Source organism: Pacificimonas flava (assembly GCF_000342165.1).
In the GTDB taxonomy this organism is placed as follows: domain Bacteria; phylum Pseudomonadota; class Alphaproteobacteria; order Sphingomonadales; family Sphingomonadaceae; genus Pacificimonas; species Pacificimonas flava.
The window spans coordinates 1-55,526 of sequence record NZ_AMRV01000003.1 but is presented as its reverse complement, the minus strand read 5'-3'; the positions used below and the strand labels follow the sequence as shown (position 1 = coordinate 55,526).

Here is a 55,526-nt window from a genome sequence, read left to right as displayed (position 1 = left end):
ATCGAGAGCTACGACCCAGAATGGCCGCTGCCGAAGCTCTTCCGGCTGAAAAAGGGCGGCAAGATCAATGGCGGTATTTTCGAAGGCGCGACCATCAACACCCCCTCCATGCTGGCGACCGAGGATTATATCGCTGCGCTGGAATGGGCGAAATCCATCGGTGGCCGTCAGGCGCTGTTCGACCGCGCGAACGAGAATGCGCGTATCGTCGAGGCCTGGATCGAGGCCACCCCGTGGATGCGCAACATGGTGCCGCAGCCCTCGGAGCGCACGAACACCGGCATCTGCATGGTATTTCAGGGCGATTGGTACGAGAGCCTACCCGATGATCAGAAGGCCGGCGTTCCGAAGCAGATCGCGCAGATGCTGGAATCGCGCGATGTCGCCTATGATTTCAACGGCTATCGCGACGCCCCGCCCAGCCTTCGCATCTGGTGCGGCGGCACGGTCGAGGCGGAGGACATCAAGCGTCTGCTGCCGTGGATCGAATGGGCGTATGAAGAGGTGAAGGCCGGCCGCGTCTGAGGCAGTGCCGGGACGCCTGCGGGCGTCCCCTCTTCTTTCCCGGTGTCACCCCAGCAAGGCGCGAAGGGGACATCTTTTGCCGGTGCGAATCCTACCAGCGGGCGCAGCGCCCCGCACCGGCCTTTTTCCGACAAGGAACATGAACAATGACCGTACCCAAGGTCCTCATCGCTGACAAAATGTCCCCCAAGGCCGCGGAAATCTTTCGCCAGCGCGGTGTAGAGGTCGACGAGAAACCCGGCCTTAGCAAGGACGAGCTCATCGCCATCATCGCGGACTATGACGGACTTGCCGTCCGCTCCGCCACGAAGCCCGACGCCGACATCATGGCCGCGGCCGAGAAGCTGAAGGTTATCGGCCGCGCCGGTATCGGCGTCGACAATGTCGACATTCCCGCCGCCTCCGCGCGCGGCATCGTCGTCATGAACACACCGTTCGGCAATTCCATCACGACGGCCGAACATGCGATCGCTCTGCTGTTCGCGCTCGCCCGGCAACTGCCGGAGGCCGACGCCTCGACCCAGGCAGGCAAGTGGGAGAAGTCCCGCTTCATGGGTGTGGAGGTCACGGGCAAGACGCTGGGTCTGATCGGCGCCGGCAATATCGGCTCCATCGTGGCCAGCCGCGCGCTCGGCCTGCGGATGAAGGTCGCCGCCTTCGATCCCTTTCTGACGGAGGAGCGCGCGCGCGACCTGGGCATCGAGAAGGTCGATCTCGACACGCTGTTGAAGCGCGCCGATTTCATCACCCTGCACACGCCGTTGACGGACCAGACCCGAAACATTCTCAGCCGCGAAAATCTGGAAAAGACAAAGAAGGGCGTGCGCATCGTCAACTGCGCGCGCGGCGGCCTGATCGACGAGGCGGCGTTGAAGGATTTGCTGGACAGCGGCCATGTCGCGGGCGCTGCCCTCGATGTGTTCACCCAGGAACCGGCGAAGGAATCGCCATTGTTCGGCACGCCGGGCTTCGTCGCGACGCCGCATCTCGGCGCCTCCACGACGGAGGCACAGGTGAACGTCGCCATTCAGGTGGCGGAGCAGATGGCGGACTATCTGCTGACCGGGGCGGTGACCAACGCGCTCAACACCCCCTCCGTCTCCGCCGAGGAAGCACCGAAGCTGAAACCCTATATGGCGCTGGCGGAAAAACTCGGCCTTCTTGCCGGGCAGCTTGTGGAGGAAGGCGTCACGCGCGTCACTGTGGAGGCGGAGGGTGCTCTGGCCGAACTCGGCCTGAAACCGGTCACCTCGGCCGTCCTGGCGGGGCTGATGAAGCCCGTGTCCGATTCAGTGAACATGGTGAATGCCCCCGTGATCGCTCGCGATCGGGGCATCGACATCGCCGAGGTCAGGCACGAGAAGGAAGGCGATTATCACACGCTGCTGCGCGTCACCGTGGAAACGGGCGCGGGTACGCGTTCGGTCGCCGGCACGCTGTTCGGCGACAACAATCCGCGCCTCGTCGAACTGTTCGGTATCGGCATGGAGGCGGACCTCTCCGGCACCATGCTCTATGTCGAGAATGAAGATAAGCCCGGTTTCATCGGCGCCGTGGGATCGACGCTTGGCAAGGCCGGCGTCAATATCGGCACCTTCAATCTCGGCCGGCGCGGCAATGGCGGCGAAGCGGTCATGCTGGTGTCCGTCGACGAGAATATTTCCGAACCGCTGCTGTGGGAAATCTGCCGCCTCGATGGCGTGCGCGACGTAAAGGCGCTGCGCTTCTGAAGCCAGGTTCAAGAAACAAGCCGTCGCCCCCGCCTGCAGTGGGGCGACGGCTGGATCTGAAACAAGGCAGTTTGGCCTTGCCAAGCCGGCCGGGCGGATAAAGGGAGAGGCCATGTCCAGCACCGTTTCCGCCGAACTGCCCGACCCCATTGCCAAGGGCTTGCTGCCGGAGGGCTTCCGCGATCGTCTGCCGCCGCGGGCGGAGGCGGCGGTCAATCTGGAACAGGCCATGATGGCGGCCATCCGCCCGCACGGTTACGAACGCGTCGCGCCGCCCCTCGCGGAGTTCGAGGAAAGCCTCGTGACGCGTCTTGCCGGCGCGGAGACGCAGGACCTCCTTCGCCTGATCGATCCGCTTTCTCAGCGCACCATCGCGCTGCGCCCCGATATGACCGCGCAGGTTGGCAGGATTGCCGCTACGCGCCTTGGACATCGACCGCGTCCCCTGCGTCTCGCCTATGCCGGGCCGGTCCTGCGGGTGCGCAAGCCGCAGGTCGGCGCGACGCGGGAAGCCCTGCAACTGGGCGCCGAGCTGATCGGTAGCGACCATGTGCGCGCAGTGGAGGAAATCCTGACCATAGCGCTGGAGGCGCTGGCCGCAACGGGCGCGAAGGACATCTCCGTCGATCTGACGCTGCCGTCTCTGGTCGGGGAATTGGCGGAGGGACCCTGGCCCGTGGCGGACCTTCCCGCCGTTCGAAACGCTCTGGATGGCAAGGATCATGCGCAGCTTCGCGCTGCCGGCGGCACGGCCTATGCGCCTCTGATCGAGGCGGCCGGCCCTGCGGGGGAGGCGCTCGCCGCGCTGCGTTCGGCGAACATGGGAGAGGCGTTCTGCGCGCGCCTGGACGCTGCGGAGCGGCTTGCCGCGACAGCCTCCCGCTTCGGGTCCGTCTCGCTAGACCCGACGGAGCGGCTTGGCTTCGAATATCAGACGTGGGCCGGATTCAGCCTTTATGCGGGCGGCGCGCCGGCGGAGATCGGTCGCGGCGGGACATACACCATTCGTCATCCGGACGGACATGAGGAGGCAGCGGCGGGCTTCTCTCTCTACGTCGATCCGCTCGTCGAGGCGGGGCTGGGCATCGGGGCATCGCGCCGCATCTTCCTGCCGCTCGGAACGGCGGACGGGATCGCGCAGCGGCTGCGCACCGAGGGCTGGGTCGCCGTCGCGGCCCTGTTCGAGGAGGACAGCCCCGAGGCGAATGCGTGTACGTACATCTGGGACGGTGAGGCGAGACCGCTATGATCGACGACGAAGATCGGAAGGAGCGGGAGGAACTGCGCCGGGCCGCGCAGAAGGCGGCAAGCCTTTCGACCGTGGCCCTCTTCGCCGCTGCGGCGGCGCTCGCTCTCTCCATCCTTGGCCTCTTCATGCCGCTCCGCTAGGAGGCGGCCGAACCCGGCAGGAAGACTATCCGCATGAGCAATGTTACCGTCATCGGCGCGCAATGGGGCGACGAGGGCAAGGGAAAGATCGTCGACTGGCTCTCCGCCCGCGCCGACGTGGTGGTGCGTTTCCAGGGCGGGCACAATGCCGGGCACACGCTGGTCATCGGGAGCAGCGTCTATAAGCTCAGCCTGCTGCCGTCGGGCATCGTGCGCGGCACGCTGTCGGTGATCGGAAACGGCGTCGTTCTCGATCCCTGGGCCCTGATTGCGGAAATGGACAAACTGCGCGGTCAGGGTGTCGATATCACGCCCGACAATCTGCGCATCTCCGAGACCTGCCCCCTGATCCTGCCGTTTCACCGCGATCTCGATGGCCTTCGTGAGGATGCGAGCGGCAAGGGCAAGATCGGAACGACGCGCCGCGGTATCGGCCCGGCCTATGAGGACAAGGTCGGCCGCCGTGCGCTGCGCGTCGCGGACCTGGCCAACCTCGATCGAGCAGAACTGCAACTCGACCGGATCGAGGCGCATCACAACGCTCTGCGCGCGGGGTTCGGGGAGCCGCCCATCGACCGTGCGCGGCTGATCGCGGACCTGCAGGAAATCGCGCCGAAGGTGCTGCCCTTTGCCGGTCCCGTCTGGCGTGACCTTGCGGAGGCGCGCGCCGAGGGGCGCCGCATCCTGTTCGAGGGCGCGCAGGGAACGCTTCTCGACATCGACCACGGCACCTATCCCTTCGTCACCAGTTCCAATACCGTCGCGGGTACGGCTGCTAGCGGCTCGGGCCTCGGTCCGAACTCGGTCGGCTACGTGCTCGGCATCGTCAAGGCATACACCACGCGCGTCGGCTCCGGTCCCTTCCCAAGCGAGCTGGAAGACGAGACCGGTCGCCGCCTAGGCGAACGGGGCCATGAGTTCGGAACGGTAACGGGGCGGCAGCGTCGCTGTGGCTGGTTCGACGCCGCGCTCGTTCGTCAGTCGGTGGCGGTTTCCGGCGTGACCGGTGTTGCGCTGACGAAACTCGACGTTCTCGACGGATTCGACACGCTGAAGATCTGCACGGGCTACGACGTTCGCGGCACGCATTACGATTATCTGCCGGCCAGTCCGCAGGATCAGGAAGACGCCGTTCCGGTCTACGAGGAGATCGAAGGCTGGTCCGGTTCCACGGCCGGCGCACGCAGCTGGGCGCAATTGCCTGCGCAGGCGATCAAATATGTTCGCCGCATCGAGGAACTGATCGGCGTACCCGTGGCCTGCGTATCGACCAGTCCCGAGCGTGAGGATACGATCCTCGTGACCGACCCTTTCGCAGCATAGGATTAAGCACCAAGAGGAAAGGATTTGAGCGTCGTAGTCCCCGTGGCGCTGGAACGACCAATGGCGTTCGAGCGGATGATCTAGAAGATGCCCATTGCGAGCCCAGCCGCCAGACTTTTGCCGATATCGGCGCAAGCCTTCGCATCCGGTGCGTCTATGGTTTTCTCGGCAAGAATCTTCTCGCGCGAATCGGCGTGGGTGCAGACGATGAGAGGGTCGGCGACCGGCTTCAGTCTCCACCCCTTGGCGATTCGCGCAGTCTGTCTGGCGGCGTTCTCGCCGTCCGTGCCGGCGCAGACCATCTGTGCATAGGGCCGCCCCTCGATGCGGCCGAGAACCTCATAATAGGTGCGGTCGTAAAAGGCCTTCATGACGCCGGCGATGGCTGCGAGATTTTCTGGCGCGGCGAAGATATACCCGCTCGCCGACAGAAGATCGTCCGTGCCGGCCGCCTCGGCGCGCAGCAGACGGACCGCGCAATTCTCTTCCTCCTGGGCGCCTTCGGCCGCGGCCTCGGCCATTTGCCGCGTTCCGCCGGTGCGCGAATGATAGACGATCAGCAGGGTGGGGGTTTCGGACATCCGGCCATGCTAACGGAGTGCACGCTTCGCCGCGAGAAATTGCGCGATGCTATTGCGGGGCAGCATGCATGCGCGGCCGGATCTGCGAGGCATGGGCGTCGACCTCCTCATAGGGAACGTTCGACAATTCCGCCTTTCTGGGGCCGAGATAGCCGAACAGATAGGCGCCGACCTTCCGCATCTGGATTTCTTCCGCGCCCTCGGTGATGCGATAGCGGCGGTGATGGCGGTAGATATGCTCGAACGGCTTGTGCCGCGAGTAGCCGAGGCCGCCATGCACCTGGATCGCCCGATCCGCCGCCTCGCAGCAGAGGCGGTTCGCCCAATAGTTGCACATCGACACCTTGTCGCTCAGCCGGGTCTCGATCTCCACATGGGGCGTGGCATCCATGTCACTGGCCGTCTTGCGGATGAGCAGGCGCAGCATCTCGCACTGGGTCGCAAGCTCGACCAGCGGAAACTGGATAGCCTGATTGCGCGCCAGGTCTTCGCCGAAGGGCCGGCGGGCGCGGGCGTATTTCACGCTTTCTTCTATACAATAGACGGCTGCACCCAAGGACGAGGCCGCCTGCCTTATACGGTTCTGGTGCACGAAACTCTGGGCGAGGGCGAGGCCGCCGCCAACGGGGCCGAGGATCGCGGATTCCGGCACCCAGACCCCCGCGATACGAATATGCGGGTGGTCGGTGGGCATGTTGTACGTCCACAAATACTCCTCGACTTGGATCGACTCTGCGGGAACGAGGAAGCAGGTGATGCCGCGCGCGTCACCGTCCTTTCCGGAAGTGCGGGCGAACACCGCGCAGTGGGTGGCGACATGCATGCCGGTGGTCCACATCTTCTCCCCGTCGATCCGATAGCCGGGGGTGCCGTTCCGCGTTTCGGCGGCAGCGGTCGTTTCCATGTGCGTTGCGTCCGACCCGTGTGCCGGCTCCGTCAGTCCAAAGGTGACCCGCCGGGTGCCTTCAAAGCCGCCCAGGATGAATTCCCGCTTCTGCTCCTCGGTGCCGAACTGTTCGTACATCGCCACGAATGGAAAGTTTCCGACGATTGAATGTTCGTTTTGCAGATCATTGTGGAGACCGAGACCCTTGGCAGCCAGATACTCCCGGATGACTGCCATCCACAGGTTCAACCCGTCACGGCCGCCATATGCCTTCGGCGCCGAGAAACGCCAGTGCCCGGCCGCGTCAGCTTTCCGCACCGCCGCCCGTAGAAGGGCTTCCCACGCCTCGCTTGGCAGACCGCCCGCCTCGAAGTTCGTGCGTGCATATTCGCGGCGATGATCGAAGAAGCGGACATTGTCGTTCGCATCCTCCAGCGGCTTGATCTCCGCCTCGATAAAAGCGTCGAGGGTCCGCAGATACGCCGTCAGGTCCGCCGGCAGGTCGAAATTCATCGTGCTCGCCCCCTTCTTCTCCTATGGGCGGAAAGCATGACCCACGCGCCGCGTCCGGTCCACGAGCACGAATGACAGGGGGCAGAGCGCAGACGTCCATGAAGCTTGCACTGATCGTCAACGCTCATAGCCGCAGCGGGCAGAAGGGCTTTTCAGAAGCGAGCGCGGCCCTTGCCAGGATGGGGGTGAACCTTGTGCTTGCCGAGGCGGTCCGGCGGCCGGATCGCATTCCCGGCACCATCGACCGCGCATTGACGGCGGGGGCGACGCGCCTGATCGTCGGCGGCGGCGACGGTACGATTTCCTCCTCCAGCCGACAGGTCGGAGAGGCGGGAGCGGAAATGGCGATGCTGCCGCTCGGGACTGCGAACAGCTTCGCGCGGACGATCAATCTTCCGCTGGACATAGAGGGGGCGTGCCGGACGGCTGTCGAGGGTGAGGCAAGGGCCATCGATCTCGGCCGCCTGGGCGATCACTACTTTACCAACGCGGCGGCCATCGGCCTGCCCGCCGAGATCGGCAGGACGGTGCCGGACGGATTAAAACGCGTCTTCGGCCGGTTCGCCTATCTGTTCTGGGCGCTCTATAAGCTGATGCGGTTTCGGGGCTTTACCTGCACGGTGGACACCGGCGCTCGGCGACGCGCCTACCGCGTCGTCGAGGTGCGCATCGCGAATGGTCGTTTTCTGGGCGGCCTGGAAGCGGTGCCGCACGCCGATCCCGCAGATCACGCGCTGGTCGTGCAGATGGTGCGCGGCACGACGAACCGTCAGCTCGTGAAGGCGTGGGCGGAACTTGCCATCGGTCACGCACCGAACATCGGGGAGGTGGAGGAAATTAGGGGGCGCAGCTTTCATCTCCATACCGACCCCCCGCAACCTGTTTCGATCGATGGAGAGGTCCTTGCCCGAACGCCAACGGAGGTATCCATCGCCCCTGCCGCCCTGAAACTGGTTTTCCCGAAGGGCGGTTGAGATTCAGTTCCAGGGCGTTTTCGAATCCGGCGGCACCCCCTTTTCATTTTTCTCGATCTTGCGCACGGCCTCTTCCGGCTCTTCTTCCTCGCGCTCCAGTTCCTCGGACCTTGGCGCCTTTGTTTTCGGCTCATCGTCCTGCGGCGGTGTTTTCGGCGGCTTGCTCATGACGGCGTTCCTTCTGCTGTGCCGGGACAACTGCGGCGGCGCGCACGCGTTCCCGCGAGACATCGCGCCTGCGTGGCACGAAGCAGGGCTGCCCTCCGCTTCGAACTGGAGAATTCTAGTTTTTGTCGTTTCGCGGGAACCGGGCAAATCATTCTTCGTTCTTTGGGCCAGATAGCGAATGATATCCCCCCCCGCTCTCGCTGTCTGATAAAAGAGGCCCGGTCTCGCCCCCATCCCCCAGGGTGCGGAATCGGGCCTCGCCATTTTCAACAGCTTCGATTCCCTAGATCGGCCATCTTCGCCGTGCGCGGGCGCGCCTGCGCTCCGCCGGGTCGCGGTATTCGCGCGCAAAGGCACTCGGGAACCTCTGCCCCGGAGTCCTCGTTCAGATCGTGCAATTTGCGAGAGGAGTATCCCATGAAGAAGGTTACGACGATGCTGGTGCTGGCGCTCGGCCTTGCCGCAGCAGCCTGCAATACGGTCGAGGGTGTGGGCGAGGACGTGCAGTCGGCCGGCGAAACGGTCGAGGACGCGGCGAACTAGGTTCGCTTCTCCTCAGCAACAACAAAAGGGGCGCCGCGGCTGGGTGCGCGGCGCCCCTTTTTTGTGCATCCGCTGCGAACGGATCAGGCGTCCTTTTCCGTCAGCGCTCGGGCCGCCTCCCGTTTGTGGGTGATGCGAATGGCGATGATCGACAATTCGTAGAGGATGATCATGGGAACCGCGAGCATGAACTGCGAAACCACGTCTGGCGGCGTGACGACAGCGGCGATCACGAACGCGATGACGATGGCATAGCGGCGGAACGACTGTAGCTGCTTCACGTCGATGATGCCCGCCCGTTCCAGCAGCATGAGAGCGATCGGCACCAGAAAGCAGAGGCCGAAAGCGAAGATCAGGCTCATCGCGAAATCGAGATAGTCGCCAACCGACGGCAGCGCCTGCAGGGATACGCCGTCGGTCTCGCCCTGCATTTCCAGCAGGAAGGTGAACACCGTCGGCATGGCGACGAAATAGGCGAGCGCCGCTCCCAGGAAAAAAAGGATCGGCGTTGCCAGGAGGAAGGGTAGCAGCGCCCGCTTTTCCTGTCGGTAGAGACCGGGCGCGACAAAACCCCAGACCTGATTGGCGATGATGGGAAAGGCGAAGAGAAAAGCCGCGAAGAGGGCCACCTTGATCTTCGTGAAGAAGGCCTCGTAAAGCTTGGTGTAGATCAGCGTCTGCCGCTCGCTTGCCCCGACGCGGTCATAAGCCTCAAGAAGGGGCTGGCCGAGAAAGGCCAGAAGATCGTCGGAAAAGTAGAAGGCGACGAAGAAACAGCCGAGAAGCGCGAGTACCGACCAAAGCAGGCGGCGCCTGAGTTCGATCAGATGATCGAGCAGCGGGGCCTTGCTGCCGTCGAGTTCGTCATCGACATCGGACACGCTCATTGCCCGCGCGTCCCGGCGGTCGACTTGCTTCCCTCAGCATCGTCGAGTGTCGTCGTGTCTGGCGACGCGGGCGTGGGGGGAAGCGTGCTCTGCGCCCGCCCGGACATGCCGTCTGTCACGGCCTCCGAACGGTCTGCTGCGGGCGGCGGCGGCATTCCCGTCGGCTCGCCCAGATCGACGGAAGACTTGCCCTCGTCACTCTGCGGCGGAACCTGATCCCGAGCTGGAGATTCGTCGGCAGAACCGCCGCGCATCTGCCTCGCCTCGGGGCCATCGTCCTTGGCTGCGGGCAAGTCGTCATCGCTGGTGCGCGCCATGATGGCGGCATTGTGGGCTTCCCACTTTTCGCGCATTTCGTCGAGCTCCGCCTGGCGGACCATTTCGTCCATGCCAGCCTTGAAGTGACGCGCGGTTGCGCGAACCTTGCCAACCATCTGTCCCACCGTGCGCATCAGCTTTGGCAGATCCTTCGGACCCACCACCAGCAGCGCGACGATCGCGACCAGCAACAGTTCGGAATAGCCGAGATCGAACATCTGCCGGTCTTCGTTCCAGAAATAAGGGGGTTGAGCTTACGAGTTGCGCTGCTCACCCGACGATGCCGGGGTGGCTTGGGTCGGCTCCACCGGCGCGTGACTGCGATCCGGCGTCTTCTCGCGCGTCAGCATTGCGCGTTCCGATTCGGGGGTCGCCTCGTCGTCGGCGAGACCATGCTTGAAGCTTTTGATGCCCTTGGCAAGATCGCCCATCATCTCGGAAATACGACCTTTTCCGAACAAGAGCATGATGACGATCGCGACGATAAGCCAGTGCCAGATGCTGAGGCTGCCCATGGGAACTCTCCGTTAGCGTAATTCATCCGCACCCGATATGGGGCGTTGTCGCTGCCATTCTAGGCATGCGCGCCCCGCGCGGCAAACCAATGCCGCGCTTGACCAAAATAGTTCACAAGCGAGACTGGGCCATGAGCGCGTTTCGCGAGCAGAACGCCGAGGAAGAGTGTGGAGGCCATGGAAGAGACGGATTTCGCCGAAGACGGCCAGTCGGGTCCTGGTTACCGGCAGGATTATGGCGGCGGCCATATCGGCGCACGGCTGCAGGCCGCCCGGCTGGATCAGGGCCGCGAACTCTCGGATATCGCCGCTCAGACACGCGTGCCCCTGCGACACCTGACCGCGATCGAGGAGGGCATGCACGACAATTTGCCGGCGCTGCCCTATACGATCGGCTTTGTGAAGAGCTATGCCCGGGCAGTCGGCATGGACCCGGACGAGGCTGCCCATCAGTTTCGGCAGGAAACCACGATTTCCCCGCGCGAGCCGACGGTCATGATCGCGCCCATCGACCAGCGACGCACGCCTCCCAAATCCGCCATGCTGCTCGGGGCCGGTCTCGTCGGTCTCGTCGTGCTGATCGCGATCCTGTGGAGCGCCGGCCTGTTCGGCGGCCCCAACGACGTCGCCGATCCCGAGTTCGATCCGCTGACCAGCGAAACCGAGGTGGCAACCGCGATCGGTGCGGAAGAGGAAGCGCCGGATGCGGCGCCAGAACCGCAGCAAACGGCGGAGGCCGCGGTCCTGTCCGGTCCCATCGTCGTTCGCGCGGACGAGGAGGCATGGGTGCGGATACGCGGCGGCGGCGAGACGCTGCTGATGCGGGTCATGCAGCCGGGCGAAACCTTCGAGGTGCCGGAGGGTCGCGACGATCTGCAACTGCGCACCGGCCGCGCAGGCGCGATCACGATCATTGCCGGCGGTCGTGAGCTGCCCAAGCTGGGCGACGCCAACGAAGTCATCGGCGAGGTGCCGCTGACGCCCGCCGGATTGCAGGCCATGATCGGCAGCGACGAGACGGGCGAGCCCGGCGAGACCGGCGCAGGCGCCCTCGCTGCCGCGGATGGTGAGGAATGAGGGCACGAGGAACGACCGGCGGATTCGAGGGCAATCCGCCGTTTTCATCGTAGCGACAGGTGCCTTTCGCTAGCGAGCCGAAGGTCCATCCGAAGGGGAAGCCAAGACTTATGCGTAAGATCATCATTGCCGCAATCCTGGCGAGCACGGCCGCCGGCGCGGCACAGGCCCAGACGCTCGGCACGCTCGACAATCGGCTGAACAAGCTGGAGCGCGAGGTGCGCGCCGTGCAGCGCAAGGTCTTCCCTGGCGGCAATGACCGCTTCTTCGAGCCGGAAATCCAGACGCCGGCGCCAGGCGCCGTGGATGATAATGGCGGCTTCGGCGTGGGCGCGGCGACGCCGACGGCGGTCTTCACGGAACGTCTGAACGCGCTGGAGTCCCAGGTGCAGAACCTGACGGGGCAGGTGGAGGAGATGAACTTCAAGATGCGCCAGATGCAGGAGCGGCTGGCGTCGTTCGAAAGCGACACGAAGTTCCGCCTGCAGACGCTGGAAGGAAACGGCGGCGAAGGCGCTCTCGATTTCGAGGGAGGTGGCGGCAGCCCCTCCGCCGGCGGGCCGGAGGGACAGTATGCCGCGGCCTATTCGCTGTACGAGGAGAAGGATTTTTCCGGCGCGCAATCGGCCTTCACCGCCTTCATGGAGGCAAACCCGGAGCATGAGAAGGCGAGCGCCGCCGGCTATTGGATCGGCCGTTCGCTCTTGCAGCAGGATCAGCCGGTGCAGGCCGTGCAGGCCTTTCTGAGCAATTATCAGGAGCGCCGCGACGGTGTGCGTGCGCCGGACAGCCTGTTGTGGGTCGGGCGGTCGCTGATGCAGATCGAACCGCCGCGCCGCGAGCAGGCCTGCCAGGCCTATGACCGGCTGGAAACCGAATATGAGGGCAAAATGTCGAACGAGGTCGTCAGCGGCCTCGTCGAGGCGCGCATGGAGGCAGACTGCAGCTGACGGGCCTGTCGTTCGCCGGCCGCCTGAACCGGATCGCGCCGGACGCTGCGGCGGGTCCGCTGGCATTGGCGGTTTCCGGCGGCGGCGACAGTCTCGGCATGCTCGCCATGGCGGCGGCCGAGATGCCGGACCGCCTCCTGATTCTGACGGTGGATCACCGCTTGCGAACGGGCAGCGCAGCGGACGCCGCTTATGTGGAGGCAATCTGCGCGGATCGCGGTCTCGCCTGCGTTCGTCTCGATCTGCAATGGGCTGAAGATTTGCCGTCGGCGAATCGCGCCGCTTCCGCCCGCGCCGCCCGGTACGCCGCCATGGCGAAGGTCTGCCGAGAGCGCGGTGTTCCCTACTTGTTAACTGCGCATCATCGGGACGATCAGGCCGAAACGATCCTGATGCGCCTTGCGCGCGGCAGCGGCGCCGCCGGTTTGCGCGGCATCAAGGCACGCACCTGCATCGCCGGATTGGCCGTGCTGCGGCCGGTTCTCGGGGAAACGCGGGCGTCCCTGCGGGCGGCCGCGGAGGCGGCGGGCTTCGAACCGCGAGAGGATCCGACCAACCGCGACATGGCCTATGATCGGCCCCGTTTCCGCGCTCTTCTGCAGCGGGAGCCGCTTCTCGATCCGCGCCATTTGGCCGAGACGGCAGGCCATCTTGCAGACGTGGAGCAAGCGCTTTGCTGGGCCGAGGAGCGTGCCGTCGCGGGCAATCTGCGCCGAGAGGGAGACGTTGTGGTCCTCGACCCCGCCGGCCTGCCGGCAGAGCTCGTCCGGCGCCTGCTCTTGCGCGCGATCTCCATGCTGTCCTCCGGCGCGGCACCACGCGGTCCGGCGCTTGCCCGCTTCCAGTCCGCTCTTGTCGAGGGGCGGACGGCGACCCTTGGCGGGACGCGAGGACGCGTTCATGGCAGCGAATGGCATTTGCAGGCGGCGCCCCCGCGCCGTTCGGGAGCGAGCACATGAGGCGGATCGTTCGGCAAGCGACGCCGCGCTCCCGCCGCAGCTTTTTGCCGCGCCTATTGGGGACGGGCGGGCAAATGACTATGTTGGACCCCGAACACTTCCCGAACGGATGCCCCGAATGAGCGACCAGGACCCCAAAAAGCCGCAAAACCCGCTGATGAAGAATCTCGCCATCTGGGCGGTGATCATTCTTGGCCTGATCGTGGCCGTGTCGGTGATCGGCGGCCAGTCCGGCGCGCAGAACGTGACGCCGATCGCCTATTCCGACTTCATCCAGAAGGTCGACGAGGGCGCCGTGCAGTCGGTGGAGATTCGCGGCAGCGAATTGAAGGGCACCATGTCGAACGGGCAGGCCTTCCAGACCTATGCGCCGGAGGATCCGGGCCTCGTCCAGCGCCTCGAAAATCAGGGCGTCACCTTCAATGCGCAGCCGGAGGAATCGCGCAGCCTGCTGGGCGCCATCCTCATCAACATGCTGCCCATGCTGCTCCTGATCGGCATCTGGATCTTCTTTATGCGCCAGATGCAATCGGGCGCCGGCAAGGGGGCCATGGGTTTTGGCAAGAGCCGCGCGAAGATGTTGACCGAAAAGCATGGCCGCGTGACGTTCGATGACGTTGCAGGCATCGACGAGGCGCGTGAGGAACTGACGGAGATCGTCGATTTCCTGAAGGACCCGACCAAATTCTCGCGTCTGGGCGGCAAGATTCCGAAGGGTGCGCTGCTGGTCGGCCCTCCGGGTACCGGCAAGACGCTGCTTGCGCGTGCCATTGCGGGCGAGGCGGGCGTTCCCTTCTTCACCATTTCCGGTTCGGACTTCGTGGAGATGTTCGTCGGCGTCGGTGCCAGCCGCGTGCGCGACATGTTCGAGCAGGCGAAGAAGTCCGCGCCCTGCATCATCTTCATCGATGAAATCGACGCGGTCGGCCGCCATCGCGGTGCAGGCCTCGGCGGCGGGAATGACGAGCGCGAACAGACGCTGAACCAGCTCCTCGTCGAGATGGACGGCTTCGACGCGAACGAGGGCATCATCATCGTCGCGGCGACGAACCGCCCCGATGTGCTCGATCCCGCCCTGCTGCGCCCCGGCCGTTTCGACCGTCAGGTCGTGGTGCCGCGGCCGGACATCGAGGGACGCGAGAAGATTCTCGAGGTGCACATGGCCAAGGTGCCGCTGGCGCCCGACGTCGTGTCCCGCACCATCGCGCGCGGCACACCCGGCTTTTCGGGCGCCGACCTTGCCAACCTCGTCAACGAGGCGGCGCTACTCGCAGCGCGCAAGGGCAAGCGCCTGGTGGGAATGGCGGAGTTCGAGGAGGCCAAGGACAAGGTCATGATGGGCTCCGAACGCAAGACCATGGTGATGACCGAGGACGAGAAAAAGATGACGGCCTATCACGAGGCCGGTCATGCGCTCGTCAGCCTGCACGAGCCGGCGTCCGACCCCATCCACAAGGCGACGATCATCCCGCGCGGCCGTGCGCTCGGCATGGTCATGCGCCTGCCCGAACGCGACGAATATTCCTATCACCGCGATAAGATGCACGCGAACATGGCCGTTGCGATGGGTGGCCGCGTCGCGGAGGAGATCATTTTCGGGTATGACAAGGTCTCCTCGGGCGCATCTGGCGATATCCAGTACGCGACCGACCTGGCCCGCAACATGGTCACCCAGTGGGGGATGTCCGACAAGGTGGGGCCCGTGATGCTGACGGAGAATCAGCAGGAGGTGTTCCTTGGCCAGCAATTGTCGCAGCAGAAGAATGTTTCGGAGGCCACCGCCCAGTTGATCGATGCCGAGGTCAAGCGCGTCATCGAACAGGGTTATGCGCGCGCGAAGGAGGTCCTGTCGGGCCATGAAGACCAGCTGCACCAGCTGGCCGGTGCCCTTCTGGAGTATGAGACGCTGTCCGGCGACGAGATCGAGATCATCATGGACGGCGGCTCGATCGATCGTTCGGACTCCGCCAGGAAACGTCCAGTGGGAATTGCGGGCGGTGCGAGCGCCATTCCCAAGGCGGGTAAGCGTGCAGGTCGTGGCGGCGAGGAACCAGGCAGCGGCGCCGTTCCCGAAGGTGCGTAACCTCGCGATCGTTGTATTTCGGTAGCATGTGAATTGTGAGACGGCGTCCGTCCCAATGGGATGGGCGCCGTCTCACTTATCGGGCCTAGCCCGTTTGGAAATTGGGACACACACCGCCCGCTGAGGGGAGGAGTCTGTCTTGTCAGCTAGAGCTTCGCGGCCTCGCCGCCCAGACGGTGGCGCAGGGCGCGAAAGGGGGCCAGCGCCGCATGAGAGCTACCGCCAGGTCGCATCGCCCCCGTTCGCGGCGGCAGCGCCTTTTCCGTAGGCTTGCTGCGAAGGGCGGCCCGAAATATCTCGTCATAGCGTCGCGCCGCTTCGGACCAAATGTGGCCGCGCCCCCGTGCATAGGCGCGGGCAGCAGCGCTGTTTCGTTTCTCCTTATCGGTCAGCAATTCGGCGATTGCCTCCGCCAATGCGTCGGCATCGCCGAAGGGCACGAGCTGCGCATGATTGTCCGCCAGCAATTCAGCAGCGTGCCAATACGGCGTGGACACAATGGGTTTGCCTAGCCCGTGCGCATAGGCGAGCGTTCCCGAAGTGATCTGGGCCTCGTCCCGGTACGGCGTCACGTAGACATCCGTCGCCTGCAGCCAGTCGCACAAGGCCTCCAGTTCCAGGAAGTCGTTGCGAAATTCGATATGCCGCGCAACGCCGCGCTGCTCCGCTCGCGCCATCAGGCCGGCGCGATAACGTTCTCCGCCCTCATGCCGCACGAGATGCGGGTGAGTCACGCCAAGCACCAGGTAGCGGACGTCGGGTACCTCGCGGATCAAGGCCGGCATGGCGTCGATCATCGTCTCGATGCCCTTGTTCGGTGACAGAAGACCAAAGGTCAGCAGCGTCGGCCGCTCCTCCCATCCGAGTTCCGCGCGCATCTCAAAAGGCTCGACATAGGGACGGTCCGGCACACCGTGGGGTACGATGGCAATCTTGTTGGGCGCGACGCCATAGATCGTTTCCAGCATGTCGCGCCCACGCTTCGACATGCTGACAAGCTGCGAGGACCGTTCGGAAAGTGCCTCCAGAACGCGGCGCTGCTCGACGTTGGGCGTTGCGAGAATGGTGTGAAGAACCGTAACCACCGGCAGGCCAGCCTCTTCGATCAGATCGAGGATGTAATCGCCAGCATCGCCGCCGAAAATTCCATATTCATGCTGCAGGAGGATCAGATCGGCCTGACTCCGCAGCCAGCGGCCCGTTTCCCGATAGGCGGAGCGATCATGTTGCGGCAGTACACGGCGTACGGGCTGTGAATAGTCCAGACCCGTTCCGTCCTCCATCGCCAGGACGAAGCTTTCGACATCCGGCAGATTTTCGAGGGCGGCCTGGGTATCCGCAGAAAATGTTGCGATGCCGCATTTGCGCGGCGGATAGTTTCCGATGACGGCAATTCTAAGCGGGGAACGAGAAACGACGTGCACCTTACCGAGCCCTTTCTGCATTCTGTATCGAAGATCCGCCTTGAAAAGCGGCACTTATCTGAACCCTCAATGTCCGCTCTTTGTTCCACTGCCAACCGCGAAAGCGCAGGATTTACATATGTTTATAGATAATCGGGAGGTGCCGTCCGCCGGCTTTTGCGAGCATCTGGAAGCGCTTAGCGACGACACGGGCCTCTTGCAGCATGCGCGGTTTCATTTGCCCAACCGCGATCATGGTTACTGCACGGATGACAATTCGCGCGCGGCAATCGTTTTGCTGCGTCTTTCGCACCTGCGAAAGCTGGCGCGGAGCGAGCGTGCGATGCTGCGCAACTGTCTGGCATTTCTGGATCATGCGCTGGAAGAGACGACCGGCCGGTTCCGAAATTTCATGGCCTATGATCGGGCGTGGTGCGACACCACCTGGTTCGCCGACCCGCACGGCCGGGCGGTCTGGGCTCTCGGCGAGACGATCGCCCATGCTTCCGGGGACGCGGAACGGTATTGGGCGCAAAACCTTCTTGAAAGGGTGGTGCAGGAACTCGCGAACGAAACGGCTCCGCGGTTATGGGCCTTCTCCCTGTTCGGGCTGGAGGCTGCCCTCGTCGTCCAGCCTGACTGGCAGGCCGGTCTTGCGGCGCGTCAGGCGCTGCAAATGCGGCTGCGCCAGCGATGGGCCGACGCGGCGACCAAGGAGTGGCCATGGTTCGAGGACACGCTGGCTTACGACAATGCGCGGCTTTGCGAAGCGGCGCTGCTCGCGGGCGGGGACTTGGCGGCGGCGGGCCTGACGGCGCTCGGCGCGCTGTGGGACTGGCAACAGGAGGACGGCGTTTTCATGCCGGTGGGTCATGACAGTTTCGGACGGGAGCGTAGTCTGCCGAAGCGTTGGGATCAGCAGCCATTGGAGGCGGCAGCGATGCTCGACGCCTGTATCCGTGCCCATTCCGTTACAGGCGACGACAAATGGGTGCACCGCGCGCGGGCGTCGCTTGATTGGTTTCACGGCACGAACGCCCTTGGGCTGCCGCTTGCCGATCCTGCGACCGGGCTTTGTCACGACGGCTTGCATCCGGACCGGGTGAACGCCAATGCCGGAGCGGAATCGACCGTTTCCTACATGTGGGCGCGGATATCGGCCGCATATTTCGCGAAAGGAATGGCCTTTTGATGGCAGATGCAGCTTCCCGGCATGAGCGCGACGTCGGCATGCCCGATTTCGTCAGGCGCCTCGATGTGTCGCTACGCCCGGATGCGGATATGGTGGTACTGCGCCCCTTCCGCCCGTCTGTGGAACCCGATGACAAAAATCCGCTCTCGCCGAACCGGATCGAGCGCATCGTCAGTCACGTACTCAGCCTGACCGATGCACAGCGCCGCCGCGTATGGGAGGGAGTGCTGCGCGGTTTCAGCGATCGCCATATCGATATCCAGAGCTTTTTCCTGCGCACGTTTCGCGAAATCGCAGAACCCTATGCAGACGAAGTGCTGCTGACGATCGAAGAGCAGTTGCTGATCGGCGCGTATTTCAGCCATGAATACAGCTTTCAGGCGGCGGCGCTGTTCAACCCCTCCCTTGTTCCCCATCCCGATCAAGCCCAGGCGGGCGAGGGGGAGCTTCGCGTCGTTCTGTCCCTGCGCTGCGTCGGAGAGGGGCATATCTCCTCAATCTGTTTCCGCACGGGAAAGGTCACCGCCGACGGCGACCTGATCCTTGAGGAGCCGCATCAACATTCCATGATCGCCGCCTCGCGCGCCTATGGCGAGGATGAGGATGTCCATATCCACTGCGAGAAGGATCGACCGCTCGACGCCGCGGTGCTGTTTCCGGTCACACCGGCGCAGTCGAACGGGCTTGAGGATCTGCGCCTCGTCCGGTTCGAAGGCAGGGACGGTACGCAGCGTTATTATGGCACATATACCGCTTACTCCGGCCACGCGATCCGATCCGAAATGCTGGAAACGACAGATTTCCGGTCCTTCCGCATGGCGCCGCTCGCCGGCGATGCGGCCCGCAACAAGGGCATGGCGCTGTTCCCGCGCCGTGTGAACGACCGCTATGCGATGATCGGACGGCAGGATAACGAGAATCTTTGGCTGCTGCGGTCGAACGACATGTGGACCTGGAGCGGCGGCGAAATTCTGCTGAAGCCGCGCTTTCCCTGGGAATTCGTGCAGATCGGCAATTGCGGCTCTCCGATAGAGCTGGACGAGGGATGGCTCATCCTCACGCATGGAGTGGGGCCCGTTCGAAACTATTCCATCGGCGCGTTCCTGGTCGACAAGGCCGACCCGTCAAAGGTGCTCGCGCGCATGAAAGAGCCGTTGCTGCGTCCCGTCGGGGAGGAGCGGGAGGGTTATGTTCCGAACGTCGTCTATACTTGCGGCGGCCTTGTCCATGCCGGGCGCCTCATCCTTCCATACGCCATCGCGGACAGCGTCACCACGGCAGTATCGATGAAGGTCGACGACTTGCTGGGCGCCATGGAGTAGGCCGTATCACTGGGCGGCTTCGGTTCGCTCTTCCCCGTCGCCGGCCGCTTGCTGGCGCGCCCACATTTCTGCGTAGAGGCCGCGTTTCGCCAGCAGGGCGGCATGTGTGCCGCGTTCGGCGATCCGCCCGCCGGCCATGACGATGATTTCGCTGGCGTCCGTGATCGTCGATAGCCTGTGCGCAATGACGAGGCTCGTGCGGCCCCTTTCGACTTCGCGCAGGGAGGACTGGATCGCCTGCTCCGTGCGGCTGTCGAGCGCGCTCGTCGCTTCGTCGAGGATCAGGATGGGGGGATCCTTCAATATGGTTCGCGCGATCGCCACGCGCTGCTTCTCGCCGCCGGACAGTTTCAGGCCGCGCTCCCCCACAACGGTGTCGTACCCGTCGGGGAGCGACATGATAAAATCATGGATTTGCGCGGCCCTTGCCGCCGTCTCGATCTCGGCGCGGGTGGAGCCGGCCCGGCCGTAGCCGATATTGTAGCCGACCGTGTCGTTGAAGAGGACGGTGTCCTGCGGCACGATGCCGATGGCCGCACGCAGGCTGGACTGCGTCACGGACGAAATATCCTGACCGTCTATGCTGACGCACCCGCTTTCCAGATCGTAGAAGCGGAACAGGATGCGGCTGAGCGTCGATTTCCCCGCACCCGATTCCCCCACGATGGCGACCGTTTTTCCTGCCGGAATGGTGAAGTCGATGCCGTGCAGGATCGTCCGCTCGGGGTCGTAGTGGAAGCGGACATTCTCGAAACGGATTTCGCCGCCCTTCACCCTGAGAGGTGCGGCCCCCGGTGCATCCTCAACCTCTGCCGGCGTGTCGATCAGGCCGAACATCTCCTCAATGTCGATCAGGCCTTGCTTGATGGAGCGGTATACCCAGCCGAGCGCGTCGAGGGGCCGGAAAAGCTGCATCAGCAGCGTGTTGATCAGCACGAGATCGCCGACCGTGTAGCGTCCGGCGGCCCAGCCCCAAACCGTCAGCGCCATGGCGCCGGCCATGGTCACGTTGGTGATCAGCGCCTGTCCCACGTTCAGCATGGCAAGCGAGGTTTCGGTCTTCACCGCGCTTTCCCGATAGCGCGCCATTGCCGCATTGTAGTTGTGCGCCTCGACGGCCTCCGCGCTGAAATATTTGACCGTTTCGTAATTCAGCAGGCTGTCGACGGCCCGCTGGGCGGCGCGGTTGTCGTCCTCAACCATTTGCCGGCGCAGCTTCTGCCGCCACTCCGTCACCTTTTGCGTGAATAGGATGTAGGCAGCGACCGCCGCCAGCATGCCGCCGACGGCGGCGGGGCCGAGCTTGACCCAGAAGATGCCGCACACCACGGCCAGCTCCAAAAAGGTCGGCGCGATGTTGAAGAGCAGGAAGTAGAGCATCTGGTCGATGGACTTGGTGCCGCGTTCGATGATGCGTGTCAGCGCCCCCGTCCGGCGCTCCAGATGGAAGCGCAGGCTGAGCCGGTGCATATGGCGGAAGACGTCGTCCGCAAGCTGCGCCGCCGCGCCCTGACCGACCCGCTCAAACACCGCGTTGCGCAGATTGTCGAACAGCGTGCCGCCGAACCGCGCACCGACATAGGCGATGACCATGCCGATCGCGACGAGCGCGGCGTCGGACAGATCCTGTTCCGCGCCCATGGCATCGACGGCGGCCTTGTACGCGAAGGGCATCAGAAGGACCGCGCCCTTCGACAGAAGGACGAGAACGAGCGCCACGCCGATCCGGCGCTTCAGGTCGGGGCGGCCGGTGGGCCACAGATAGGGAAGGAAACGCAGCAACAGCTGCCGTTCGGAAGGCATACCCAACAGATAGGATCGGCTTCCCCGGCTCGCCAATTTTGACGGGACGCAAAGTCGCCGCGCTTCTGATCTATAAGGTTAAGCGCGACTCAAGGGAGATGAGAAAGGACCGCCCCATGCACCGCATCATCCTGCACGCCAATCGCGACGACGGCTTCGACGTTCGTGTCGAGGCTGCCATGGCCATCGCCCGCGTCTTCAATGCCCACATCACCTGCCTTCATTCCCGTCAGAACATGACCGTCACGGGCGACGTCTATGCCGCGGGCATGTTCACCGCGGTGCTGCCGCCGAGCATTGAGGAAGACATTCGGAAGGAGGAGCAGGCGTTCCGCGATCATTGCAGCCGCATGATCGAAAGCGAGGATGTGTCCTGGGACTGGAAGGTGAGGCTGGGCCTGCCGGAGCGTGCATTCGCGCGCGAGTCCGTTCTCGGCGATCTCGTCATACTCAGTCCTGCGGGCGAGGATATCGGCGACCAGTCGGGCGAAACCTTCCTGGGTCGCACGCTGGTGGCGGCCGGGTGCCCCGTGCTCGTCGCGCCTCGCGCCGAGGTGCGCTTTGCCACGGAGGGGCGTGTCCTGCTCCTGTGGAACGGCTCGCCCGAGGCCGGCCGGGCGCTGAAGGGTGCGATGCCATTCCTGAGGCGCGCGGCAGCGGTTCGGATTCTCGGCATAGGCGAAGCACGTAGCGACCGTCCCGGTCCGGAGGACGCCGCCCGCTACCTGTCGCGCGCGGATATACGTGCCGAGACGCGGGAAGTCGCGAATGGCGATGCCGAGGACATCGTGCAGGACGAGGCGGCGGCTTTCGAGGCCGACCTGATCGCCATGGGCGCCTATGGTCGGTCGCGGTTCAGCGAACTGATCCTGGGCGGCGTGACCCAGTCCATGATCTCACAGACCCGCCACGCAATTCTGTTCGCTCACTGATGCGCGGTTCTCGTCTTATCGCGGCCTCGCTCGCTCTCATGCTGATGACGGCGGAGGCAGCGGCCAGGGAGCTGCCGCTGCCGAGCGGGCCGGTCGCGCCCGCGGCGCAGGCGCTTCAGTCAGGGGACTTCCTGTGGGCGGACGAGGTGTCGCCGCAAGGGCCCGTGACGATCATCGTCAGCCTGGCGGTGCAGCGCGCCTATGTCTATCGCAACGGCGTCCTGATCGGCATCTCCACGGTCTCGACGGGAAAGGCGGGTCATGAAACGCCGACTGGTGTCTTCACGATTCTGCAAAAGGAGAAGGAGCACTATTCCAACCTCTACAATTCGGCGCCCATGCCGTACATGCAGCGCCTGACCTGGGATGGCATCGCGCTTCATGCCGGGACACTGCCCGGCCATCCCGCATCGCACGGTTGCATTCGTCTGCCCGATGCGTTCGCGGAAAAGCTGTTCGGCGTAACCAGCCTGGGCATTACCGTCATCGTGACGGACAGTGCCGACGTTCCGCGTCTCGCGCTCGAGGGGCAGGAGGCACCTTCGATCTCAGCCTCCGGTGCCGTGACGGCGGGCACCGCGTCTGCTATCGATTCCGCGACGGTATGGCGACCCTGGCTGCAGCGACAGGGTCCGATCTCCCTGATCCTCAGCGCCGCCGACCGGCAGATGCGGGTGGTGCGCAACGGCGTCGAAATCGGACGGGCGCCGGTTCGGCTGGGCCGCGACGTTACGCAAACGGAGGTTTATCAACTCGTGGCGGCGGACGTGGCGGCGGACAAATTCACCTGGATGGACGTGCCCCTACACGGCACGGAGGGCGGCGCAGTTGTGAGCGCAGAGGAGCGGAATCAACTGGTCCTGCCTCCGGAATTTCGCCGTGATCTGGCGGGCATTCTCGTCCCAGGAACGACGCTCGTGATGACGCCGGATTCTTTGCAGGCCGGCGCCTTCGACCGGACGATCCAGATCGTCGCGCCCATGTCCGGCGAGGGAAGTCAATAGGGCGCCGCAACGAGCCGCCGGAACCTCGGTCTCGTTCTATCGTTTTAGGAGAGGACGAAATGAGGACGACACCGTGCAGGAAATCTTTGTGGCAATGGCGATCATGGGGTGCGGCGATGCCGGCGCAGCCTGCGAGACGCTGAAGATCATGGAGCCTGATTTCGAAACGGTCGCGGAGTGCAATGCCGCGGCGCCGGGTATTCTCATGCGGCTCACCGACCTCGACTATCCGGAAATTCACGTCGACTGCGATGCCAGGCCAAAGCTTGCCGCCCGCATGAAGTTGGATTCGCTCGGCTAGGGCTTGATCGCGCCGCCTAGTCGAACAGGCTGGAAACCGAACTTTCGTCCGCAATACGCCTGATGGCTTCGCCAAGAAGCGGGCCGATCGTTAGCTTGCGGATTTTCGCCGCGTCCTCAGGGACCGGGATCGAATCCGTGATGACCAGCTCCTCGAGAACGGAATTGTCGACCCGCGCGACCGCTCCCCCCGAAAGGACGCCGTGCGTACAATATGCGGTCACCTTTTCGGCGCCGGCCTCCAGCAGGGCGGCGGCCGCATTGCAGAGGGTTCCCGCCGAATCGACGATATCGTCGATAAGGATGCAGTAGCGTCCCGCGACATTGCCGATGATGTTCATTACTTCCGATTCGCCGGCGCGCTCGCGCCGCTTGTCGACGATGGCGAGGGGCGCGTTGTCCAGGCGTTTCGCCAGCGCCCGAGCGCGTACCACGCCGCCCACGTCGGGCGAGACGATCATCAGATTGTCCAGGCTGAAACGCGCCTTGATATCCTCCGCCATGACCGGCGCGGCGTACAGATTGTCGGTGGGGATGTCGAAGAAGCCCTGAATCTGACCAGCATGCAGATCGACGGAAAGGACACGATTGGCCCCGGCAGTGGTGATCAGGTCCGCCACCAGCTTTGCCGAAATAGGGGTTCGCGGACCGGGTTTCCGATCCTGACGCGCATAGCCGTAATAGGGAACGACGGCTGTGATGCGGCTCGCGCTCGCACGCTTCAGCGCGTCGATCATGATCAGCAGTTCCATTAGATTGTCATTCGCCGGCGCGGCCGTCGACTGAATGACGAAAACATCCTCGCCGCGGACATTCTCCTGAATTTCGACAAAGATCTCCTCGTCGGCGAATCGCCTGACGCTGGCCTTGGTCAGGGGGATTTCCAGATAATCCGAAATATCCTGGGCAAGCGGCACGTTGCTATTGCCGGTGATGATCTTCACGGGGCAGCGTCTCCTGAACATGGGGGCGGCGTCACGAACGAGCGCTCGCCCTAGACGCCCGAACGCGCGCCCGCAACGCCCTCCATGACGAATCCGTGTCAGGTTGCGGTCGAGGAGCCGGCGGACAGCCGCCCCGGAATTCTGCTATTCAGTCCTCGTAAGTGACGGTTTCGCCGCTTTGGCCGGGATAGTCGCGCAGCAGCCGGTCCGCGAGAACGGGAATGTCCGCCGAAAGGCTGGCCTGCGCATCGCCTTCGCGCGCTTCGCTGGTGGCCCGGCCCTCCCAGATCGTCGTCTCGTCGCTTTCCCGTTTCAGACGCAATTCCAGCATATTGGTGACGATGTCGCCGCTCTTGCCGCCGCCCAGGCCGAACATGGTGCCGAGACCGACGCCTAGGCCGCTGCCGAACGTGCCCCCGCCGATGCCGACAGAGACCGGGGAGCGTTCAGCGATCGCCTGGCGCGTCGCCTGCATATAATCCATGGTCCCGATCAGTTCGGCCGCATCGCGTGTGGAGGCGACTGTGAAGCCGATGTCGCGCAGTTCCGCTGCAACGGCGTCGGCATAGGTGCGAAACTCGAGCGAGCCTGCGCGGTCAGGGTTGGCCGGCTCCAGGAAAACGCTGCCGCGCGCGACGGGCTGCTCCAGGTGAAAGCGGGTCACGTCCACACCGCTGTTCGTGGTGCTGCAGGCAGCAAGGGCGGATAGCGCGGCGAGCGGCAGCAGGACGGATTTCATGGTCATCGTTCAAAACATCCCCTTCGATGTGCCGTTTCGCTTGAGCGCGGAGCGGCGCTTCGCCTAAGTCGGCGACAAATCCCTATTCTTCGTAACCCGCAAATCAGGAAGGCCGTTCCATGAGCGAAAACCAGGATACGCTGCCCCGCGTACTCGTCACCGGCGGCGCCGGGTATATCGGCAGCCATGCCGTCCTCGCCCTGCTGGACGCAGGCTATCCTGTCTCCGTGGCCGACAATCTGATCACGGGCTTCCGCTGGGCCGTGCCGGACGCCGCCCGATTTCACGAGGTGGATGTCGCCGATCAGGAGCGGATGACCCAAATTCTGAAGGATGACCGCATCGGCGCGATCATGCATTTTGCGGGATCCGTGGTGGTGCCGGAATCCGTGGCGGACCCGCTGAAATACTACCGCAACAACACGGCTGCATCGCGCAATCTGATCGAAGCGGCGGTCGATGCCGTGGTCCCGCACTTCATCTTCTCCTCCACTGCGGCGACCTATGGCACGCCGGACGAGGTCCCGGTGCGGGAGGATGCGCGCAAGCAGCCCATCAATCCCTACGGCACCTCCAAGCTGATGACGGAGATGATGCTGACCGACACGGCGGCGGCGCACGATCTGAATTTCTGCGCGCTGCGCTATTTCAACGTCGCAGGTGCCGACCCGCAAGGCCGCACCGGGCAATCCACGAAGGGGGCAACGCACCTGATCAAGGTGGCCAGCGAGGCGGCGATGGGAAAGCGCAGCCATGTGGATGTGTTCGGCACGGATTACGACACGCCCGACGGAACGGGCGTGCGCGACTATATCCATGTCAGCGATCTGGCGGAGGCGCACGTGCTGGCGCTGGGCTGGCTGCGGGATAATCCCGAATCCTCCCTGTTCATGAACGCCGGTTACAAGCGCGGATTTTCCGTGCTGGAAGTTCTGGATGCCGTCGAGCGGGTTTCCGGCAAATCCATAGACCGGCGGATGGAGCCGCGCCGTCCGGGGGACCCGGCGGCGCTCGTCAGTGACAATGGGCGCATCATCGACACGCTTGGCTGGACGCCGCGTCACGCCGATCTCGACACGATCGTTCAGCATGCCCTGTCGTGGGAAGCATCGCTGAAGGATCGTCAGAACTAGCGCAGCCGGGGCCGCGTTTCAGGTGCTGAGAACGCGGCGCTCCGCCCCTTCGAGGACCAGCGCGGTCAGGCGTTCGCTCGCATAGGCCCCGGTATCGATGCCGGTGCGGTTCGGGCGAGCATCCACGGTGCGCGTGATCGTATGGCCGTGCACGACATGGGCACCGAAATCGTGGCGATGATTGAGGAAATCGCTGCGAATCCAGAGAAGATCGCGTTCGTCCTGCTGTTCCAGCGGGATGCCTGGCCGTATGCCGGCATGCACGAACATATAGTCCCCGGCCCGGTAGGACAGCCTCAGCCGCGCAAGAAACTCACCGTGCTCCGCGGGTACACACTCCTTAAGGGCCGCAACCGCCGCATCCGGATCGCTGCGCACGATGCGGCTAGGAATGCCCCAGCTTCTCATCGCTTCATCACCCCCATTGGCGAGCCAGGTGTCGAGGTGATGCTGCTGCCAGTTTTCAGTCGTCAGCATGTAGTGTGCGAAATGATCGTGATTGCCCTTCAGGCAAATCCACGCGTCCGCCGGACCCGGTCCCTCGACGAGCCTGTCCAGCACGGCCGCGCTGTCTGGTCCTCGGTCGATATAATCGCCTAGAAAGACGATGCGGCTCTTGCCCTTCCAGGCGTTGAGGTCCTTGTCGATCCGCTTCAGCAACTTGTCGAGGAGATCGCGGCGGCCGTGAATGTCACCGACCGCGTAGATGCGTTCGCCGGCTGGCAGGGCGGGCCGCTGGAGGGTCTTGTGCGAGGCAAATCGCATGTCAGGCAGATATGCCCGCGCGGCCATCAGGGGAAGGGGCACGGCGCGCGAAGACATTGCCAGCGACCCGCACCGGCTTGACAGGATGACGGAACCTCCCTACCTACGCGCCTCGATTTTCCGAACATTTTCGAAATTTAGGCCGCGCCATGAAAGTCCGTAACTCCATAAAGTCGCTGAAGAACCGTCACCGGGACTGCCGGGTGATCCGGCGCCGCGGCCGCGTGTACGTCATCAACAAGACGAATCGTCGTTTCAAGGCGCGCCAGGGTTAAGCTGCGGGCGGCTGCGTTATCCGCGCCGCCTCCGATCTTTGTCCTGCGTACGTCGATGCCGTCATTTTCGATGTCGGCCACGTCCTGTACGATTGGGACATCCGCTATCTCTATCAGAAGCTGATCTCGGACAGGCATCGGCTGGACTGGTTTCTGGATAGCGTCGTCACGCGTGAGTGGCATTACCAGCACGACGCGGGCCGCCCCTTCGAGGAAACGAGCGCGGAGCTCATCCGGCGTTTTCCCGAGGAGCGCGAGCTTATCGCAGCCTATGGCCCCCGCTGGCTTGAAACCATAGGCGAGCCGATCCCTGGCATGATCGAGCTGGTTGGCGAAATCGCCGCCGCTGGCATTCCTCTCTACGGCATAACCAACTTTTCCGGGGAGTTCTGGCGGCTGTTCCGCCCGACGGCTCCCGTCTTCGACCTCTTCGAGGATATCGTCGTTTCCGGCGTCGAGAAGCTGACAAAACCGGACGCGGCGATTTACGTGCTCGCTCAGCAGCGCTTCGGTGTCGATCCAGGCCGCACCCTGTTCATCGACGATCAGCCGCGCAATGTCGTGGCAGCCGAAGCGGCCGGCTTTCTCGCACATCGCTTCGACGGCCGGGCGGGGGTCGAGGCGCGGCTGATCGAACTTGGTCTTTTTTCCGAAGCGGCTGAAGCCGCTTCAGGACGTGTGACGCTCTAGCTCGTCGCCGCGAATGCGGGTGATGTGAAGAACATTGGTGCTGCCCGGCGTACCGAACGGAACGCCGGCCATGACGACCATGCGGTCACCGCTTGCCGCCAGCTGCGTGCGAAGCGCCATGCGCCGGGCCTTGCCGACCATTTCCTCGAAATCGGAAACATCGCGCGTGTGAACGGCGTGGACTCCCCACAGAATGCCGATACGGCGGGCTGTCTCGCGTGAGGGGGTGAGGACCAGGAGCGGCACAGGCAGTCGTTCCCGGCTGGCGCGCCGCGCCGTGGAGCCTGAACTTGTGAAGCAGGCGGCGAGCGCACAACTGACCGTCCTCAGAACGGAACCGGTCGCCGAGGAAATGGCATCGGCCGTCGTCGGCTGCGGGGCGGTCTCCGTGAAATGAATATGCCGCGCATATTGCGGATCGGCCTCCGCCTCCAGCGCGATGGCGTTCATCATTCGCACGGCCTCGACCGGATAGTCACCGGCTGCGGTTTCGGCCGACAGCATGATCGTGTCGACGCCCTCGTAGATCGTGTTTGCGACGTCGCTGACCTCCGCCCGGGTGGGCGCCGGATTCGCGACCATGGAATCGAGCATCTGCGTGGCGACCACCACCGGCTTACCAGCTTCGCGCGCCAGCTCGACGATCTCCTTCTGCACGCGGGGCACCTTTTGCGGCGGCAGTTCGACACCAAGGTCGCCGCGCGCGACCATCAGGGCGTCGGACAGTTCGAGAATCTCGCCCAGCGTGTCGAGCGCGCGCGGCTTCTCGATCTTCGCCATCAGCGCAGCCCGGCCGGCGATCAGCTTCTTCGCCTCGGCCACGTCGTCCGGACGCTGGACGAAACTGAGCGCGATCCAGTCGACATTCTGGTCGAGCGCGAAGTCGAGGTCGCGCCGATCCTTTTCCGTCAGCGCCGGCAGCGGAATGACGGCATCGGGCACGTTCACGCCCTTGCGGTCGTTCAGCTCGCCATCGTTCAGGACTGTCGTGCCGATCCGCGTCTCGGTGACGGAGTCCACACGAAGCGACAGCTTGCCGTCGTTCAGAAGCAGGCGCTGCCCGGGCTCGACGGCGGCGAAGACCTCCGGATGCGGCAGGTTGACCCGTTCGCCGTCTCCCGGTGTCTCGTCGCGATCAAGCGTGAAATGGTCGCCCTCCTTCAGGCGGATCGGGCCGGAGGCAAAGGTGCCGATGCGAATCTTCGGACCCTGCAGATCCGCGAGGATCGTCATCGGCCGGCCGAGCTTCTGCTCGAGCGCGCGGATATGGCCGATGACCGCGCGGTGCAGATCGTGCTCCCCATGGCTCATGTTGACGCGAAAGGCATCGGCGCCGGCGCGGTACAGCGCCTCGATGGCCTCCGGTCCGTTCGACGCCGGACCGAGGGTTGCCAAAATCCTGACCTTGCGCCTGCGCGGTTCAATCCTCAACTTCGCTGCTCCGCCGTTTGATACCCGTGATTGCGAGCCCCTCGCTTGGGCATGGGTTTAGCAAAGTGCAAGTGAAGGATTTCCTATGGCCGCCGATCTCGACGACAAAGCCCGGACTGAACTGGAAGCCGCGGCGTTCCGCCGACTGGTCTCGCATCTGCGGCACCGCACCGACGTTCAGAACATCGATCTGATGGGATATGGCGGCTTTTGCCGTAACTGCCTCGGCGACTGGTATCGGGAAGCGGCAGAGGCCCGCAATATCGAGATGACGAAGGACGAGGCGCGAGAGGCGGTCTACGGCATGCCGCAGGCCGAATGGAAAGAGCGGTATCAAGCCTCCGCCAGCGACGAACAGGTCCAGCGCATGAACGAGAGCGTTGCGAAAAACGCCTGAGCGGTCTACCTGCGCCAGCATCGCCGGAGCCTTCGCTTCCGCTACCCGAATCCCCCTGAGGAGAACCCATGGCCGACGCCACCCATTCGTCCGAGCAACTGCGTCTGTTCATCGAGCGTATCGAGCGCCTGGAAGAGGAAAAAAAGGCGATCGCCGACGATATCAAGCTGGTCTATGGCGAGGCGAAGTCAGAAGGGTTCGATGTGAAGACCATGCGCACAGTCGTGCGGCTGCGGGCGATGGACCGAAACGACCGGCAGGAGCAGGAGGCGCTTCTCGACACCTATATGGCCGCGCTCGGCATGATTGCGACGCCGGACGAGGAGGAGCGTTCCTAATCGAAACCGCCCGCGCGAACAGGCTGGATCGTCTGCAACTAGATCCAGTCGTTTTCGCGAAACCATTTGGTGATGATGTGCTTGCGGCCCATCACCACGTCGCTGCCCTCGTGAAAGGTGTTCGGGTTCGGCGCCCCATCCGGCGCCATGTTGTTCCAGACGAGAAGACGGCCCGGTTTGGGGCGAATCTCCATGCCCAGCTCGACGAAGCGCGTTGCGCCGCCTGACAGGGGCGCATCGAGAAAGACCATGGCTGTCCAGGTTCGTTGACCGCCCGACGCCAGAACGCCGTCCCAGTGCGGTTCGTCGATCAGGAAGAAATCCGGGTGCGGGCGGAAGAACTGCCCGGGCTCGTAGCGCTGGCCCTGCATCGTCTCCCCCTGTTCGTGGCGCAGCCCCAAAAGATCGGCGATGCCGCTGTCGATCCGCTCCACGAACGGCTCCCAGCGGTCGAAATTGCAGCTGTAGCTCGTCCGGCGCTCATCGATGCCGCCCTCGGTATAGGCCTCGGACCGCTGATTCTCGGCGTCGATGCGCCAGCAGAGCTCCTGACAGGTCAGGTCGTCTAGATAATTGTCGACAAGGGCGATCCGGGCGCGCTCTTCCTCCACGATCTTCAGGCCGGGCACGGATTTCAGCCGGTCCCAAACCTGCTCACCGATTCTGGCGCGCGCCGTCGATCGCTGTTTCGAGAACGGGGTTTTCGGCTGATAGACAGTCATGATTCGCTCCGCATCCTGTCCGGGTTTGGGCGCGGCGGGCGATCAGGCCGGGCGTTCCATGGCAAGATATTTCTCCCGCCGCTGCCGCTTCAGCGCATCCGGCTCCATCGTGGAAAGCTGCTTCAGCTCTTTCTCGATGGCACGGCCGGTCGCCTCGATGGCGGCCTTCGGATCGCGATGCGCGCCGCCAAGAGGTTCCGGCACGATTTTATCGATCAGGCCGAGCCGCTTCAGGTCCTGCGCGCTTATTCGCATGGCCTGCGCGGCATCGGGCGCGTTCTCGCCAGAACGCCACAGGATAGAGGCGCAGCCCTCCGGCGAGATGACGGCGTAGAAACTATGTTCCAGCATCAGCACGCGGTTCGCGGCAGCCAGCGCAAGCGCCCCACCCGATCCGCCCTCGCCGGTAATGGTGGCAATCATGGGGACGCGCAGTTTCAGGCAGGCGGCCGTGCCACGCGCCAGAGCCTCGGCCGCGCCGCGCTCCTCCGCCTCGATGCCCGGAAACGCGCCGGCCGTATCGACGAAGGTGAGGACGGGAAGGCCGAAGCGGTCGGCCATTTCCATCAGCCTTACCGCCTTGCGATACCCCTCCGGCTTGCCCATGCCGAAATTGTGCTTCAGGCGGCTTGCCGTGTCGCGGCCCTTTTCGTGACCGATGATCATGACCGGCCGCCCGTCGAAGCGGGCCATGCCGCCGATGATCGCTGCGTCTTCCGCAAAATAGCGATCCCCGGCCAGCGGCTCGAAATCCGTGAACAGCTGCGCGGCGATGTCGCTGAAATGCGGGCGTTCCGGGTGACGGGCGACCTGCGCCTTCTGCCAGGGCGTCAGGTTGGCGTAGATGCTGCGCAGCTGCGCCTCGACCTTTTCGCGCAGTTTGCGCGATTCCTGTCCGATATCGACGGGACCGCCCTTTGCCCCTTCGTCGAGCCGATCGATCTGCTCCTGCAGCGCGGCGATGGGTTTTTCAAATTCGAGAAAGCTTACCATGGGAATGGGGCGCTAAAGTGCTGCTGCGTTCTGGTCAATCGGCGCCCGCAGTTCGGCGGCCACGTCCCAGCGGATGCCGTTCGTTCACCAGCGTTACCAGCGCGGCCGTATCGACGTGCGTATAGATTTGCGTGGTCGAGATGTCGGCGTGGCCCAGCATGGCCTGCAGCGCGCGCAGATCGGCCCCACCGGCCAGCAGGTGGGTGGCAAAGGCATGACGCAGCACATGCGGACTGACCCGCACGGGATCGATCCCCGCCTCCGCTGCGAGTGCTTTCACAATCTGGAACAGACGGACGCGTGTCAAATGCGAACGGCCCGAGGGGAAAAGGTACGGAGACTCCGCTGAAGAGGCCGCCGTCCAGGCAAGCGCAGCCTCGGAAGCGCGGCTGCCGATGGGAACCAGCCGCTCCTTGCCTCCCTTTCCCTTCAGAACGGCGAAGGGCTTGTCGGCGCCGATGGCGCTGCGGGGCAGGGACACGAGTTCGCTCGCTCGCAGTCCGGAGCCGTAAAGCAGTTCGATGAGGGCGCGATCTCTCAGCGCGCCGCGCCGTCCAGCCGCCATCCGCGCTTCCACTGTTTCCAGGAGCGCTTCCACCTCGGCAGGGGCCAAGAGCTTCGGCAGTGGACGACCGCGCGCCGGCGATCTGATCTGGGATGCGGGATTGTCGCTGCGCACGCCGTCGGCTTGCAGGAAGGTGAAGAAGCGGCGGACGGCGGACAATTTGCGGGACAGGCTGGAGGGGCGAATATCCGCCCATTGGCGTGGCAGCGCCTCCAGGTCCGCTTCACTTGCATGGGAGAGCGTGCCGCCAAGGGCCGCGCTCGCCTGCTCCAGATCGCGGCGATAGGCGGCGATGGTGTTCGCCGCTGCCCCGCGCTCCGCCTGCATCATGTCGAGGAACAGGCCGATGGTCTCGGCATCGCTGCGATCCGCCGTCGTTGGAGACCTGTCGCCGGTCATGGAGGGGATGGCGCCGTCAGCCAGTCCGCGTGAACGCCTCGACCGCCAGCAGGCGGGCCTCGACGCCCAGACCGGCCCCGTCGAACGCGGACAGGATGGGCGCGATGTCGTGCGGTCTGACCTTGTCCCAGGGTGCTTGCAGACCCAGAGCGGCCAGAACCGCCACCTCTCCCTTGCGGCCCCGCTGCCCGGCAAGGGCGAGCGCGCGGGTGTGCACGTCGCTGCGGCGGCCCACCGGGAAATCCTCGAAGAAGCTGTCCCACTGGTTGCCGCCGATGCGGCCGAGACCCGCCAGTCCGCCGATCAGCCAGCTCATGCGACCAGCAGCGGCCGATTCGCTCGTATCCGCGGCCATGATCTTGTAGGCCGCGCGGGCCAGGCCGGGGGAGAGCGGGACATTCCCGGTCTGGTCGGCCAGGACCAGCATCGGCCAGGCGCGCATCCGGACGTCCTCGCTGGCGTTTACCAGCACGGGCCACCACGACAGCGCGGCGCGCGTGCGGCCGGCCGCCAGCATCGCCTCGATCAGCATGGGCGCGGATTCCGCCAGATCCGCGCTCGGTTCGAGCGTGGCGGCGGCCGGCGCGACAAGGAGAAGCGCAGCATAACGCTCGCCGGCGTTGTCGCCCTCCTCGACCAGATCCTCGATGGCGCTCAATCGCTCCTGCGGCGTGCGTCCGGCATAGGCAGCGCGAAGCCGAACGGCATCCTGCGGCACCTCGTCCGCGCCGGCCCGATCCGCCCGCAAGCTGGCGAGGGCCCCCAGTTCGCGCGCGGACACGATTCCCGTCGCGGCGGCGATCTTCGCGGAGGCTGCACGCTGCTCGAGCGGCGCATCGCCGGCCCGAAAGGCCCAGCCGTGCACGGCCGGAGAGGCGGCGTCCCACAGATCCTCCGGGATCTCGACGCCGCCAGCGGTCGCCATGCCGAACGAATAGGCATTCAGCCGCTCGGTCTGGTCCCAATCGACATTTGCGGCTCGATCGGCGCCGCCGGCAAGTCCGGTCAGACGCTCCGCAAGCAACAGATCGAGCGCGGACACCGCGTCCTCGCGCCGCAGCCGGTTGAACAGCGTCACGGCGGTTTCGTCATCGCCGTCGAGGCCTGCGCAGATCGCAACGGCGAGGCGCCAGAAATTGTCGTTCGAAATGGCCCGCGCCGTCGGCGCCAGCGGGCAGAGTGCCGGAATGTCCGCCGCGGCGAGGTGCGCCTGGCTGGCGACGGCGTAGAGCCGCGGCGTGTAACCGTCGAGCGGCAGTCCCTGCAGCAGCAGCTTCGCGCCGTCCGCCTCTCCCATGCGGGTCAGCATCAGGACACGCGCTGCGACCCAATCGGCCGGACGAATGTTCGGCGGCGTGGGTGCACGCGAGAGAAGCGCGCGGCGGAGGACGATATGGGCCCAGCGCGATGCCAGCGGCGTGTCGATCCTGTTCATCCATGCCGCGAACATCGCTCCGTTCGATCCGGCGAACACGCGGCTGCCATAGCCGCCACGCGCCGGTGTCAGCGGACCGGTCAGACGAAAGTCCGCATAGGTGCGCTCGCTGGCCAGCGGATCGTCCCGCTCAGCGGCAGGAGAAGGCTGCGCCGGCTCGGCTTCCTCCTCGCCGGTCTCGTCAGCGTCTTCCTGGCGCTCCGGCTCGTCGGTGTCATCCGTCGCTTCGCCGGGATCGTTCGGAATGGCTGGCTGCACCTCACGCGGCGGCGCCGGCTCACTGGGGCCGAAAATGTCGGGCAGCAGACTTTCCGGCGCATCCTGCGTCAGCGCGGCCGAAGCCAGCAGACAGGAACCGCCGAGAAGAAGAGCGGCCTTAAATACCGAGCGTTTCACGGTCCACCGGCTGTTCGACGACAGTTTGCTGCAGCGGCGGCGTATTGAAGCCGAAGTAGATGCCGCCCACGACCACGGCGAGCAGCAGGATGATGATCAGCCATTTCAGAATTCGGCCCAACGGCATTTCCCTCAAACACGAACAGAGCGGGCGCCGCGCCACCTGCGAGGTCGCCCCTGATAGAGCGGGCGTGTATAGCCATGCCGGCCATGGCAACGAAACCGAAAATTCCGAAACCCCCCGCGCCGCCGCGAAATGCCCCGATCATGCTTGTCGGCCTGATGGGTGCCGGCAAGTCCACCATCGGCCGGCGTCTGGCGCGTCGTCTGTCGCTGCCGTTCGTCGATGCTGACGAGGAGATCGAGGCGGCGGCGGGCTTGTCCGTCTCGGAAATCTTCGCCCGTTTCGGAGAGGCGCATTTCAGAGACGGCGAGCGGCGCGTCATTGCGCGCCTGATGGAGGGGCGGCGGCAGGTCATCGCCACCGGCGGGGGCGCCTTCGTCGACGATGAGACACGCGCGGCCATGCTGGCGAGCGGCATCACCATCTGGGTGGACGCGGATATCGAAGTTCTGATCGAGCGGGTGTCGCGCCGCGACACGCGCCCGCTCCTTGCGGGGCAGGACCGGGGCGCGGTGATGCGCGCGCTCGCAAAGGCGCGCGCACCGCGCTACGCTGAGGCTCATTTCCACGTGATGAGTTCGCCGGCGCCGCCGCAGGAGGCGGTCGAGGCGATCATCGCAGAGCTGACGAACGCGGACCTTTTGTGAAGACCATCCAAGTGGCCCTGGGGGCGGGCAGTTACGATATCCATGTCGAAGCGGGGCTTCTGGACCGGGCTGGCGAGCATGTGCCGGCCCCCGCCGGCGACCGGCCCACGGTCATCGTCACTGACGAGATCGTCGCGCCGCTGCATCTGGAGCGGCTGCTGAACGGCCTTGGCGGGCCGGCCGAGACCATCGTGCTGCCGGCGGGGGAGCGAACGAAGAGCTGGTCGCAGCTGGAGCGCCTGACGGAGCGCCTCCTCGAACTCGGCGTCGAGCGGGGCGACCATATCCTTGCGCTGGGCGGCGGCGTCATCGGCGACCTGACGGGCTTTGCGGCGAGCATCCTGCGGCGGGGCTGCCGGTTCGTGCAGGTGCCGACGACGCTGCTGGCGCAGGTCGACAGTTCGGTCGGCGGCAAGACCGCCATCAACAGCGCCGCCGGCAAGAATCTGGTCGGCGCCTTCCACCAGCCGAGCGCCGTTCTCATTGACCCGGCCGTGCTGGCGACGCTGCCCGACCGGGAACTGCGCGCCGGCTATGCCGAGGTGGTGAAATACGGCCTGCTCGGCGACGCGGATTTCTACGCCTGGTGCGAGGCGAATGCTGCCGCGGTGCTGGCCGGCGACGATGCCGCGCAGGCCCATGCCATCGCCGTATCCTGCCGCGCCAAGGCCGCCGTTGTCGCGGCCGACGAAAGGGAAACGAAGGGGCGGCGCGCGCTCCTGAACCTCGGCCACACATTCGGCCACGCGCTGGAGGCGGAACTGGGCTTTTCGGGTCGCCTGCTGCACGGAGAGGCGGTGGCCGCCGGCATGGCGCTCGCCGCGCGCTACTCGGCGCGCTTGGGCCTGATGGCGCCGGGCGAGGCGACGCGCATTTCGGAGCATGTGCGGGCGGCGGGACTCCCGTCGACGATTCCGGACGGCGCGCGCTCGCCGCAGCGGCTGGTGCAGCACATGCGGCAGGACAAGAAGGCGGCGGCGGGACGCGTGCCGCTGATCCTGATGCGCAGAATCGGCGAGGCGTTCGTCTATCCGGAGGCGGACATGGAAGATGTCGAACGCTTCCTGACCGAGGAGTGCGCGGCATGAGCGTGCCCAGCCGGACATCGGACCTGCTTGCCGTTCCGCACGGTTTTTTCGGGCGGGAAGGGGGCGTTTCCACGGGCGCCATGGCCAGCCTGCAATGCGGGTTCGGAGCGGACGACGACCTGACGTCCATCCGTGAAAACCGCCGGATCGTGGCGGACAGCCTGATCGCGGGGGCGGGCCTCGCCTCCGTACGGCAGGTGCACGGCACGGCGGTGGTGCGCGCCAGCGGAGAGCCGGCGGAGGACGAGCGGCCGGAGGCGGATGCCATCGTGTCGAGCGAGCCGGGCCTCCTCATCGGGATCCTGACCGCCGACTGCGCGCCGGTGCTGCTGTGCGATGCGAAGGCGGGCGTCGTCGGCGCGGCGCATGCGGGGTGGAAGGGCGCGCTCGGCGGCGTCTGCGAGGCGGTCATCGCCGGCATGGAGCGAATCGGCGCCCGGCGAGAGGACATTGCGGCGGCCGTCGGTCCGTGCATCGCCAGAGCGAGCTATGAAGTGGACGAGGGCTTTCGCCGCCGTTTCCTGAATGCCGACGATGAGAATGAGCGGTTCTTCGCGGACGGACGGGCCGGCCATGCGCAGTTCGATCTGGAGGGCTTCGTCGCCTCCCGCCTTGCAGCGGCGGGCGCGGGGCGCGTCGACCTGATGGGAGAGGACACCTATGCGCAGCCGCAGCGTTATTATTCCTACCGCCGCGCGACCCATCGCGGCGAGCCCTCCTATGGCCGGCAGATTTCGGTGATCGGGTTGCTGCCCGCGCGTTAAAGCGCGGCGGCGATCGCCTGCCCCATCTCGGCGGTGGAGGCGCCGCCGCCGATGTCGCGGGTGCGGGTGCCGCCCTCGATCGCGGTTTCGACGGCCCGCTCGATCCGTTCTGCCGTGCGCTCCTCGCCGAAGCTGTGGCGCACCGCCATGGCGAGGCTGAGGATGGCGGCGGAGGGGTTGGCGAGGCCCTGGCCGGCAATGTCGGGCGCGGAGCCGTGGATCGGCTCGTAGAGGCCCGGGCGCCCAGCCTCCCCCAGCGCGGCCGAGGGCAGCAGGCCGAGCGAGCCGGTCAGCATCGCCGCCTCGTCGGAGAGCATGTCGCCGAAGAGATTGTCGGTGAGGATGGTGTCGAACTGCTTCGGCTGCCTGACGAGCTGCATGGCGCAATTGTCGGCCAGCATGTGCGTCAGCTCGATTTCGGGATAATCCTCGTCGCGCAGGCGCTGCACCTCCTCCCGCCACAAAAGGCCCGCCTCCATCACGTTCGATTTCTCGACCGAGCAGACGCGGCCCGTGCGCCCCTTGGCAAGCTCGAAGGCGGTGCGGGCCACGCGCCGGATCTGGCCGGTGGTGTAATGATGGGAATTGAGGCCGCGCCTCTCCCCATTCGCCAGCATCTCTATGCCGCGCGGCTTGCCGAAATAGACGCCGCCGACGAGTTCGCGGACGAACATGATGTCGAGCCCCTCAACGAGTTCGCGTTTCAGGCTGGAGGCGTCCGCCAGCGCCGCGAAACAGCGCGCGGGCCGCAGATTGGCGTAGACGTTCATCGCCTCCCGCAGGCGAAGGAGGCCTGCCTCCGGCCGGGTATCGAAGGACTGGCCGGCCCATTTCGGCCCGCCGACCGCGCCCATCAGCACCGCGTCGGCGGCAAGCGCGAGGGCCACCGTCTCGTCCGTCACGGGCACGCCGTCCGCGTCGATGGCCGCGCCGCCGAAGCGCGCCTCCTGCAATGTCACATCGAGGCCGAGGGCGTCGACGATGCGGCGCACCTCCGCCGTCACTTCGGAGCCTATGCCGTCACCGGGGAGTAGGAGGAGAGTTTTCGTCATGAACGCTGTTTCCGCTGTTTGCCGGCCGGAAGTTGACAGGTGTCCGGATCGGCGAAGTTGACAGTTTGGACACTCGCCGCGCGTGCGCGTGCGAGGGAAGGGCTGAAATTTCGGTGCATCCGCATGGCGTGCGGTGTGGAGGACCTGAACGCAATCACGCCGCCGACCATGCGGGCCGCAATCCTATTTTGGAAGGGGTGCGTCATTCCGGTTTCGGGGTCAGCGTCACGAGCCACATGTCGGGAACGGCGCCCAGACGCAGCGGCGCCATGCTGGTGCCGAGCCCCGCGCCGATGAAGATGTCGCGGCCGTTTTCCTTCAAATGCCCACAATCGTAGCGGTCGCCATAATTGGATTCGTAGGAGAGGGCGCCGATGAGGGGGAACACCACCTGCCCGCAATGCGTGTGACCGGCGGCGACGATCTGCGCTCGGGGCGGCAGGCGGGGGATGAGGTCGGGACCATGGGTCAGGACGATCACCTCGTCCGTTTCCGGAATGCCGGCAAAGGCGGCGGTCCAGTCGTCATGGTGGCTGTAGCGGTCGTCGACGCCGACAATCCAAAGGCCGCCGCGCCGCACATGGCCGTTCCGCAGCCATGTGATGCCTGCGCGCGCGAACGCCGGCGCGAAGGGCGCGATGCCGACGCCGTGATCATTGTTGCCCGGCACGGCGATGACGCCCAGCGGGGCGCGGAGGGCGCCGAGCGGCGCGACGGCCTGGGCGGCGGTATAATGCTGCTCCGACCGCGCCTCCTCCGACATATAGTCGCCGGCGAGGAGGATGAGGTCGGGTTCGAGCGCGTTCATCTGTTGGACGATGCCGGCCAGGCGGGAGGGCGGCATGTCGGGCTCGTCGACATGAAAATCGCTGGCGATGAGCACGCGCACAGGCGCCGATCCGGGCGGCAGGAACGGCACGCTCGCCTCTCGCACCACCGGATCGCGCCGGGCGACCGAGCTCATATAGCCAAGGAGTGCCGCGGCCACTGCCAGAAGCGCCGCGACGACGATGAGTGCGCGTTTCAGCGGGCGCGCTCCGTATCGGTGCGGCCCGCTGCACCGCCGAGCCACGGGAAGCTGTCCGCGATCCGCCCCTCATACCGGTCGATGGCGGGCGTCAGCGCCTCCGTCAGGCCGATTTCGTCCAGGCCGTTCAGCAGGCAGTGCTTGCGGAAGGGGTCGATGTCGAAGGCGAAGCGGTCCTGAAACGGCGTCGTCACCACCTGATTTTCAAGGTCGATGGTGATGTCGTCCGTTTCCGCCACCGCCATCAGACGGTCGACCTGCTCCTGCGGCAGTTCCACCAGCAACATGCCGTTCTTGAAGGAGTTGCCGGCGAAGATGTCCGCGAAACTGGGCGCGATCACGGCGCGAAAACCCATGTCGGTCAGAGCCCAGGGCGCGTGCTCGCGGCTCGACCCGCAGCCGAAATTGTCGCCCGCGATCAGGATCGGCGCGCCGGCGTAGCGGGGCCGGTCGAAGATGTTGTCCGGGTCCGCCGACCGGATGGAATCGAACGCGCCCCGGCCGAGGCCGGTGCGCGTCACCGCCTTCAGATATTTGGCCGGGATGATGATGTCGGTGTCGACATTTTCGAGGCCGAAGGGGACGGCGGTGCCGGTGAGGGTGTCGAAGGGGGTCATGGGTGGGGTCGCTTTGGGGCTTTTGGGGCGGTTTCGGTGGGGGCGGTTGCGTGACCCTCCCCTAGCCCCTCCCTTCCAGGGAGGGGAACGTGCTGTTCTTCTCCCCTCTCTGGAAGGGAGGGGTTGGGGGAGGGTTTTGCAGCCTGCGCTATCTCGTGCAGGACCCAATCCAGCGCTTCGAGCACGTCGGCGTTCGTGAAGCGGATGACGCGGTAGCCCTTCGCGGCGAGAAACGCGGTGCGGCGTTCATCGTAATCCTGCCGGAATGCGTGGCTGTCGCCGTCGATCTCGACGATCAGGCGGGCGGCGCGGCAGGCGAAGTCGGCGATGTAGGGTTCGAAGATCGCCTGTTTGGTAAATTTGAGGCCGGCGAGCTGGCCGGCGCGGAGCGCGGACCAGAGACGCGTTTCGGCGGGGGTGAGCTGCGCGCGGTTTTTCGCGGGCGCGGGTGAGGGTTTCGGGATTGAAGCGGCGGGTTTTTCTGGTGGGGTGGTTTTCGGTGGTCGTCGCGGGTCGACCCTCCCCTAGCCCCTCCCTTCCAGGGAGGGGAACGCGCTGGTCTTCTCCCCTCCCTGGAAGGGAGGGGTCGGGGAGGGTCCTCCAGCCTCCGAGGCGCGGGAGGGTTTTTCCGGCCTCTCCATCTTCACCCCATCAACTCGCGCACATCCGTGATGCGGCCGGTGATGGCGGCGGCGGCGGCCATGGCGGGGCTCATCAGGTGGGTGCGGGCGCCGGGGCCCTGTCGGCCGACGAAGTTGCGGTTGGAGGTGGAGGCGCAGCGTTCGCCGGACGGGATCTTGTCGGGATTCATGGCGAGGCAGGCGGAGCAGCCGGGATCGCGCCAGTCGAAGCCCGCCTCCCGGAAGATGCGGTCGAGACCCTCTGCCTCCGCCTCCGCCTTCACGCGGCCGGATCCGGGGACGATCATGACGTGCTTCACGCCGTCCGCGCGGCGGCGACCCTTGGCGACGGCGGCGGCGGCGCGCAGATCCTCTATGCGGGCATTGGTGCAGGAACCGATGAAGACATGCTCTATGGGAATGTCCGAGAGCGCCGTGCCGGGCGAGAGGCCCATATAGGCCAGCGACTTTTCCGCGGCGGCGCGTTTGCCGGCATCGGCGAAGCTGCCGGGCGCGGGCACACTGCTGGTGATGGGGAGCACATCTTCCGGGCTGGTGCCCCAGCTCACCTGCGGCGCGATGGCGGCGGCGTCGAGGCGCACCTCCCGGTCGAAGGCGGCGCCCTCGTCGGTCGGCAGGGTGCGCCACCAGGCGAGCGCGGCGTCCCAGTCCGTGCCGGCCGGCGCGCGGTCGCGGCCCTTCACATAGGCGAAGGTGGTGTCGTCCGGCGCTACGAGGCCGGCGCGGGCGCCGCCCTCGATCGCCATGTTGCAGAGGGTCATGCGCCCCTCCATCGACAGGGCGCGGATCGCCTCTCCGCGATATTCGATGACATGGCCCGTGCCGCCGCCGGCGCCGGTATGGCCGATGATGGCGAGCGTCACGTCCTTTGCCGAGACGCCGAAGCCCAGCGTGCCGTCCACGGTGACGGCCATGGTCTTCGCCTGTTTCAGGAGCAGCGTCTGCGTCGCCAGCACATGCTCCACCTCCGACGTGCCGATGCCGAAGGCGAGCGCGCCGAACGCGCCGTGCGTGGCGGTGTGGCTGTCGCCGCAGACGATGGTCGTGCCGGGCAGGGTGAAGCCCTGTTCCGGGCCGATGATGTGGACGATGCCCTGATCGCGGCTGGTCATCGCGATGTGCTCGACACCGAATTCGGCGCAGTTCCGCTCAAGGAGGGCGACCTGCTGCGCGGAGGCGGGGTCGGCGATGGGCCGTTCGCGCCCCTCCGTCGGCACATTGTGATCGGGCACGGCAAGGGTGAGGTCGGGGCGGCGCACGGGGCGGCCGGCGAGGCGAAGGCCTTCGAACGCCTGCGGGCTCGTCACCTCGTGCACCAGATGGCGGTCGATATAGATGAGGCTGGTGCCGTCATCCCGCCGTTCGACGGTGTGGGCGTCCCAGATTTTCTCGTAAAGCGTGCGCGGTTTCGTGGCCATGGGGCGGGGATTTGGCGCGGCCCGGGCGGCGGGTCAAGAAACTGCTGCTTCGTCCGCGCGTAGAGATGCTGACCATGTGTGGCGGGAGGTTTGCGTGCAAGATTATGACCTGGAGCGGTTCATCAAGGCGCAGGCCGGCGTCTATCCACAGGCGCTCGATGAACTCAGTGCGGGCCGCAAGCGCAGCCACTGGATGTGGTTCGTGTTTCCGCAGATCGCCGGACTGGGCCAGAGCGACATGGCGCGGCGCTACGCGCTGTCCGGAACGGCGGAGGCGGCTGCCTATCTGGCGCATCCCGTGCTGGGGGCGCGGCTGCGCGAATGCCTTGCCGCGCTGGAGGGGGTGGATGAGTCCGATGCGGGGCGGGTGTTCGGGCCAGTGGACGCGGCGAAACTGCGGTCGTCGCTGACGCTGTTCGAAGCGGCGGGCGGCGGCGCGGGGTTTTCGGACGCGCTGGAACGGTGGTTCGGCGGCGTGCGCGACCCCGCGACGCTGGAACGGCTTTGAGCGGCCGGGACCCATGACCCGTCTGGCGGCGCCTGCGAGGGCTCCGGCCGCTATGGCGTCGGTCCCGGCGTTCGCCGGGATAGCCACCCCCTATGGCTGTGCGGTCGGCGGGTTCTTCACCTCCCGGTTCAGGAAGCGGGTGATGGTGCGCCACAGGTGCACGTCGCGGCCCTCCCCCGACACGCGGTGGGTGGCGCCGGGATAGACCATCAGGTCGAAGGGGACGCCCGCCGACTGCAACGCGCCCATCAGCACGGTCGAGTTTTCGAAGACGACATTGTCGTCGGCCATGCCGTGAATCAGCAGCAGCGGGTCGGCGATCCTGTCGGCGTTCGCCAGCGCGCCGGCCGCTGGATAGACGGCGGGGTCCGCGTTGGGGTCGCCCAGATAGCGTTCGGTGTAATGCGTGTCGTACAGCGTCCAGTCGGTGACGGGCGCGCCGGAGACGCCGGCGGCATAGGCGCCGGGCGCCGCCTCCAGCAGCCGCAGCGTCATGTAGCCGCCATAGGACCAGCCATTGACGGCGATCCGGTCGGGGTCGACGAAATCCTGCGCCTTCAGCCAGGTGAGGCCGGCAAGCTGGTCCTCCACCTCGACCGTGCCCATGGCGCGGGCGATCTGATCCTCGAACGCCTTGCCGCGGTCGGGCGTGCCGCGGCCGTCGATGGAAAAGACGATCCAGCCATTGTCGACCAGCCATTGCTGCAGCGGCGCGGCGCTCGCCCAGTTGCGCTTTACCTGCCGCCCGGCGCCGGGGCCGCCATAGACCTGCACGAAGACGGGGTAGCGTTTGCCGGCCTGCCGTTTCGGCGAGAGCAGCTTGTACTGAAGCGCGCTGCCGTCCGCTGCTGCCAGCGTGCCGAATTCGGGCACCTCGTGACTGGGCAGATAGGGGGTGTAGGGCGCGCCCTTGCCCAGCGGGTTGGCCTCGATCCAGACGATGCGCGTCCCATCCTCGTCCGCTAGATAGGTTTGCGGCGGCTGGGTGGGGGCGGAGCGGGTGACGAGCATACGCCGGCCCGCATCGTCCATGCGGATCTCGTTGTCGTAGCCCGCCTCCGTCAGGCGCGCCGGCTCTCCGCCGGTCGGGGGAATGCTGTAGAGCTGGTCCTCCAGCGGTGTGTCCCTGTTGGCGGTGAAGAGGATGCGGTCCCCGGCTTCGTCCACCGCCTCGATCTCCGACACGCGCCATGGCCCGCGCGTCAGCTGCTGCCACGTGCCGTCGTGCCAGCGGTAGATATGCGAGAAGCCGTCCCGCTCCGACGTCCAGATCAGGTCGCCGCCCTCCAATATGTGGAGGTTGCTGTGGAGGTTCAGCCAGTTTTCCGCGGTCTCCGTGAACAGAACCTCGCTGGCGCCGGTTTCCGGGTCGACGCGCAGCATGTCGAGCGTCTTCTGGTCGCGCGACTGGCGCTGCACGTAGAGGGCGGAGGCGTCGGGCGCCCAGTCGACGCGGGCGAGATAGATGTCGTCATTGTCGCCCAGGTCGACCTCCACACGGTCGCCGCCGTCCGGGTCCATGACGAACAGGTCGACGACGGCGTTGGGCGTGCCGGCGGCGGGATAGCGCTGGTCGTAGACGCGCGTTCCCTCCGCGCCGATGGCGGTGCGGGTGACGATCTCCACCGGTGCCTCGTCGACGCGGGCGGCGGCAAGGCGGCTGTCGTCCGGCGCCCACCAATGGCCGGTGTCGCGGTCCATCTCCTCCTGCGCGACGAATTCGGCGACGCCCCAGCTGACCGTACCCTCGCCGTCCGCGACGACGCGGTCCGCGCCGCTGGCGAGGTCGATGGTGTGAAGGTCCTGGTCGATGACGTAGGAGACATAGCCGCCGTCCGCGGACACCTGCGCGTCGAGTTCGGTGCCGGGCGTGTCGGTCAGGCGCCTGACCTCGCCAGCGGCATCGCCGGCTGCGCGCGATTGGCCGCCCAGGCGGGCGAGGAACAGGTCGCCCGACACGGGCACGAGGACGGCATCGCCGGACGGTGCCCAGTCATAGGCGACGATGCCCTTCAGATTGCCGATGCGCGCCCGCTCGCGGCGCATGCGCTCCTCCTCGGACAGGGCATCGCCGGTGTCGAGCGCGGTGGAGTCGACCAGCATCGCCTCCTTTCCGGTTTCGGTGTCGACGGACCACAGGTCGAAGCGCTCCCGGTCCTCGGCGCGCGGTTTCAGCAGCGTGACGAAGCGGCCGTCGGGGGACAGCTTCACCTCTCGCGGCACAGGACCGGAGAGGTCGGGGCTGGCGAACAGGCGCTCGAGCGTGAGATCCTCGGCGGCGGCAGGGGCGCTGAACGAGGGGAGGGCGGCAGCCGTGCAGAGCGCAGCGGCGAGAAGGCGTGTCGTCATGAGAGCGGGATTACGGCGGAGACGCCGCCGAGGCAAACGCGCGCGTGTTCGCTGCGGGGCTGCCAGCCCCTAAGCGGACAGATGTTCGGTGCGGTAGCGTTCGCGCAGCATGTCGATGGGTTGCAGCTTTCCGGCGGTTTCGGTGTGCCAGAAGGTCCAGCCGTTGCAGCTGGGTGCGTTCTGCGCGCGGGCGCCGATCTTGTGGATGGAGCCCGCCTCCTTGCCGAGCGCGATGGAGCCGTCGGCGCGCACCTGCGCGCGCCAGCGCCGCTTCAGGTCCATCAGCGGCGTGCCGGGCGTGATCAGCCCGGTTTCGAGGAGCGCGCCGAAGGGCACGCGCGCCTCGGCCCGGCGGCCGCGGCTGATTTCGAGCGCGTCCATCTCCACCTGGCGGGAGGCGGCGATGCGGCGCTCCGCCACGGCGATATAGGCCTCTTCGCGCTCAATGCCGATGAAGCGCCGTCCCAGACGCTTTGCCACCGCCCCCGTCGTGCCGGAGCCAAGGAAGGGGTCCAGCACCATGTCGCCCGGTTCGGAACAGGCGAGGAGGACGCGGTAAAGCAGCTCCTCGGGCTTTTGTGTCGGGTGCGCCTTCCTGCCGTTCACCTTTTCCCGCTCCGCACCCGTGCAAAGCGGGATCGACCAGTCGGAGCGCATCTGCAGATCGTCGTTCAGCGCCTTCATGGCGTGATAGTTGAACTTGTAGCGTGCCTTTTCCGACTTCGCGCACCAGATCAGCGTCTCGTGCGCGTTGGTGAAGCGCGTGCCCTTGAAATTCGGCATCGGGTTCGTCTTGCGCCAGACGATGTCGTTCAGAATCCAGAAGCCGGCATCCTGCAGCGCGGCGCCGACGCGGAAGATGTTGTGATAGCTGCCGATGACCCACAGGCCGCCATCGTCCTTCAAAATCCGCCGCGCCTCCGTCAGCCAGGCGCGGGTGAACTGGTCGTAGGCGCCCAGGCTGTCGAACTTGTCCCAGGCATCGTCGACGGCGTCGACGGTGCTGCCCTCAGGCCGCAGGAGGTCGCCGCCGAGCTGAAGATTATAGGGCGGATCGGCGAAGATCAGGTCGACCGACTTTGCCGGCAACCCGGCCATCGTTTCGATACAGTCGCCCTGAATGATCGTCATATCCATGGGTGCCGACGCCATGCCCCGCCCTCTTCAATCGCTGCCAAGGCGCCGGAACCTGCGGGCGCGGGGGCTGCGGGTCAAGCGACGGAATGAACGGAGTCAAGGATTTAGCGCGATTCGCTGAGTCGAATTATCAGGCTTGATCACAAGACCTAGAGTCGGGCCGCGCGCGCCACACGCTAGACCTTGTGTGTGTGTCCGTCAGGACTCTATCGCTGCATTTCCTGCCATGGGCGGCGCGGGCGCGCGGCCTTCCAGGTCGAGCCAGCGCTGGGCCACGGGCGCGAAACTGCGGCGGTGATGGCGGGTCGGGCCCAGCTCGACGAGCGCGCGTTTATGGGCGGGGGTGGGGTAGCCCATATTGCTTGCCCAGCCGAAACCCGGACATTCGGCGTCCAGCTCCCCCATGATCCGGTCTCGCGTCACCTTTGCCACGATGGACGCCGCGGCGATGGACCGGCACCGGGCGTCGCCCGCGACGATCGCCTTCGACGGGCGCGACCAGTCGGGGCAGCGATTGCCGTCGACCAGCACGAACAAGGGATCGAAGCCGAGCGCCTCGACCGCCCGCGTCATCGCCAGCATGCGCGCCCAGAAGATGTTGAGCCGGTCGATCTCCTCGACACTGGCGATGCCGACGCCGACCCGGGCGCGCTCGTGCAGCCGGTCGTAGAGCTTTTCCCGCTGCGCCGGCGGCACGCGTTTGGAATCGTCGAGGCCGCGCGGGAAATTGTCGCGGTCGAGCACGACGGCGGCAGCGACGACCGGCCCGGCCAGCGGCGCGCAGCCAGCCTCATCCACCCCGGCAAGGGGGGCGGGAAAGGTGCGTTCGATCTTGAAACAGGGTCGGCCCACGGGACGCTGCTTTACCCCTGCAGCGCGGACAGGTCGACAGCCTCGTGCGCAAGCGGCGTCGAACCGCCGCCCAGGCCCGGCGCCGCAGCGATGGCCGCCCGAACGAACGCCCGCGCCCGCGCCGACGCGGCGGCGAGGGGCAGGCCGGCCGCAAGGCCCGCCGCGACGCCGCTGGCGAGCGTGCATCCAGTGCCATGAAATTCCCCGCCCGGCAGGCGCGGCGCGGCCCAGCGGCATAGGTCGGCGCCCGGCTGCACCAACAGATCGACGACCTCCGGCCCCGGCAGATGCCCGCCCTTTGCCAGCACCGCGATGCCATGGCGTTCGGACAGCGCGCGCGCCGCGGCGGCGACATCCTCCTCGCTGTCGGCGGCCATGCCGGTCAGCCGCGCCAGTTCAGGGGCGTTCGGCGTGACCACCGCCGCGCGGGGGAGGAGCGTGCCTGTCAGCGCAGCCAATGTCTCCTCCTGCATCAGCGCCGCGCCGCTCGTCGCGATCATGACGGGATCGACGATCAGGGGAAGGGCGGCGCCATGGCGGTCCGCGTAGGCGTCGAGCGCCGCCGCGAGCACCCTGATCTGCGCGGCCGATCCGATCATGCCGGTCTTCACCGCATCGGCGCCGATATCGTCCAGACAGGCGCGGATCTGATCCGCCACCATGTCCGCGGACATGGTTTCGACCGCCGTCACACCCAGCGTGTTCTGCGCCGTGAGAGCGGTGATCGCGGTCATCGCATAGCCGCCCAGCATGGTGACCGTCTTGATATCAGCCTGAATGCCGGCGCCGCCCGAACTGTCGGAGCCGGCGACGATCAGCACGCGCGCCGGCGGGGTGGGGGGTGCGGACGAAACGGTCACGCGGCCTGCTTCACGGCCTCGCAGATATTGTCGACGAGATTTTCGACGAGCGCGGGGTCCTCGCCCTCCGCCATGACACGGATCAGCGGTTCCGTGCCGCTTTTGCGGATCAGCACCCGGCCGCTATTGCCGAGGCGCGTTTCGGCATCGGCGATGGCCTGCTGTACGCGGCTCTCCTCAAGCGGCGCGGATCCGGGCGAATAGCGGACGTTCTTGAGGAGCTGGGGCAGCGGCTCGAACAGGTTCAGAACCTCGGATGCCGGCCTGCCGGATGCGACCAGGCACGCCAGCACCTGTAGTGCGGCGACCAGGCCGTCGCCGGTCGTGGCATAGTCGGTCAGGATCATGTGCCCCGACTGTTCGCCGCCGACATTGTACCCCTTCTGCCGCATGGCCTCGAGCACGTAGCGGTCGCCCACCTTCGTGCGCTCCAGCCTAAGATGCTGCGATTCCAGGAAGCGTTCCAGCCCCAGGTTCGACATCACCGTCGCAACGAGGCCGCCGCCGCGCAGCAGGTCCCGCTTCGCCCAGTCGGACGTCACCAGCGCCATCAGCTGGTCGCCGTCGACGATGCTGCCCTTCTCGTCCACGACGATCAGCCGGTCGGCATCGCCGTCGAGTGCGATGCCGATATCTGCGCCGATCGCGCGCACCTTTTGCTGCAGCGCGGCGGGGGCGGTGGACCCGACCTCGTCATTGATGTTGAAGCCGTTCGGATCGACGCCAAGTGTCGTCACGCTGGCGCCCAGTTCCCACAGGGCGGAGGGCGCCACATTATAGGCCGCGCCGTTCGCGCAATCGACGACGATGCTGAGGTCGTCGAGACGCAGATGGCTGGGAAAGCTCATCTTCGCATCGTGGATATAGCGGCCGCGCGCATCCTCGAACTTGCGGGACCGGCCGATGTCGCGCGGTTCGGCATAGGCGGGCGGTTCCTCCAGGAAACGCTCGATCTCCGCCTCGTCCTCATCGGACAGCTTGAAGCCATCGGGGCCGAACAGCTTGATGCCGTTGTCGTGATAGGGATTGTGGCTGGCGGAGATCATGACGCCGAGGTCCGCGCGCATGGAACGGGTCAGCATGGCGACGGCGGGAGTCGGCACCGGCCCCACCATGACGACGTCCATGCCGACGCTGGTGAAGCCCGCGATCAGCGCGGATTCCATCATATAGCCGGAAAGGCGCGTATCCTTGCCGACGACGACGCGGTGCTTGTGCGCGCCGCGCAGGAACTTGCGGCCCGCCGCCTGGCCCACCTTCATCGCCATTTCCGCCGTCATGGGCGCGGCATTCGTCAGTCCGCGAATGCCGTCCGTGCCGAAATATCTGCCCATCCATGCCCCCTTCAAACGCTTGTCCGTGCAATTCCCGGCACGGCCCGTTACGACTCAGGCCTTCGTTTAGGGCCGGGGGACGGGTTCCGGCAACAGAGAGAGGATTTTGGATTGGTCGAAACCCTGACGCGCTGGATCGGGGCGCTGAGCGCCGGCGTCTTTTCCAAGGTGACGCTGCTCGGCACCGAGATCGAGGTGATTGTCCTGTTCCTGGCCTTTGCAATGGTTTTCTTCACCTTCTGGCTGGGCGTGCCGCAGCTGCGGGGGATCCCCATCGGGCTGAAGCTGCTGGGCGGAAAGCATGACGATCCGACCGCCCCCGGCGCGGTCAGCCAGTTCCAGGCGCTGTCGACGGCGCTGTCCGGCACGATCGGGCTGGGCAATATCGCAGGTGTCGCCATCGCCATCGCCACGGGCGGTCCGGGCGCGGCGTTCTGGATGTTCGTCATCGGCTTCTTCGCCATGGCGCTGAAGGCGACGGAGGTGACGCTGGGCCTGAAATACCGCGAGATCACGTCCGAGGGCGAGGTTCGCGGCGGGCCGATGTACATGCTGAAAAACGGTCTGGCCGCGCGCGGCTGGCCGAAATCCGGCCGCCGGCTGGGCGTGTTCTACGCCATCTTCGCGCTGGGCGGGGCCATTCCGCTGATCCAGGTCAACCAGAGCTTCAGCCAGATCGCCGATGTTGGCGGGTTCGAGACGAACCCCACGACAGGGCTGATCTACGGCTTCGTCCTGACCATCATGATCGGCGTCGTCATCATCGGCGGCGTCAAGGCGATCGCGCGCGTCACCGGGCGGATCGTGCCCTTCATGTGCGCGCTCTACATCGGCGCGGTGCTGGTCATTCTGGTCGGCAATGCGGCGGAGGTTCCGGCGGCCTTTGCGACCATCGTCACCAGCGCCTTCAGCCAGGATGCATTGGCCGGCGGCATCGTCGGCACGTTCGTCGTCGGTATGCGCCGCGCGGTCTTCTCTTCCGAGGCGGGGGTCGGCACCGCGGTCATCGCGCACAGCGCGGCAAAGACCCACCACCCCGCGTCCGAGGGGATGGTGGCGCTCCTAGAGCCCATGCTGGACACGATGATCGTGTGCATGTCGACGGCGCTGATGATCGTCGTCACCGGCGTCTATACCGAGGGATACGAGGATATCGCCATGACCAGCGCCGCCTTCGCCAGCGTCGTGGACTGGTTCCCCTATATCCTGCTCGTGGCCGTCGTCCTGTTCGCCTATTCGACGCTGATCGCCTGGGGCTATTATTTCATGAGCGCCTGGGGCTATCTGTTCGGCCATGGACCGCGCCGGGACTGGGCCGCGAAGATCGTCTATTGCCTGATGATGCCGCTCGGCTCCATTCTGGCGGCGGATGCGGTGGTCGACCTGATCGACAGCCTGTTCTTCCTGATGGTGCTGCCGAACGTCATCGGCTGTTTCCTGCTGGCGCCGATCGTGCGGCGAGAGGTGAACGGGTTTTTGAAGGACGTGAAGGCCGGACGGATTTACGGCGAGGATATGGAGGATGTGGACGATGAAACGGCGATCCCTCGGCACGACTGACGTTTCGGCCATCGGCCTCGGCTGCATGGGCTTTGCCGGCGTTGGCGGCATGCGCGCCATGTATGGCGACGTCGATTTCGAGGAGGCGCGGCGCGTTCTGCACCGCGCGCTCGACATGGGCATCGACTTTCTCGACACCGCCGAGGTCTACGGTCCGTTTCTGAACGAGGAGTTCGTCGGCGAGACGATCAGGGACCGGCGCGAGGAGGCGTTCATCGCCACCAAGTTCGGCTTTCGCATCGAGGAGGGGAAGGTCAGCGGCCTCGACAGCCGGCCCGCGCATATTCAGGAGGTGTGCGAGGCCAGCCTGCGCCGGCTCGGCACCGACCGCATCGACCTGTTCTATCAGCACCGCGTCGATCCCGCCGTCCCCATCGAGGAGGTGATGGAGACGCTGGAGGTGTTGCGGCGAACGGGAAAAATCCGCTTCATCGGCTTGTCGGAGCCGGGGCCGGAGACGCTGGCGCGTGCGGCCAAGGCCGGCCGGGTGGATGCCGTGCAGTCGGAATATTCGCTATGGGAGCGCGGCGTGGAGGCGGACATCCTGCCCTTCTGCCGCGACAATGGCATCGCCTTCGTGCCCTATTCGCCGCTGGGGCGCGGTTTCCTGACCGGGGCGGTCAAACGGGCGGAGGATTATGAGGAGGGCGACTACCGCCGAAACGATCCCCGCTATCAGGGCGAGAACTTCGATGCCAATATGCGGCTGGTGGATGCCGTGAAGACCGTGGCCGCGCGGCACGAGGCCACGGCGGCGCAGGTGGCGCTGGCCTGGCTGCTGGCGCAGGCGGACAATATCATTCCCATACCCGGCACGAAGAAACGCTCCCGCCTGGAGGAGAATGCCGGCGCGGCCGACCTCGCCCTCAGCAAGGAGGATTTGCGCGCGCTGGATGCGGCGGCGCCGGTCGGCGGCACCGCTGGCGAGCGCTATTCCAACCCGGCCATGCTGAAGATGGTGCGGGGCTAGAGCCGGGGGGCGTCAGCCTTTTCGCCGCCCGGTCCTTGGCCACGCATCGTCGCCCCTGCGAAGGCAGGGGCCCAGAAGCGCGAGGCGCGAGAGCCTTGGCCTGCGCGCGCAAACTCCAGGCGATGGGCCCCTGCCTTCGCAGGGGCGACGGTGGTGCGTGCGGAATAGCTAGCAGCGTTCGGCGGGCTGAGTGTCGGTTCTCGGGTGGAGAGTGTGCGGCGGCACTCGCCTTCGCGGGCCGGTGGTGGTGTGCGGAGCGGTTAGCGGTGTTCGGCGGGCCGAGTGTCGGTTCGTGGGCTGAGAGTGTGCGGCGGCCCTGCCTTCGCAGGGCGACGATGAGGGGTGCGGAACGGACGGGGGCGTTCGGCGAGCTGAGTGTCGGTTCGCGGGTGGTGAGTGTGCGGCGGCACCCGCCTTCGCGGGCCGGCGTGGTGTCTGGAACGGCTGGCGGCGTTCGCGGGCTGAGTCATTCGAGAGCGGAGAGTGTGCGGGGGAGGCCTGCCTTCGTTTGGGGGCGACGGTGGAGGGGAGTGCTTCAAAGACGTTGAGGGCGTGGGGCGCAGGGCCGGCCTGCGCCTCAATGTTTCGGGTCCTCTGATGCGTGATCCCGCTACGCAGGGATGAGCCGCTCTGATCCCCTACCGCCCCTTCACCTCCGCTAGGCGCCCGTCCGCTCGGCCATACGGTCCATGGTGACGCCGGGCAGCAGGCGCGCCATGACGGCGTTGGCCTTTTCCTGGGGGCTGCCGACGGTGATTTCGCGCTGCCCCTTGCGCAGGGCGCCGAGAATCTGGCCCGCAGCCTCGCCGGGGGTGATGCCGTGATTGACGGGATCGTCATTGGGGCCGTAGCGCTGACCGGTGCCGTTCAGCGCGTTCGCGGCGATCTCCGTCTGCACGAAGCCGGGCGTGACCGTCAGCACCGTCAGCCCGCGGCGGGCATTCTCTGCGCGCAGCGCGTCGGAATAGCCCATCAGCGCATGTTTGGCGGCGCAGTAGCCGGTGCGCATCGGGACGCCGATCTTGCCGGCCAGGCTGGAGACCTGCACCAGCGTTCCCGCGCCCCTGTCCAGAAAATGCGGCAGCAGAAGCTGGGTGAGGCGCAGCGGCGCGAAGAAATCCACCTCCATCAAGCGGCGGTAGACCTCGAAATCCGTGTCGATCGCCAGCGAGCGCTGCGAGATCCCGGCATTGTTGACGAGAATGTCGACGCCGCCCCTCCAGCTCGTTGCGCGCTCAACGATATCGGGCAGGGCGTCATAATCCGTCGCCTCGAACGGCAGCAGCATCGTTTCACCCGGGCAGCCGGACGCGGCGTCCTGCAATGCATCTTCGCGGCGACCGGACAGGATGACATGCGCCCCCTCCCCGGAAAAGCTCGCGGCGAGCGCGCGGCCAATGCCGCTGGATGCGCCCGTGACCCAGACCGTCTTCTTCGAAAACTCCATCAGAACACCTCCCAAAGCCGTGTGGTCCGGCCGATCAACAGCGGATGCAGCCAGACGAGTGCCGCATAGAAGGCGGCCCCCAGAACGACCGGCAGAATGCCCGGCCAGGCCGGCCGCGGCCAATAGCTGGTTTTGCCAGCGTAGGCGGCCCACGCCTCGCCCAATTGGCGGCGCTTCCTGGCGTCCTGCCCGGCCGAACCGGCAAGCGCGAGAAACGCGATGCCGCCAGCGAAAACCAGCGTGTCGGCACGTCCGGCAAGCGCGATGTGAACCAAGGCCCACAGAGCGAAGCTCCACATCATGGGATGGCGCGTGATGCGCATGACGCCGCGCGGTTCGTCCATCCCCGCAAGCAGGCCGCCCGCGCCGACCAGCGCCGGATTCGGCGCGATCACGGAACCGACGAACAGGATGCTGGCGAGGATCATGAGCACATGGCCCGCCGCGACAGCCCAGGTCGACGCATACCAGAACTGCACGCCGTCGGCGGCCCAATAGGCGAACCCAGCCCAGGCGATGAGGGCGAGCGAGATGAGCGAATAGACGCCGAGAAATCCCTTCTCCCCCAGAGCCCCCACCATGGGGCCGCGCAGCGGATGGCTCATCAGGAAATGCGTGCCCACGAAGAGCGCCATGGCGGCGGTCAGTGAAACCATTCGCGTCCTCCCCCAAGGAACAGCCGGCGCGCTTTCCACAGCGGAACGTCCAGCCCGGAGAAGACTACGCCCGCTTTCCGGTCGGGGAAAGCGGGCGCGAATGTTAAATTTTGAACTGTAAGGGGGCGTCGTCAGCCGGCGCTGTCGGTCTCGATCAGCAGCCACGCCGGATCGTCGGAGCCGATATGCCGGCTGAACGTCCAGATGTCGTGCGTCTGCACCGCATCGCTTTCCGATCCGGCCACGACATTGCCGTCGCCGTCGCGCGTGACGGCGACGAGATCGGCGTCGAAGCGCACCGTCACCTCGGCCATCTGGCCGCGCAGGCCCGCCGACATGATTTCCGCCTTTTCGACACCCACCAGACTGTTCTCGTAGGTGAGGCCATCCGCTTCCCTCGCATCGATCGCGGCACCGAAATCCTCGGCAATGTCGTCGGAGACGAGCTCGCGCAGAGCCTCCCGGTCGCCCGACCAGAACGCCTCCAGCACCATGCGATAGGCCGCCGTCGCCCCTTCCAGAAATTCGGCGGGCGCGAAATTCTGGTCCGCCTCCGCAATCTGCTGCAGACCCCTGCGGGCGCTTTCATTGATATCGTCCGGAATGGCGACAGGAGCGCGGGCAGCCGGTTCGGCCCCGCGTGCAGCCACGGCGGCCGGGCGGGCGGCGCTGCGCGGAAGGGGCGGCGCCTGCGGCTCGCTCGATTCGTCATGACGGCCGAGCACGCTGATCAGCCTCAGGGCGATGAACCCTGCGAGCAAAGCGAGAACGACGATTTCGACCAAGACGAGCCTCCTTGCGGGGGAGTTTGAATGATAGCCGGCAAGTTCCCCGAGGAATGCCAACTCCTCGCGGCGCTTTCGGGTTCAACGAATACCCAACATAGGCGCTCGCTGCGCCCGCACAAGTCGGGGCGGCGGTGCCGTTTCCCTTCGCCGCAGCCGGGCGGCTGCCGCCCGCACCGCTTGCCATTGCCCCCAAGGCCCTGCTAGCGCCCGCGCCATATCTTTCCGAAACCAAAATTCGAGGTGGACATCATGGCCGACGAACAGCCGCAGCCCGGCGCCGATCAGGCCCCGATCGCGATCAATATCCTGGCGCAGTACACGAAGGATCTCAGCTTCGAGAATCCGCGTGCGCCGGGCTCCCTGCAGCAGGGGGCGGGCCAGCCGTCCATCGACCTGGGCATCAATGTCGGCGTCAATGAGCAGCCGCAGGACAATGTCTACGAGGTCGTCCTGAACCTGAATGCCAAGGGGACGACGGGTGAGGGCAAGGACGTCGCCTTTGTCGTGGAGCTGGCCTATGGCGGCCTGTTCCAGCTGCAGAACGTGCCGCAGGAACATCTGAACCTATTCCTGATCGTGGAGGCGCCGCGCCTGCTTTTCCCCTATGCCCGCCGCGTCTTCGCCGATGCCGTGCGCGACGGTGGCTTCCCGCCGCTGATGATCGACCCGATCGATTTCGGGCAGCTGTACATGCAGCAGCAGCAGCGCATGCAGCAGCAGCAGGGCGGCAACCAAGATGGCGGCGGCGAGGGCGGCGAGACGCCGAACATCATCCTGCCGAGCTGAGCCGACGCTCCTTCTTCTGGAGCAGGGCTATGAAGGGGTCGCGGCGTGGCTGCGGCCCCTTTTTCTTTGGGTTCCGGAATGGTTCGCACGGGGCGGACGGCGGATGGACCCCTGCCTTCGCAGGGGTGACGACATGCGAAGGGGAGATTTGGTGCCCGGGGTGTTTCGCCGGGTAGCGGTGGTGCGGATGGACCCCTGCCTTCGCAGGGGTGACGCCATATGAAGGGATATCCGTGGCCCGGGGTGTTTCGCCGGGGACCGGTGGTGCGGATGGACACCTGCCTTCGCAGGGATGACGACAT

The 55,526-nt window shown here is 65.8% G+C and carries 58 protein-coding genes (1 of these 58 running past the window's edge); 28 read left to right on the top strand and 30 right to left on the bottom strand.

Annotated elements, in window-relative coordinates:
* From C725_RS05420 to C725_RS05405, 5 genes are all read left to right on the top strand, one after another.
* On the top strand, positions 1-525 hold the end of the coding sequence (locus C725_RS05420; protein ID WP_008600742.1) for a phosphoserine transaminase. It extends 669 nt beyond the left edge of the window; the window shows 525 of its 1,194 coding nt (coding positions 670-1,194); its start codon lies off the left edge, out of view; it ends in the stop codon at positions 523-525.
* Between the two features lie 146 nt (positions 526-671).
* Positions 672-2,255 carry a phosphoglycerate dehydrogenase gene (gene serA / locus C725_RS05415; protein WP_008600740.1) on the top strand — a complete coding sequence of 528 codons (1,584 nt, stop codon included), beginning with the start codon at positions 672-674 and terminating at the stop codon, positions 2,253-2,255.
* Between the two features lie 112 nt (positions 2,256-2,367).
* Entirely contained in the window at positions 2,368-3,504 is a 1,137-nt protein-coding gene (locus C725_RS05410) for an ATP phosphoribosyltransferase regulatory subunit (RefSeq protein WP_008600739.1), read from the top strand.
* Positions 3,501-3,644, top strand: a complete 144-nt coding sequence (locus C725_RS16365; RefSeq protein WP_008600738.1) for a hypothetical protein — start codon at positions 3,501-3,503, stop codon at positions 3,642-3,644. Before C725_RS05410 ends, C725_RS16365 begins: the two co-directional genes overlap by 4 nt.
* A 33-nt stretch (positions 3,645-3,677) precedes the next feature.
* Positions 3,678-4,967, top strand: a complete 1,290-nt coding sequence (locus C725_RS05405; protein ID WP_008600737.1) for an adenylosuccinate synthase — start codon at positions 3,678-3,680, stop codon at positions 4,965-4,967.
* An 80-nt stretch (positions 4,968-5,047) separates the two neighbouring features.
* Here the strand turns inward: C725_RS05405 and C725_RS05400 are convergent, their stop codons facing one another.
* Together C725_RS05400 and C725_RS05395 are read right to left on the bottom strand one after the other, a co-directional pair.
* Entirely contained in the window at positions 5,048-5,548 is a 501-nt protein-coding gene (locus C725_RS05400) for a flavodoxin family protein (protein WP_008600736.1), read from the bottom strand.
* 49 nt (positions 5,549-5,597) lie between these two features.
* Positions 5,598-6,947, bottom strand: a complete 1,350-nt coding sequence (locus C725_RS05395) for an acyl-CoA dehydrogenase family protein (protein WP_008600734.1) — start codon at positions 6,945-6,947, stop codon at positions 5,598-5,600.
* A 98-nt stretch (positions 6,948-7,045) separates the two neighbouring features.
* On the opposite strand from C725_RS05395, the gene C725_RS05390 reads away from it, so the two are divergent.
* Positions 7,046-7,921, top strand: a complete 876-nt coding sequence (locus C725_RS05390) for a diacylglycerol/lipid kinase family protein (protein WP_008600732.1) — start codon at positions 7,046-7,048, stop codon at positions 7,919-7,921.
* 3 nt (positions 7,922-7,924) lie between these two features.
* Here the strand turns inward: C725_RS05390 and C725_RS16360 are convergent, their stop codons facing one another.
* On the bottom strand, positions 7,925-8,089 hold the full coding sequence (locus C725_RS16360; RefSeq protein ID WP_008600730.1) for a hypothetical protein: 165 nt from the start codon (positions 8,087-8,089) through the stop codon (positions 7,925-7,927).
* 417 nt (positions 8,090-8,506) lie between these two features.
* On the opposite strand from C725_RS16360, the gene C725_RS05385 reads away from it, so the two are divergent.
* Entirely contained in the window at positions 8,507-8,632 is a 126-nt protein-coding gene (locus tag C725_RS05385) for an entericidin A/B family lipoprotein (protein WP_008600729.1), read from the top strand.
* 83 nt (positions 8,633-8,715) lie between these two features.
* On the opposite strand, the gene tatC is transcribed toward C725_RS05385, so the two are convergent.
* The 3 genes from tatC to C725_RS16805 are packed head-to-tail and all read right to left on the bottom strand — an operon-like array spanning position 8,716 to position 10,352.
* The gene (tatC, locus tag C725_RS05380; protein WP_008600726.1) at positions 8,716-9,519 is read right to left on the bottom strand and encodes a twin-arginine translocase subunit TatC; all 804 of its coding nucleotides are present in this window, start codon (positions 9,517-9,519) and stop codon (positions 8,716-8,718) included.
* Positions 9,516-10,055 carry a Sec-independent protein translocase protein TatB gene (gene tatB / locus C725_RS15245; protein WP_008600723.1) on the bottom strand — a complete coding sequence of 180 codons (540 nt, stop codon included), beginning with the start codon at positions 10,053-10,055 and terminating at the stop codon, positions 9,516-9,518. Before tatB ends, tatC begins: the two co-directional genes overlap by 4 nt.
* Before the next feature lie 36 nt (positions 10,056-10,091).
* Positions 10,092-10,352, bottom strand: a complete 261-nt coding sequence (locus C725_RS16805) for a twin-arginine translocase TatA/TatE family subunit (protein ID WP_008600721.1) — start codon at positions 10,350-10,352, stop codon at positions 10,092-10,094.
* 177 nt (positions 10,353-10,529) lie between these two features.
* Between C725_RS16805 and C725_RS05365 the strand changes: the two genes are divergently transcribed.
* The 4 genes from C725_RS05365 (at position 10,530) to ftsH (ending at position 15,421) form a co-directional block, all read left to right on the top strand.
* Positions 10,530-11,429, top strand: a complete 900-nt coding sequence (locus C725_RS05365; protein WP_008600720.1) for a helix-turn-helix domain-containing protein — start codon at positions 10,530-10,532, stop codon at positions 11,427-11,429.
* A 110-nt stretch (positions 11,430-11,539) separates the two neighbouring features.
* A complete protein-coding gene (locus tag C725_RS05360; protein ID WP_008600719.1) occupies positions 11,540-12,379 on the top strand; it encodes a tol-pal system YbgF family protein in 840 nt (279 codons plus the stop codon).
* A gap of 65 nt (positions 12,380-12,444) precedes the next feature.
* Positions 12,445-13,338 carry a tRNA lysidine(34) synthetase TilS gene (gene tilS / locus C725_RS05355; protein ID WP_008600717.1) on the top strand — a complete coding sequence of 298 codons (894 nt, stop codon included), beginning with the start codon at positions 12,445-12,447 and terminating at the stop codon, positions 13,336-13,338.
* 118 nt (positions 13,339-13,456) lie between these two features.
* Positions 13,457-15,421 (top strand): ATP-dependent zinc metalloprotease FtsH, encoded by a 1,965-nt coding sequence (gene ftsH, locus C725_RS05350; protein WP_008600715.1) that lies wholly within the window; start codon positions 13,457-13,459, stop codon positions 15,419-15,421.
* A gap of 146 nt (positions 15,422-15,567) precedes the next feature.
* On the opposite strand, the gene C725_RS05345 is transcribed toward ftsH, so the two are convergent.
* Positions 15,568-16,845 carry a glycosyltransferase family 4 protein gene (locus C725_RS05345; RefSeq protein WP_008600714.1) on the bottom strand — a complete coding sequence of 426 codons (1,278 nt, stop codon included), beginning with the start codon at positions 16,843-16,845 and terminating at the stop codon, positions 15,568-15,570.
* 118 nt (positions 16,846-16,963) lie between these two features.
* Between C725_RS05345 and C725_RS05340 the strand changes: the two genes are divergently transcribed.
* Positions 16,964-18,016: a hypothetical protein gene (locus C725_RS05340; RefSeq protein WP_008600712.1), complete on the top strand. Its 1,053-nt coding sequence runs from the start codon at positions 16,964-16,966 to the stop codon at positions 18,014-18,016.
* Entirely contained in the window at positions 18,016-19,338 is a 1,323-nt protein-coding gene (locus tag C725_RS05335) for a glycoside hydrolase family 130 protein (RefSeq protein ID WP_008600710.1), read from the top strand. The genes C725_RS05340 and C725_RS05335 overlap by 1 nt, the downstream gene beginning before the upstream one ends.
* A 6-nt stretch (positions 19,339-19,344) precedes the next feature.
* Here the strand turns inward: C725_RS05335 and C725_RS05330 are convergent, their stop codons facing one another.
* Positions 19,345-21,141: an ABCB family ABC transporter ATP-binding protein/permease gene (locus C725_RS05330; protein ID WP_038281867.1), complete on the bottom strand. Its 1,797-nt coding sequence runs from the start codon at positions 21,139-21,141 to the stop codon at positions 19,345-19,347.
* Between the two features lie 116 nt (positions 21,142-21,257).
* Between C725_RS05330 and C725_RS05325 the strand changes: the two genes are divergently transcribed.
* From C725_RS05325 to C725_RS05315, 3 genes are all read left to right on the top strand, one after another.
* Positions 21,258-22,073 carry a universal stress protein gene (locus C725_RS05325; RefSeq protein ID WP_008600705.1) on the top strand — a complete coding sequence of 272 codons (816 nt, stop codon included), beginning with the start codon at positions 21,258-21,260 and terminating at the stop codon, positions 22,071-22,073.
* On the top strand, positions 22,073-23,077 hold the full coding sequence (locus C725_RS05320; RefSeq protein ID WP_038281864.1) for a L,D-transpeptidase: 1,005 nt from the start codon (positions 22,073-22,075) through the stop codon (positions 23,075-23,077). The genes C725_RS05325 and C725_RS05320 overlap by 1 nt, the downstream gene beginning before the upstream one ends.
* Positions 23,078-23,150: 73 nt before the next feature.
* A complete protein-coding gene (locus C725_RS05315) occupies positions 23,151-23,378 on the top strand; it encodes a hypothetical protein (protein WP_008600701.1) in 228 nt (75 codons plus the stop codon).
* A 16-nt stretch (positions 23,379-23,394) separates the two neighbouring features.
* Here the strand turns inward: C725_RS05315 and C725_RS05310 are convergent, their stop codons facing one another.
* On the bottom strand, positions 23,395-24,321 hold the full coding sequence (locus C725_RS05310; RefSeq protein ID WP_008600699.1) for a ribose-phosphate pyrophosphokinase: 927 nt from the start codon (positions 24,319-24,321) through the stop codon (positions 23,395-23,397).
* 148 nt (positions 24,322-24,469) lie between these two features.
* A complete protein-coding gene (locus C725_RS05305; protein WP_008600696.1) occupies positions 24,470-25,066 on the bottom strand; it encodes a DUF4136 domain-containing protein in 597 nt (198 codons plus the stop codon).
* Positions 25,067-25,179: 113 nt separating this feature from the next.
* On the opposite strand from C725_RS05305, the gene galE reads away from it, so the two are divergent.
* Positions 25,180-26,193, top strand: coding sequence for a UDP-glucose 4-epimerase GalE (gene galE / locus C725_RS05300; RefSeq protein WP_008600694.1), 1,014 nt, complete (start codon positions 25,180-25,182; stop codon positions 26,191-26,193).
* 18 nt (positions 26,194-26,211) lie between these two features.
* Here galE and C725_RS05295 read toward each other — a convergent pair whose 3' ends face one another.
* Positions 26,212-27,015 (bottom strand): metallophosphoesterase family protein, encoded by an 804-nt coding sequence (locus C725_RS05295; RefSeq protein ID WP_008600692.1) that lies wholly within the window; start codon positions 27,013-27,015, stop codon positions 26,212-26,214.
* A 92-nt stretch (positions 27,016-27,107) separates the two neighbouring features.
* Here C725_RS05295 and ykgO point away from each other — a divergent pair, with 92 nt between their 5' ends.
* A complete protein-coding gene (gene ykgO, locus C725_RS15665; RefSeq protein ID WP_008600689.1) occupies positions 27,108-27,233 on the top strand; it encodes a type B 50S ribosomal protein L36 in 126 nt (41 codons plus the stop codon).
* A gap of 18 nt (positions 27,234-27,251) precedes the next feature.
* The gene (locus C725_RS16635; RefSeq protein ID WP_078056149.1) at positions 27,252-27,923 is read left to right on the top strand and encodes an HAD-IA family hydrolase; all 672 of its coding nucleotides are present in this window, start codon (positions 27,252-27,254) and stop codon (positions 27,921-27,923) included.
* Here the strand turns inward: C725_RS16635 and pyk are convergent.
* Complete coding sequence (gene pyk / locus C725_RS05285; protein ID WP_008600685.1) at positions 27,903-29,354, bottom strand: pyruvate kinase; 1,452 nt, start codon at positions 29,352-29,354, stop codon at positions 27,903-27,905. The genes C725_RS16635 and pyk overlap by 21 nt on opposite strands.
* An 85-nt stretch (positions 29,355-29,439) precedes the next feature.
* Between pyk and C725_RS05280 the strand changes: the two genes are divergently transcribed.
* Both C725_RS05280 and C725_RS05275 read left to right on the top strand, forming a co-directional pair.
* On the top strand, positions 29,440-29,751 hold the full coding sequence (locus tag C725_RS05280; RefSeq protein ID WP_008600682.1) for a DUF1244 domain-containing protein: 312 nt from the start codon (positions 29,440-29,442) through the stop codon (positions 29,749-29,751).
* Between the two features lie 68 nt (positions 29,752-29,819).
* The gene (locus tag C725_RS05275; RefSeq protein WP_008600679.1) at positions 29,820-30,089 is read left to right on the top strand and encodes a DUF2312 domain-containing protein; all 270 of its coding nucleotides are present in this window, start codon (positions 29,820-29,822) and stop codon (positions 30,087-30,089) included.
* A 38-nt stretch (positions 30,090-30,127) separates the two neighbouring features.
* Here C725_RS05275 and C725_RS05270 read toward each other — a convergent pair whose 3' ends face one another.
* The 5 genes from C725_RS05270 to C725_RS16355 are packed head-to-tail and all read right to left on the bottom strand — an operon-like array spanning position 30,128 to position 34,720.
* On the bottom strand, positions 30,128-30,811 hold the full coding sequence (locus C725_RS05270; RefSeq protein WP_008600676.1) for a prolyl hydroxylase family protein: 684 nt from the start codon (positions 30,809-30,811) through the stop codon (positions 30,128-30,130).
* A 42-nt stretch (positions 30,812-30,853) separates the two neighbouring features.
* The gene (locus tag C725_RS05265) at positions 30,854-31,804 is read right to left on the bottom strand and encodes an acetyl-CoA carboxylase carboxyltransferase subunit alpha (protein WP_008600674.1); all 951 of its coding nucleotides are present in this window, start codon (positions 31,802-31,804) and stop codon (positions 30,854-30,856) included.
* A 34-nt stretch (positions 31,805-31,838) separates the two neighbouring features.
* The gene (locus C725_RS05260; RefSeq protein WP_008600671.1) at positions 31,839-32,768 is read right to left on the bottom strand and encodes a tyrosine recombinase; all 930 of its coding nucleotides are present in this window, start codon (positions 32,766-32,768) and stop codon (positions 31,839-31,841) included.
* Positions 32,769-32,784: 16 nt separating this feature from the next.
* Positions 32,785-34,599, bottom strand: coding sequence for a hypothetical protein (locus tag C725_RS05255; RefSeq protein ID WP_008600669.1), 1,815 nt, complete (start codon positions 34,597-34,599; stop codon positions 32,785-32,787).
* Positions 34,580-34,720, bottom strand: a complete 141-nt coding sequence (locus C725_RS16355; protein WP_008600667.1) for a hypothetical protein — start codon at positions 34,718-34,720, stop codon at positions 34,580-34,582. Before C725_RS16355 ends, C725_RS05255 begins: the two co-directional genes overlap by 20 nt.
* 80 nt (positions 34,721-34,800) lie before the next feature.
* On the opposite strand from C725_RS16355, the gene C725_RS05250 reads away from it, so the two are divergent.
* From C725_RS05250 to pgeF, 3 genes are read left to right on the top strand one after another with little or no spacing between them, the layout of a single operon-like run.
* A complete protein-coding gene (locus C725_RS05250) occupies positions 34,801-35,370 on the top strand; it encodes a shikimate kinase (RefSeq protein ID WP_008600666.1) in 570 nt (189 codons plus the stop codon).
* Entirely contained in the window at positions 35,367-36,458 is a 1,092-nt protein-coding gene (aroB, locus tag C725_RS05245) for a 3-dehydroquinate synthase (RefSeq protein WP_038281855.1), read from the top strand. The genes C725_RS05250 and aroB overlap by 4 nt, the downstream gene beginning before the upstream one ends.
* Positions 36,455-37,222 (top strand): peptidoglycan editing factor PgeF, encoded by a 768-nt coding sequence (pgeF, locus tag C725_RS05240; RefSeq protein ID WP_008600664.1) that lies wholly within the window; start codon positions 36,455-36,457, stop codon positions 37,220-37,222. The genes aroB and pgeF overlap by 4 nt, the downstream gene beginning before the upstream one ends.
* Here pgeF and leuB read toward each other — a convergent pair.
* The 5 genes from leuB to leuC form a co-directional block, all read right to left on the bottom strand.
* Positions 37,219-38,274 (bottom strand): 3-isopropylmalate dehydrogenase, encoded by a 1,056-nt coding sequence (gene leuB / locus C725_RS05235; RefSeq protein ID WP_008600661.1) that lies wholly within the window; start codon positions 38,272-38,274, stop codon positions 37,219-37,221. The two genes, pgeF and leuB, sit on opposite strands and share 4 nt — an antisense overlap.
* Positions 38,275-38,476: 202 nt before the next feature.
* Positions 38,477-39,346, bottom strand: coding sequence for a metallophosphoesterase (locus tag C725_RS05230; protein ID WP_243442701.1), 870 nt, complete (start codon positions 39,344-39,346; stop codon positions 38,477-38,479).
* Positions 39,298-39,918, bottom strand: a complete 621-nt coding sequence (gene leuD / locus C725_RS05225; protein WP_008600658.1) for a 3-isopropylmalate dehydratase small subunit — start codon at positions 39,916-39,918, stop codon at positions 39,298-39,300. The genes C725_RS05230 and leuD overlap by 49 nt, the downstream gene beginning before the upstream one ends.
* The gene (locus C725_RS15660) at positions 39,915-40,382 is read right to left on the bottom strand and encodes an endonuclease domain-containing protein (RefSeq protein WP_078056148.1); all 468 of its coding nucleotides are present in this window, start codon (positions 40,380-40,382) and stop codon (positions 39,915-39,917) included. Before C725_RS15660 ends, leuD begins: the two co-directional genes overlap by 4 nt.
* 179 nt (positions 40,383-40,561) lie before the next feature.
* Positions 40,562-41,977, bottom strand: a complete 1,416-nt coding sequence (gene leuC, locus C725_RS05215) for a 3-isopropylmalate dehydratase large subunit (RefSeq protein ID WP_008600656.1) — start codon at positions 41,975-41,977, stop codon at positions 40,562-40,564.
* Positions 41,978-42,071: 94 nt separating this feature from the next.
* On the opposite strand from leuC, the gene C725_RS05210 reads away from it, so the two are divergent.
* Entirely contained in the window at positions 42,072-42,485 is a 414-nt protein-coding gene (locus tag C725_RS05210) for a DUF1810 domain-containing protein (protein WP_008600655.1), read from the top strand.
* Positions 42,486-42,575: 90 nt separating this feature from the next.
* On the opposite strand, the gene C725_RS05205 is transcribed toward C725_RS05210, so the two are convergent.
* The 5 genes from C725_RS05205 to glmM form a co-directional block, all read right to left on the bottom strand.
* Entirely contained in the window at positions 42,576-44,834 is a 2,259-nt protein-coding gene (locus C725_RS05205) for a S9 family peptidase (protein WP_008600653.1), read from the bottom strand.
* Between the two features lie 69 nt (positions 44,835-44,903).
* Positions 44,904-45,986, bottom strand: a complete 1,083-nt coding sequence (locus tag C725_RS05200; protein ID WP_008600652.1) for a site-specific DNA-methyltransferase — start codon at positions 45,984-45,986, stop codon at positions 44,904-44,906.
* Positions 45,987-46,169: 183 nt separating this feature from the next.
* On the bottom strand, positions 46,170-46,823 hold the full coding sequence (locus C725_RS05195; protein WP_008600650.1) for a ribonuclease HII: 654 nt from the start codon (positions 46,821-46,823) through the stop codon (positions 46,170-46,172).
* 11 nt (positions 46,824-46,834) lie between these two features.
* Positions 46,835-47,683 (bottom strand): bifunctional hydroxymethylpyrimidine kinase/phosphomethylpyrimidine kinase, encoded by an 849-nt coding sequence (thiD, locus tag C725_RS05190; RefSeq protein WP_008600648.1) that lies wholly within the window; start codon positions 47,681-47,683, stop codon positions 46,835-46,837.
* On the bottom strand, positions 47,680-49,017 hold the full coding sequence (glmM, locus tag C725_RS05185; RefSeq protein ID WP_008600646.1) for a phosphoglucosamine mutase: 1,338 nt from the start codon (positions 49,015-49,017) through the stop codon (positions 47,680-47,682). Before glmM ends, thiD begins: the two co-directional genes overlap by 4 nt.
* 111 nt (positions 49,018-49,128) lie before the next feature.
* Between glmM and C725_RS05180 the strand changes: the two genes are divergently transcribed.
* Both C725_RS05180 and C725_RS05175 read left to right on the top strand, forming a co-directional pair.
* Entirely contained in the window at positions 49,129-50,577 is a 1,449-nt protein-coding gene (locus tag C725_RS05180; RefSeq protein ID WP_008600645.1) for an alanine/glycine:cation symporter family protein, read from the top strand.
* Positions 50,549-51,547, top strand: coding sequence for an aldo/keto reductase (locus C725_RS05175; protein ID WP_008600643.1), 999 nt, complete (start codon positions 50,549-50,551; stop codon positions 51,545-51,547). The genes C725_RS05180 and C725_RS05175 overlap by 29 nt, the downstream gene beginning before the upstream one ends.
* A gap of 658 nt (positions 51,548-52,205) precedes the next feature.
* On the opposite strand, the gene C725_RS05170 is transcribed toward C725_RS05175, so the two are convergent.
* From C725_RS05170 to C725_RS05160, 3 genes are all read right to left on the bottom strand, one after another.
* A complete protein-coding gene (locus tag C725_RS05170) occupies positions 52,206-52,994 on the bottom strand; it encodes an SDR family NAD(P)-dependent oxidoreductase (RefSeq protein WP_008600641.1) in 789 nt (262 codons plus the stop codon).
* Positions 52,994-53,650 (bottom strand): NnrU family protein, encoded by a 657-nt coding sequence (locus C725_RS05165; RefSeq protein ID WP_008600639.1) that lies wholly within the window; start codon positions 53,648-53,650, stop codon positions 52,994-52,996. The genes C725_RS05170 and C725_RS05165 overlap by 1 nt, the downstream gene beginning before the upstream one ends.
* Before the next feature lie 131 nt (positions 53,651-53,781).
* Positions 53,782-54,435: a Tim44/TimA family putative adaptor protein gene (locus C725_RS05160; RefSeq protein WP_008600634.1), complete on the bottom strand. Its 654-nt coding sequence runs from the start codon at positions 54,433-54,435 to the stop codon at positions 53,782-53,784.
* A gap of 252 nt (positions 54,436-54,687) precedes the next feature.
* Here C725_RS05160 and secB point away from each other — a divergent pair, with 252 nt between their 5' ends.
* The gene (gene secB, locus C725_RS05155; RefSeq protein ID WP_038282057.1) at positions 54,688-55,224 is read left to right on the top strand and encodes a protein-export chaperone SecB; all 537 of its coding nucleotides are present in this window, start codon (positions 54,688-54,690) and stop codon (positions 55,222-55,224) included.
* The last annotated feature ends 302 nt before the right edge of the window (positions 55,225-55,526 follow it).

Bases quoted from the DNA above. Each gene is read 5' to 3' on its own strand.
- serA (WP_008600740.1), top strand. From the start codon at position 672: ATGACCGTACCCAAGGTCCTCATCGCTGACAAAATGTCCCCCAAGGCC.
- C725_RS05410 (WP_008600739.1), top strand. From the start codon at position 2,368: ATGTCCAGCACCGTTTCCGCCGAACTGCCCGACCCCATTGCCAAGGGC.
- C725_RS16365 (WP_008600738.1), top strand. From the start codon at position 3,501: ATGATCGACGACGAAGATCGGAAGGAGCGGGAGGAACTGCGCCGGGCC.
- C725_RS05405 (WP_008600737.1), top strand. From the start codon at position 3,678: ATGAGCAATGTTACCGTCATCGGCGCGCAATGGGGCGACGAGGGCAAG.
- C725_RS05400 (WP_008600736.1), bottom strand. From the start codon at position 5,548: ATGTCCGAAACCCCCACCCTGCTGATCGTCTATCATTCGCGCACCGGC.
- C725_RS05395 (WP_008600734.1), bottom strand. From the start codon at position 6,947: ATGAATTTCGACCTGCCGGCGGACCTGACGGCGTATCTGCGGACCCTC.
- C725_RS05390 (WP_008600732.1), top strand. From the start codon at position 7,046: ATGAAGCTTGCACTGATCGTCAACGCTCATAGCCGCAGCGGGCAGAAG.
- C725_RS16360 (WP_008600730.1), bottom strand. From the start codon at position 8,089: ATGAGCAAGCCGCCGAAAACACCGCCGCAGGACGATGAGCCGAAAACA.
- C725_RS05385 (WP_008600729.1), top strand. From the start codon at position 8,507: ATGAAGAAGGTTACGACGATGCTGGTGCTGGCGCTCGGCCTTGCCGCA.
- tatC (WP_008600726.1), bottom strand. From the start codon at position 9,519: ATGAGCGTGTCCGATGTCGATGACGAACTCGACGGCAGCAAGGCCCCG.
- tatB (WP_008600723.1), bottom strand. From the start codon at position 10,055: ATGTTCGATCTCGGCTATTCCGAACTGTTGCTGGTCGCGATCGTCGCG.
- C725_RS16805 (WP_008600721.1), bottom strand. From the start codon at position 10,352: ATGGGCAGCCTCAGCATCTGGCACTGGCTTATCGTCGCGATCGTCATC.
- C725_RS05365 (WP_008600720.1), top strand. From the start codon at position 10,530: ATGGAAGAGACGGATTTCGCCGAAGACGGCCAGTCGGGTCCTGGTTAC.
- C725_RS05360 (WP_008600719.1), top strand. From the start codon at position 11,540: ATGCGTAAGATCATCATTGCCGCAATCCTGGCGAGCACGGCCGCCGGC.
- ftsH (WP_008600715.1), top strand. From the start codon at position 13,457: ATGAGCGACCAGGACCCCAAAAAGCCGCAAAACCCGCTGATGAAGAAT.
- C725_RS05340 (WP_008600712.1), top strand. From the start codon at position 16,964: ATGTTTATAGATAATCGGGAGGTGCCGTCCGCCGGCTTTTGCGAGCAT.
- C725_RS05335 (WP_008600710.1), top strand. From the start codon at position 18,016: ATGGCAGATGCAGCTTCCCGGCATGAGCGCGACGTCGGCATGCCCGAT.
- C725_RS05330 (WP_038281867.1), bottom strand. From the start codon at position 21,141: ATGCCTTCCGAACGGCAGCTGTTGCTGCGTTTCCTTCCCTATCTGTGG.
- C725_RS05325 (WP_008600705.1), top strand. From the start codon at position 21,258: ATGCACCGCATCATCCTGCACGCCAATCGCGACGACGGCTTCGACGTT.
- C725_RS05320 (WP_038281864.1), top strand. From the start codon at position 22,073: ATGCGCGGTTCTCGTCTTATCGCGGCCTCGCTCGCTCTCATGCTGATG.
- C725_RS05305 (WP_008600696.1), bottom strand. From the start codon at position 25,066: ATGACCATGAAATCCGTCCTGCTGCCGCTCGCCGCGCTATCCGCCCTT.
- galE (WP_008600694.1), top strand. From the start codon at position 25,180: ATGAGCGAAAACCAGGATACGCTGCCCCGCGTACTCGTCACCGGCGGC.
- C725_RS05295 (WP_008600692.1), bottom strand. From the start codon at position 27,015: ATGTCTTCGCGCGCCGTGCCCCTTCCCCTGATGGCCGCGCGGGCATAT.
- ykgO (WP_008600689.1), top strand. From the start codon at position 27,108: ATGAAAGTCCGTAACTCCATAAAGTCGCTGAAGAACCGTCACCGGGAC.
- C725_RS05280 (WP_008600682.1), top strand. From the start codon at position 29,440: ATGGCCGCCGATCTCGACGACAAAGCCCGGACTGAACTGGAAGCCGCG.
- C725_RS05275 (WP_008600679.1), top strand. From the start codon at position 29,820: ATGGCCGACGCCACCCATTCGTCCGAGCAACTGCGTCTGTTCATCGAG.
- C725_RS05270 (WP_008600676.1), bottom strand. From the start codon at position 30,811: ATGACTGTCTATCAGCCGAAAACCCCGTTCTCGAAACAGCGATCGACG.
- C725_RS05265 (WP_008600674.1), bottom strand. From the start codon at position 31,804: ATGGTAAGCTTTCTCGAATTTGAAAAACCCATCGCCGCGCTGCAGGAG.
- C725_RS05260 (WP_008600671.1), bottom strand. From the start codon at position 32,768: ATGACCGGCGACAGGTCTCCAACGACGGCGGATCGCAGCGATGCCGAG.
- C725_RS05250 (WP_008600666.1), top strand. From the start codon at position 34,801: ATGCCGGCCATGGCAACGAAACCGAAAATTCCGAAACCCCCCGCGCCG.
- pgeF (WP_008600664.1), top strand. From the start codon at position 36,455: ATGAGCGTGCCCAGCCGGACATCGGACCTGCTTGCCGTTCCGCACGGT.
- leuB (WP_008600661.1), bottom strand. From the start codon at position 38,274: ATGACGAAAACTCTCCTCCTACTCCCCGGTGACGGCATAGGCTCCGAA.
- leuD (WP_008600658.1), bottom strand. From the start codon at position 39,918: ATGACCCCCTTCGACACCCTCACCGGCACCGCCGTCCCCTTCGGCCTC.
- leuC (WP_008600656.1), bottom strand. From the start codon at position 41,977: ATGGCCACGAAACCGCGCACGCTTTACGAGAAAATCTGGGACGCCCAC.
- C725_RS05205 (WP_008600653.1), bottom strand. From the start codon at position 44,834: ATGACGACACGCCTTCTCGCCGCTGCGCTCTGCACGGCTGCCGCCCTC.
- C725_RS05200 (WP_008600652.1), bottom strand. From the start codon at position 45,986: ATGGCGTCGGCACCCATGGATATGACGATCATTCAGGGCGACTGTATC.
- glmM (WP_008600646.1), bottom strand. From the start codon at position 49,017: ATGGGCAGATATTTCGGCACGGACGGCATTCGCGGACTGACGAATGCC.
- C725_RS05175 (WP_008600643.1), top strand. From the start codon at position 50,549: ATGAAACGGCGATCCCTCGGCACGACTGACGTTTCGGCCATCGGCCTC.
- C725_RS05170 (WP_008600641.1), bottom strand. From the start codon at position 52,994: ATGGAGTTTTCGAAGAAGACGGTCTGGGTCACGGGCGCATCCAGCGGC.
- C725_RS05165 (WP_008600639.1), bottom strand. From the start codon at position 53,650: ATGGTTTCACTGACCGCCGCCATGGCGCTCTTCGTGGGCACGCATTTC.
- secB (WP_038282057.1), top strand. From the start codon at position 54,688: ATGGCCGACGAACAGCCGCAGCCCGGCGCCGATCAGGCCCCGATCGCG.